The organism is Micromonospora sp. NPDC051924, assembly GCF_055586005.1.
Genome location: NZ_JBVJJA010000027.1, coordinates 65,606 through 107,282, shown reverse-complemented (window position 1 = coordinate 107,282; position 41,677 = coordinate 65,606). Strand labels below are relative to the sequence as shown.

Annotated in this window: 41 protein-coding genes and 1 pseudogene; 23 read left to right on the top strand and 19 right to left on the bottom strand. The window is 73.4% G+C overall.

Annotated elements, in window-relative coordinates; all coding sequences use genetic code 11:
- Positions 1-114: 114 nt before the first annotated feature.
- Positions 115-189, bottom strand: a complete 75-nt coding sequence (locus tag ACZ6S5_RS21700) for a 50S ribosomal protein bL37 (RefSeq protein WP_369752275.1) — start codon at positions 187-189, stop codon at positions 115-117.
- Between the two features lie 214 nt (positions 190-403).
- Here ACZ6S5_RS21700 and ACZ6S5_RS21695 point away from each other — a divergent pair, with 214 nt between their 5' ends.
- The gene (locus tag ACZ6S5_RS21695) at positions 404-619 is read left to right on the top strand and encodes a biotin/lipoyl-binding carrier protein (protein ID WP_073834949.1); all 216 of its coding nucleotides are present in this window, start codon (positions 404-406) and stop codon (positions 617-619) included.
- Positions 616-1,128: a GNAT family N-acetyltransferase gene (locus tag ACZ6S5_RS21690; protein WP_466003066.1), complete on the top strand. Its 513-nt coding sequence runs from the start codon at positions 616-618 to the stop codon at positions 1,126-1,128. The genes ACZ6S5_RS21695 and ACZ6S5_RS21690 overlap by 4 nt, the downstream gene beginning before the upstream one ends.
- Before the next feature lie 24 nt (positions 1,129-1,152).
- Here the strand turns inward: ACZ6S5_RS21690 and ACZ6S5_RS21685 are convergent, their stop codons facing one another.
- Positions 1,153-1,722 carry a TetR/AcrR family transcriptional regulator gene (locus ACZ6S5_RS21685; protein ID WP_466003064.1) on the bottom strand — a complete coding sequence of 190 codons (570 nt, stop codon included), beginning with the start codon at positions 1,720-1,722 and terminating at the stop codon, positions 1,153-1,155.
- A 114-nt stretch (positions 1,723-1,836) separates the two neighbouring features.
- Between ACZ6S5_RS21685 and ACZ6S5_RS21680 the strand changes: the two genes are divergently transcribed.
- A complete protein-coding gene (locus ACZ6S5_RS21680; RefSeq protein WP_466003062.1) occupies positions 1,837-3,423 on the top strand; it encodes an MDR family MFS transporter in 1,587 nt (528 codons plus the stop codon).
- A gap of 189 nt (positions 3,424-3,612) precedes the next feature.
- On the opposite strand, the gene ACZ6S5_RS21675 is transcribed toward ACZ6S5_RS21680, so the two are convergent.
- Complete coding sequence (locus ACZ6S5_RS21675) at positions 3,613-5,433, bottom strand: tetratricopeptide repeat protein (RefSeq protein ID WP_466003060.1); 1,821 nt, start codon at positions 5,431-5,433, stop codon at positions 3,613-3,615.
- A 183-nt stretch (positions 5,434-5,616) separates the two neighbouring features.
- Here ACZ6S5_RS21675 and ACZ6S5_RS21670 point away from each other — a divergent pair, with 183 nt between their 5' ends.
- A complete protein-coding gene (locus tag ACZ6S5_RS21670) occupies positions 5,617-6,648 on the top strand; it encodes an SIS domain-containing protein (RefSeq protein WP_466003058.1) in 1,032 nt (343 codons plus the stop codon).
- 25 nt (positions 6,649-6,673) lie between these two features.
- Positions 6,674-8,224, top strand: coding sequence for a sensor histidine kinase (locus ACZ6S5_RS21665; RefSeq protein ID WP_466003056.1), 1,551 nt, complete (start codon positions 6,674-6,676; stop codon positions 8,222-8,224).
- 123 nt (positions 8,225-8,347) lie between these two features.
- On the opposite strand, the gene ACZ6S5_RS21660 is transcribed toward ACZ6S5_RS21665, so the two are convergent.
- On the bottom strand, positions 8,348-9,976 hold the full coding sequence (locus tag ACZ6S5_RS21660; protein WP_466003054.1) for a glycosyltransferase family 39 protein: 1,629 nt from the start codon (positions 9,974-9,976) through the stop codon (positions 8,348-8,350).
- Between the two features lie 486 nt (positions 9,977-10,462).
- Between ACZ6S5_RS21660 and ACZ6S5_RS21655 the strand changes: the two genes are divergently transcribed.
- Genes ACZ6S5_RS21655 through ACZ6S5_RS21640 form a run of 4 tightly spaced genes read left to right on the top strand, consistent with a single transcriptional unit; the run spans position 10,463 to position 13,816 of the window.
- Entirely contained in the window at positions 10,463-12,169 is a 1,707-nt protein-coding gene (locus tag ACZ6S5_RS21655) for a nitrite/sulfite reductase (RefSeq protein ID WP_466003052.1), read from the top strand.
- Entirely contained in the window at positions 12,166-12,324 is a 159-nt protein-coding gene (locus tag ACZ6S5_RS21650) for a hypothetical protein (RefSeq protein ID WP_466003050.1), read from the top strand. Before ACZ6S5_RS21655 ends, ACZ6S5_RS21650 begins: the two co-directional genes overlap by 4 nt.
- Positions 12,321-13,082, top strand: a complete 762-nt coding sequence (locus ACZ6S5_RS21645; RefSeq protein ID WP_466003048.1) for a phosphoadenylyl-sulfate reductase — start codon at positions 12,321-12,323, stop codon at positions 13,080-13,082. The genes ACZ6S5_RS21650 and ACZ6S5_RS21645 overlap by 4 nt, the downstream gene beginning before the upstream one ends.
- Positions 13,064-13,816 (top strand): sirohydrochlorin chelatase, encoded by a 753-nt coding sequence (locus ACZ6S5_RS21640; RefSeq protein WP_466003046.1) that lies wholly within the window; start codon positions 13,064-13,066, stop codon positions 13,814-13,816. The genes ACZ6S5_RS21645 and ACZ6S5_RS21640 overlap by 19 nt, the downstream gene beginning before the upstream one ends.
- Before the next feature lie 121 nt (positions 13,817-13,937).
- Here the strand turns inward: ACZ6S5_RS21640 and ACZ6S5_RS21635 are convergent, their stop codons facing one another.
- The gene (locus ACZ6S5_RS21635; RefSeq protein ID WP_466003044.1) at positions 13,938-14,195 is read right to left on the bottom strand and encodes a WhiB family transcriptional regulator; all 258 of its coding nucleotides are present in this window, start codon (positions 14,193-14,195) and stop codon (positions 13,938-13,940) included.
- 448 nt (positions 14,196-14,643) lie between these two features.
- The gene (locus ACZ6S5_RS21630) at positions 14,644-15,594 is read right to left on the bottom strand and encodes a diacylglycerol/lipid kinase family protein (RefSeq protein ID WP_466003042.1); all 951 of its coding nucleotides are present in this window, start codon (positions 15,592-15,594) and stop codon (positions 14,644-14,646) included.
- A 42-nt stretch (positions 15,595-15,636) separates the two neighbouring features.
- Between ACZ6S5_RS21630 and ACZ6S5_RS21625 the strand changes: the two genes are divergently transcribed.
- Entirely contained in the window at positions 15,637-16,026 is a 390-nt protein-coding gene (locus ACZ6S5_RS21625; protein WP_466003040.1) for a hypothetical protein, read from the top strand.
- A gap of 157 nt (positions 16,027-16,183) precedes the next feature.
- On the opposite strand, the gene ACZ6S5_RS21620 is transcribed toward ACZ6S5_RS21625, so the two are convergent.
- The 3 genes from ACZ6S5_RS21620 to sodN all read right to left on the bottom strand — a co-directional run bounded on the left by ACZ6S5_RS21620 (position 16,184) and on the right by sodN (position 17,549).
- A complete protein-coding gene (locus ACZ6S5_RS21620; RefSeq protein ID WP_466003038.1) occupies positions 16,184-16,591 on the bottom strand; it encodes an ATP-binding protein in 408 nt (135 codons plus the stop codon).
- A gap of 32 nt (positions 16,592-16,623) precedes the next feature.
- The gene (locus tag ACZ6S5_RS21615; RefSeq protein WP_466003082.1) at positions 16,624-17,079 is read right to left on the bottom strand and encodes a GNAT family N-acetyltransferase; all 456 of its coding nucleotides are present in this window, start codon (positions 17,077-17,079) and stop codon (positions 16,624-16,626) included.
- A 65-nt stretch (positions 17,080-17,144) separates the two neighbouring features.
- A complete protein-coding gene (gene sodN, locus ACZ6S5_RS21610) occupies positions 17,145-17,549 on the bottom strand; it encodes a superoxide dismutase, Ni (protein WP_412821295.1) in 405 nt (134 codons plus the stop codon).
- Between the two features lie 85 nt (positions 17,550-17,634).
- Between sodN and ACZ6S5_RS21605 the strand changes: the two genes are divergently transcribed.
- From ACZ6S5_RS21605 to ACZ6S5_RS21595, 3 genes are all read left to right on the top strand, one after another.
- Positions 17,635-17,997, top strand: coding sequence for a S24/S26 family peptidase (locus tag ACZ6S5_RS21605; RefSeq protein ID WP_466003036.1), 363 nt, complete (start codon positions 17,635-17,637; stop codon positions 17,995-17,997).
- Positions 17,998-18,137: 140 nt separating this feature from the next.
- Positions 18,138-19,313 (top strand): NAD(P)-dependent malic enzyme, encoded by a 1,176-nt coding sequence (locus ACZ6S5_RS21600; RefSeq protein ID WP_466003035.1) that lies wholly within the window; start codon positions 18,138-18,140, stop codon positions 19,311-19,313.
- Positions 19,314-19,388: 75 nt separating this feature from the next.
- Complete coding sequence (locus tag ACZ6S5_RS21595) at positions 19,389-20,351, top strand: zinc-binding dehydrogenase (RefSeq protein ID WP_466003034.1); 963 nt, start codon at positions 19,389-19,391, stop codon at positions 20,349-20,351.
- 50 nt (positions 20,352-20,401) lie between these two features.
- Here ACZ6S5_RS21595 and ACZ6S5_RS21590 read toward each other — a convergent pair whose 3' ends face one another.
- Together ACZ6S5_RS21590 and ACZ6S5_RS21585 are read right to left on the bottom strand one after the other, a co-directional pair.
- Positions 20,402-21,364 carry an alpha/beta hydrolase family protein gene (locus ACZ6S5_RS21590; protein ID WP_466003033.1) on the bottom strand — a complete coding sequence of 321 codons (963 nt, stop codon included), beginning with the start codon at positions 21,362-21,364 and terminating at the stop codon, positions 20,402-20,404.
- Between the two features lie 142 nt (positions 21,365-21,506).
- Positions 21,507-22,040, bottom strand: coding sequence for a nucleotidyltransferase domain-containing protein (locus ACZ6S5_RS21585; RefSeq protein WP_466003031.1), 534 nt, complete (start codon positions 22,038-22,040; stop codon positions 21,507-21,509).
- A gap of 215 nt (positions 22,041-22,255) precedes the next feature.
- On the opposite strand from ACZ6S5_RS21585, the gene ACZ6S5_RS21580 reads away from it, so the two are divergent.
- The gene (locus ACZ6S5_RS21580) at positions 22,256-22,423 is read left to right on the top strand and encodes a hypothetical protein (protein WP_466003030.1); all 168 of its coding nucleotides are present in this window, start codon (positions 22,256-22,258) and stop codon (positions 22,421-22,423) included.
- 240 nt (positions 22,424-22,663) lie between these two features.
- Here the strand turns inward: ACZ6S5_RS21580 and ACZ6S5_RS21575 are convergent, their stop codons facing one another.
- The 3 genes from ACZ6S5_RS21575 to ACZ6S5_RS21565 are packed head-to-tail and all read right to left on the bottom strand — an operon-like array spanning position 22,664 to position 26,121.
- Complete coding sequence (locus ACZ6S5_RS21575) at positions 22,664-23,782, bottom strand: acetate/propionate family kinase (protein ID WP_466003028.1); 1,119 nt, start codon at positions 23,780-23,782, stop codon at positions 22,664-22,666.
- Complete coding sequence (gene pta / locus ACZ6S5_RS21570) at positions 23,779-25,845, bottom strand: phosphate acetyltransferase (RefSeq protein ID WP_466003026.1); 2,067 nt, start codon at positions 25,843-25,845, stop codon at positions 23,779-23,781. Before pta ends, ACZ6S5_RS21575 begins: the two co-directional genes overlap by 4 nt.
- A gap of 9 nt (positions 25,846-25,854) precedes the next feature.
- Positions 25,855-26,121 (bottom strand): hypothetical protein, encoded by a 267-nt coding sequence (locus ACZ6S5_RS21565; protein WP_466003024.1) that lies wholly within the window; start codon positions 26,119-26,121, stop codon positions 25,855-25,857.
- Between the two features lie 199 nt (positions 26,122-26,320).
- Between ACZ6S5_RS21565 and ACZ6S5_RS21560 the strand changes: the two genes are divergently transcribed.
- Positions 26,321-26,728 carry a hypothetical protein gene (locus ACZ6S5_RS21560; RefSeq protein ID WP_466003022.1) on the top strand — a complete coding sequence of 136 codons (408 nt, stop codon included), beginning with the start codon at positions 26,321-26,323 and terminating at the stop codon, positions 26,726-26,728.
- Positions 26,725-27,243, top strand: a complete 519-nt coding sequence (locus ACZ6S5_RS21555) for a TetR/AcrR family transcriptional regulator (protein WP_466003020.1) — start codon at positions 26,725-26,727, stop codon at positions 27,241-27,243. The genes ACZ6S5_RS21560 and ACZ6S5_RS21555 overlap by 4 nt, the downstream gene beginning before the upstream one ends.
- A gap of 55 nt (positions 27,244-27,298) precedes the next feature.
- On the opposite strand, the gene ACZ6S5_RS21550 is transcribed toward ACZ6S5_RS21555, so the two are convergent.
- From ACZ6S5_RS21550 to ACZ6S5_RS21530, 5 genes are all read right to left on the bottom strand, one after another.
- Positions 27,299-27,478: a DUF6104 family protein gene (locus ACZ6S5_RS21550; protein ID WP_091124467.1), complete on the bottom strand. Its 180-nt coding sequence runs from the start codon at positions 27,476-27,478 to the stop codon at positions 27,299-27,301.
- 92 nt (positions 27,479-27,570) lie between these two features.
- Positions 27,571-31,302, bottom strand: coding sequence for a multifunctional oxoglutarate decarboxylase/oxoglutarate dehydrogenase thiamine pyrophosphate-binding subunit/dihydrolipoyllysine-residue succinyltransferase subunit (locus tag ACZ6S5_RS21545; protein ID WP_466003017.1), 3,732 nt, complete (start codon positions 31,300-31,302; stop codon positions 27,571-27,573).
- Positions 31,303-31,562: 260 nt separating this feature from the next.
- Positions 31,563-32,396 carry an ABC transporter permease gene (locus ACZ6S5_RS21540; RefSeq protein ID WP_466003015.1) on the bottom strand — a complete coding sequence of 278 codons (834 nt, stop codon included), beginning with the start codon at positions 32,394-32,396 and terminating at the stop codon, positions 31,563-31,565.
- A complete protein-coding gene (locus tag ACZ6S5_RS21535; RefSeq protein ID WP_466003014.1) occupies positions 32,393-33,331 on the bottom strand; it encodes an ABC transporter ATP-binding protein in 939 nt (312 codons plus the stop codon). Before ACZ6S5_RS21535 ends, ACZ6S5_RS21540 begins: the two co-directional genes overlap by 4 nt.
- Positions 33,332-33,493: 162 nt before the next feature.
- Positions 33,494-34,150 (bottom strand): hypothetical protein, encoded by a 657-nt coding sequence (locus ACZ6S5_RS21530; RefSeq protein WP_466003012.1) that lies wholly within the window; start codon positions 34,148-34,150, stop codon positions 33,494-33,496.
- A 153-nt stretch (positions 34,151-34,303) separates the two neighbouring features.
- Here ACZ6S5_RS21530 and ACZ6S5_RS21525 point away from each other — a divergent pair, with 153 nt between their 5' ends.
- The 7 genes and pseudogenes from ACZ6S5_RS21525 (at position 34,304) to ACZ6S5_RS21495 (ending at position 41,556) form a co-directional block, all read left to right on the top strand.
- Entirely contained in the window at positions 34,304-35,068 is a 765-nt protein-coding gene (locus ACZ6S5_RS21525; protein ID WP_466003010.1) for a GNAT family N-acetyltransferase, read from the top strand.
- Positions 35,065-36,021 carry a lysophospholipid acyltransferase family protein gene (locus ACZ6S5_RS21520; protein ID WP_466003008.1) on the top strand — a complete coding sequence of 319 codons (957 nt, stop codon included), beginning with the start codon at positions 35,065-35,067 and terminating at the stop codon, positions 36,019-36,021. The genes ACZ6S5_RS21525 and ACZ6S5_RS21520 overlap by 4 nt, the downstream gene beginning before the upstream one ends.
- Before the next feature lie 178 nt (positions 36,022-36,199).
- Entirely contained in the window at positions 36,200-37,036 is an 837-nt protein-coding gene (locus ACZ6S5_RS21515) for a DUF4097 family beta strand repeat-containing protein (protein ID WP_466003006.1), read from the top strand.
- Complete coding sequence (locus tag ACZ6S5_RS21510) at positions 37,033-37,650, top strand: PadR family transcriptional regulator (protein WP_466003005.1); 618 nt, start codon at positions 37,033-37,035, stop codon at positions 37,648-37,650. The genes ACZ6S5_RS21515 and ACZ6S5_RS21510 overlap by 4 nt, the downstream gene beginning before the upstream one ends.
- A gap of 73 nt (positions 37,651-37,723) precedes the next feature.
- Positions 37,724-38,425: a response regulator transcription factor gene (locus tag ACZ6S5_RS21505; RefSeq protein ID WP_046571468.1), complete on the top strand. Its 702-nt coding sequence runs from the start codon at positions 37,724-37,726 to the stop codon at positions 38,423-38,425.
- 434 nt (positions 38,426-38,859) lie between these two features.
- Positions 38,860-39,972 (top strand): annotated as a pseudogene (locus tag ACZ6S5_RS21500) (HAMP domain-containing sensor histidine kinase); the annotation flags it as partial.
- A gap of 63 nt (positions 39,973-40,035) precedes the next feature.
- Positions 40,036-41,556, top strand: a complete 1,521-nt coding sequence (locus ACZ6S5_RS21495) for a S1C family serine protease (RefSeq protein WP_466003003.1) — start codon at positions 40,036-40,038, stop codon at positions 41,554-41,556.
- The last annotated feature ends 121 nt before the right edge of the window (positions 41,557-41,677 follow it).

The window sequence follows — 41,677 nt, the reverse complement described above, 5'->3', positions numbered from 1 at the left end:
CCCCCCCCCCCCCCCCCCCCCCCCCCCCCCCCCCCCCCCCCCCCCCCCCCCCCCCCCCCCCCCCCCCCCCCCCCCCCCCCCCCCCCCCCACCCCTGTTTCCAGCCCCTGAGCGATCAGGAGTTGGGGCGCTTGCCGTGGTTCGCGCTGCTCTTCTTGCGGGCCTTCTTCTTGCGGGCCTTCTTCGCCATGCTCTGCCTCCTTGTGCTGGTCACGGATCCGGCCGCGGCGGGCGCGGCGAGGTCGCGTACCGGTCCACCGGCGTTGCGGTGACCGACCCGCTGATGCTAGTGCCGGCCACGGCTGCCCGGGTCCGGCGGGGGCGGAAAGCCAGGGGTTCGAAGGTGACGCGGGCCATGATTGGATACCGTTCGCAGGCACACCGGTGGAGAGGGAGGGCCGAGGATGGCCGAGGAGATCCGCGCCGAGATGGTGGCGAACGTCTGGAAGGTCGTCGCGTCGGCCGGGGACACGGTGTCCGAAGGGGACACGCTGGTGATCCTGGAGTCGATGAAGATGGAGATCCCGGTGGTCGCCGAGTCCGACGGCGTCGTGCAGCAGATCGCGGTGAACGAGGGTGACGTCGTACAGGACGGCGACCTGATCGCGGTGATCGGTTGACCGGCCTGGTCGTCCGCCGGGCGGAACCGGCGGACCACCCCGCGGTGGCCCGGTTGACCGTGGCCGCGTACGAGGCGGACGGCCAGCTCAAGGGCGGGACCGGGTACGGCGCGGTGCTGGCCGACGTGGCCACCCGGGCGGAGACGGGTGAGGTGCTGGTCGCCGCAGACGAGGCGACCGGCGAGGTGCTGGGGGCGGTGACCTTCGTGCTGCCCGGCACCCCGTACGCGGAACTCTCCGGGCCGGGCGAGGCCGAGTTCCGGATGCTCGCGGTCGACCCGGCCGCGCAGGGTCGGGGTGCCGGCGCGGCCCTCGTCCGGGCCTGCGTGGCCCGGGCCACCGAGCTGGGTTGCTCGGCGGTGGTGATCTGCGTACGCAGCGGCATGGCCGTCGCCGCGCACCGGCTCTACGCGGGGCTCGGGTTCGTCCGGGCACCGGAGAAGGACTGGTCCCCGCTGGCTGGCGTGGAGCTGCTGGGTCTGCGGCTGGAGTTGCCGGCGCGCGGCTGACCCGCCGGCGCGGGGGTGGCCCGGTCAGCCCTCGTCGGCGATCTTCGCGAGCAGCTCGTCCGCCACGTCCAGGGCGATCTTCTTGCGCTCGTCCTCGGTGATGTGCGGGGCGCGGATCGCGAACCAGCTGCTGTGCACGGCGAACAGGGTCAGCGCGGCGCGAAGCTGGGCCTGCGGCGACTCGTCGCCCCGGCACAGCTCGTTGGCCAGCCGCATCATCCGGTCCCGCATCTGCATGCCGGCGCTGAGGCTCTTCAGCACGGTCTGGTTCTGCTCGAAGAAGCGCATCACCGAGGGCAGGTCGCCGCCGAACATGGTTTCGGCGTACCGGCTGATCAGCGTGCGCCGGGTGGCCAGGGTGGCGGGCTGGGTGCCGGCCCACTCGATCAGCTCGTCCATCCGGCGCAGCCGGTCCTCGACGAAGCTGTTGACGATCTCGTCCTTGCTCTTGAAGTGGTAGTAGAGGGCGGCCTTGGTCACCCCGAGCCGCTCGGCGATCTCCCGAAGCGAGGTCTTCTCGTACCCCTGCTCGGTGAAGAGCTCCAGCGCGACGGCCTGGATCCGCTGCCGCGTGCCGCCTGTGCTCTCCCTCACCGTTACCACCTATCTCGCTTGACGGGTTTCTGCTGTCCAACTTACCGTGCGGCTAGTAAGGTAACTAGCCGGGCGGCAAGTAAGTCGGTCACAGATCTTCGGGGGAGCTTACCCATGAGTCAACCAGCCCAGGTGGCAGTGCGACCCAACGTCCGGGTCGTCCTGTTCGGCCTGATGATCGCGATGATGCTCGCGATGCTCGACAACATGATCGTCAGCACCGCGCTGCCGCGGATCGTCGGCGAGTTCGGCGGCGTCGACCACTTCACCTGGGTCGTCACCGCGTACGTCCTGGGCACCACCGTCTCCACCCCGATCTGGGGCAAGCTGGGCGACCTCTACGGACGCAAGGCCGTCTTCCTCACCTCGGTGGTCATCTTCCTGATCGGCTCCGCGCTCTGCGGCATGTCCGGCTCCACCATGTTGGGCGGGGTCGAGGACGGCATGATCGAGCTGATCGCGTTCCGGGCCGTCCAGGGTCTCGGCGCCGGCGGCCTGATGGTCGGCGTCATGGCGATCATCGGTGACCTGGTGCCGCCCCGCGAGCGAGGTCGCTACCAGGGCATGATCGCCGGCATCATGGCCATTGCCATGGTGGCCGGACCGCTGGTCGGCGGCTTCATCACCGACCACCTCTCCTGGCGCTGGGCGTTCTACGTCAACCTGCCGCTGGGCGGTCTGGCCCTGCTGGTCCTCGCCACCACCATGCACCTGCCGAAGTACCGCACCGAACACAAGATCGACTGGCTGGGTGCCGGGCTGCTCTCGGTCGGCATCACCGCGATCGTGCTGATCACCACCTGGGGTGGCAACGAGTACGACTGGGTCTCGCCGCAGATCCTCGGCCTCGCCGCGCTCGCCGTGGTGGCGCTGGCGATGTTCGGCTTCGTCGAGCGCCGGGCCCCCGAGCCGATCCTGCCGCTGGGGCTGTTCGCCAACCGCAACTTCGCGCTGATCTCGGTGATCGGCTTCCTGCTCGGCTTCGCCATGTTCGGCGCGATGAACTTCCTGCCGATGTTCCAGCAGACCGTGCAGGGCGCCTCGGCCACCAACAGCGGCCTGCTGCTCCTGCCGCTGATGTTCGGCATGCTGGTGGTCTCGCTGGCGGTCGGCCGGGCGATCACGAAGACCGGCCGCTACCGGGCCTTCCCGATCATCGGCGGCGTGGTGATGACCGTCGGCATTGGGCTGCTGACCCGGCTCGACGTCAACACCAGCAAGGTCGAGTCCTCGCTCTACATGATCGTGCTCGGCGTCGGCATGGGCTTCCTCATGCAGACCTCGATGCTGATCGCGCAGAACAGCGTCGAGCAGAAGGACCTGGGCGCGGCGAGCGGCGCGGCCACCTTCTTCCGGTCCATCGGAGGCTCGTTCGGCATCTCGCTCTTCGGCGCGATCTTCGCCAACCGGCTCGCCGCCTCGGCCGCCGGCGGCGCGTTCAGCGGCGGCTCGGGCGAGGGCCGCGGCCTGGACCTGGAGAAGCTCAAGCAGCTCACTGGGCCGATGCGGGAGGTCGTCCTCGGCGCGCTGGCCGACGGCATCTCCCACGTCTTCGTCTGGGCGGTGCTCTTCACCGTCGCGGTGCCGGTGCTCGCCTGGTTCATCAAGGAGGTCCCGCTCCGGACGGCCAACCAGCCCCCGGCCGCGGCCACTCCGGAAGACGAGGCGGAGGCCGCCCTCGGCAAGGCCCCCGTCGCCTGACCCACCCTCCGTGCGCGGCCACGCCACCCCACCCCGGGGTACGGCGTGGCCGCGCCGTCTTCTGCCCCGCTCTTGAACGCCGTCAAGATCCGCACAGTTTCGGGGAAGTCGTGGCATCCCGGGCGCACTGAGACCACTGCCTCGGGATGTTGTTGGCGTACCGCGCTGACGCGGGGAAGGCCGGGGCGGTCAGGGGTGGAGGAGGGAGCGGAGGCGGTGCCAGAGGCGGCGCCAGGGGCTGGCCGGCGCGTCGGCGATGGGGCCGGCGATCAGGATGTGGGCCAGGGCGCGGGTCTGCGGGTCGAGGTCCGGGGTGGCCAGCGACAGGTAGGCCAGCGAGGTGGCGATCGGCACCGGGCGCTCGCGCGCCACGGCCGCCACGTCGGCCAGCCGCTCGGCCACCACCCCGGCCACGTCGGGGCGTACGGCGGGGTCGACCCAGGCCGCGGTGACCAGGGCGAAGAGGGCGGCCTCGGTGATCCAGTCCTCCACGCCCCAGACCAGCTCCAGCAGCACCCGGCGGCGGGTGGACCCGGCCCACGGCTCGTCGGTGCGGTGGTGCAGCAGGCCCAGGCAGGCCCAGACCTGCACGCAGCGCACCCAGAGCGACGGGTCCTGGCCGGACAGCACCCGGCCCAGCGCGGTGGTCGGTGCCTCGGGTGGGTGCACCAGCAGGCCGAGCAGGTCGGCCAGCTCCAGGGTGGCCAGTCCCACCGCGGCGTCGTACGCGGCCGGCGGGTGCGGCCAGGCCGGATGGGCGAGCTGCCGGATCCGATCCGCCGCCGCGGTGGACGGCGTCGGCAGGGTGGGCGCGGCGGTGGTGCCCTCGTAGCGCCAGAGCTGGCAGGTGGTGGCCCGTCGGGGTTCCCGGGGGTCCGGGTCGGCCACCGCCGCCACCTCGACGTCCAGTCCGGGGGCGGCCGCCGCCGCGGTCCGCATGGCGCTCGGTGGTTCCAGGGCGTCCAGGCGTACGGCGAGTGGGGCGCGACCCTCCCCGCCGAGGGCCGCGCGCAGCGCGTCCAGCACCGGCCCGCCGGCCGGCGTCACCTGGCCGAGCCAGGGGCGGCCACGGCAGCACTCGGCCAGGTCGCCGTGCTCGTGGCTGTCGTCCGGGTGGTCCCGGACGAAGTCGGCCAGCGCCACCAGGTGCGCGACGTCCCCGTCGCGCTGGAAGCGCAGCCGCTGCGCGGTGTGCACCGCGCAGTCGAAGGTCGGGTCCTTGGCCAGGGCCCGGTCGATCCAGTCCAGCGCCTCGTCGAGCCGGCCGTTGTCGGCCAGGGTGCCGGCGATGTCGGCGTAGACGGCCAGGTCGTCGGGGTCGAGCGCGACGGCCCGGCCGAGCGCGGCGAGGGCGTCCCGGGTCCGGCCGGCGCTGCGGTACGCGTACCCGAGCCAGACCTCGCCGAGCTTGGTGGGCTGTGCGCGTACCCCCCGGGCGGCCCAGGTGACGGCGAGGGCGACCTCGCCGAGCCGGCGGGCCAGCGCGGACGCCGCGCCGAGCAGCAGCGGGTGCCCGCGGTGCACGGTGACCGCGTTGCGCGCGAGGGCGAGGTACGGCCGGAGCGGGTCGCGCAGCCGGCGGGGGACCGGGTCGGGTACCGCCGCGCAGATCTGCATGAGGATCCGTGCGGCGCGTTCGGGGTCGAGCCGTTCGGGCAGCTCGGGGGCGGTCACCCAGGGCACCCCGGCCCAGTCCGCGCCGGGTGCGTAGCCGCTGGCCGCGGCGAGCAGGTCGAGCCCCTCGGCGGGGCGGCCGGCGGCGGCGAGCAGGTGGGCGCGGGCCACCACCGCGCCCACGTACGCGTGGTGGCCGAGCGGGAAGAGGTCCAGGTCCCCGCCGCTGGCCGCGTTCACCCGGGCCAGCGTCTCGTGCACCTCAGGCAGCGTCGGGGCCTGGACCAGGGCGGCGGCGACGTGGCCGGCGGCGTGCGCCAGTTCCCCGTCGGCCAGCGCGAGCCGAGCGAGCGCGAGCTCCTCCTCGGCGGAGAGCGCGGGGTCGTCCTCGGGCACGTCGTTGTCTCCGGGTGGTGGTTGGCCGGCCGGGCAAGCCTAGGGGATCACGAACCGCGATGGTGATCAACTGCGCACTACTGTTCGTTCCATTGCCCGCTACGGCTCAACGGTGCAAGACTGAGCACGGAACGCGCGGGAATCGCGCAGGAGGGGGTCTCAGTGACGCGTCCAGGGGTCGGCATGGCTGCCGACATCGACGAGCAGCCGGCCGGTTACGAGCGGTTGCTCTCCGCCGAGCACGCCGGGGCCATCGCCCGGGTCGCGGCGGTGATCGCGGAGCGTCGGCCCCGCCACGTGGTGTTCACCGCCCGGGGCACCTCCGACCACGCGGCGCTCTACGCGGCGTACCTGACCGAGATCCGGCTCGGCCTGCCCGCCGGCCTCGCCTCGCCGAGCGCCGTCACCGTCTTCGGCGCCCGGCCCGACCTCTCCGAAGCCCTCGTCGTCGGGGTCAGCCAGAGCGGCGGCTCGCCCGACCTGGCCGAGGTGCTGCGAGTGGCCCGCGAGTCCGGCGCGCTCACCCTCGCCGTCACCAACAACCCCGACTCGCCGCTGGTCGCCACCGCCGAGCTGAGCGTGGACATCGCCGCCGGGCACGAGCGGGCGGTCGCCGCGACCAAGACGTACACCGCCGAGCTGCTCGCGCTGCTGATGCTCGTCGAGGGGGTGCGCGCCGGCGACGGCGTGCTCCCCGCCGAGGAGCGGGCCGCCCTCGCCCGCCTGCCCGAGCTGGCCGAACGCACTCTGTCCGACGACACCCCGGCCCGGCTCGCGCCGCGCTACCGGTTCGCCGCCCAGCTCGTCACCACCGGCCGGGGGTACGCGTACCCGACCGCCCGGGAGGCGGCGCTGAAGCTGATGGAGACCTCGTACCTGCCGGCGCTCGCCTTCTCCGGGGCCGACCTGCTGCACGGCCCGCTCGCCATGACCGACCCGGACGTGCCGGTGCTGGCCGTGGTCGGCTCCGGCCCGGGCGGGCAGTCGATGCGCGAGGTGCTGCCCCGGCTCGGCGAGCGCCGCGCCGACGTGCTGGTGGTCGGCTCCGCCGACGTCGAGGCGACCGCGAGGATGGCCGTCCCCGAGGTCGACGAGCGGTACGCCCCGCTGCTGGACATCCTCCCGCTGCAGCGGCTCGCCCTCGCCCTGGCCCTGGCCCGGGGTGAGGACCCGGACGCCCCGCGCGGGTTGAAGAAGGTCACGGCGACGATGTGAGGGCCGGCGTGGCACCCTGGTCAGCGTGTCCACCCTCCGTGACCTCGCCGAGGAGCACACCCAGCTCCGCCCGGCCGACATCGACCACCTGCACCGGATCGCCGGCGACTGGCAGTTGCTGTCCGACCTGTCCTTCGCCGATCTGCTGCTCTGGGTGCCGGTGGACGGGGACGGCACCTTCCTCTGCGTGGCCCAGGTCCGCCCGACGACCGCGCCGACCGCGTACCTCGACGACCAGGTCGGTCGCATCGTCGGCGGGCCGGAGGTGGCACACCTCGAGGTCGCCCACCGGCAGGGCCGGATCTGGCGCGAGGGCGACCCGGTCTGGTACGGCGACGTGCCCGCCCGGCACGAGGCGATCCCGGTCCGGCTGCGTACCAGCGAGGGGGAGGCCGGCGAGGTCATCGCGGTGGTCGGCCGGGACACCAACCTCTCCACCGCGCGGACGCCCAGCCAGCTCGAACTCAACTACCTGACCACCGCCGACGACCTGGCCCAGATGATCGCCGACGGGACCTTCCCGCCGCCCCGGCACCCGGGCGAGACCACCTCCGCGCCCCGGGTCGGGGACGGCCTGGTCCGGCTCGACGCCAACGGCAAGGTCACCTACGCCAGCCCGAACGCGCAGTCCGCGTACCGCCGGTTGGGCTACGCCTCCCACCTGGTGGGGGAGGACCTGGCCAAGCTGCACCGCCGGCTGGCCGGCGACCCCCTGGAGGGCACCGACGCGGGCAACGCCGTGCTGGCTGCGCTGCGCGGCGAGGCCCCGCCCCGCCGGGAGATCGACGCCCGCGGCGCCACCATGCTCACCCGGGCGCTGCCGCTGATGCCCGCCGGTGTGCCGATCGGCGCCCTGGTCCTGGTCCGCGACATCACCGAGGTACGCCGCCGCGACCGCGCCCTGATCACCAAGGACGCCACCATCCGGGAGATCCACCACCGGGTGAAGAACAACCTGCAGACCGTCGCCGCGTTGCTCCGCCTCCAGGCCCGCCGGGTGGCCATGCCCGAGGCCCGGGTCGCCCTGGAGGAGTCGGTACGCCGGGTCGCCTCGATCGCGCTGGTCCACGAGACGCTCTCCATGTCCAGCGACGAGGCGGTCGAGTTCGACGGCATCGTCGACCGGGTGGCCAGCGCGGCCACCGAGGTCGCCGCCACCGAGGTGTCCGTCGGCATGCGCCGGCAGGGCAGCTTCGGCGTACTGCCCGCCGAGATCGCCACCTCGCTCGTGATGATCCTCAACGAGCTGCTGCTCAACGCCGTCGAGCACGGCTTCCCGCCGGCCGGCGAGGAGGGCCCGGCCCGGCCGGCGGAGGCGACGGAACCCGAGGTGGTGGTCTCCGCGCACCGGTTGCGCAAGCAGCTGCACGTCACCGTCGCCGACAACGGGCGTGGCCTGCCCGAGCAGTTCGACGCCGAGCGGGGCGGCAACCTCGGCCTGCAGATCGTCCGGGCCCTGGTCACCGGGGAGCTGCGCGGCACCATCGAGCTGCGCAACGGCGCCGCCGGCGGCACCGAAGCCGTCCTCGTCGTCCCCCTCGCCCGCACCCCCACCACCGACCGCCTCACCCCCTGACGTCCGCCACGGTGGTTGCTTGGCGCGACTTCCCGGAAGTTGGGGTGTCGGCGGCCCGTGGAGGCACCAACTTCCCGGAGGTGGTGCGGATCTTGCCGGGGCGGCGCGGGCGCGGGGGTGGCGTCAGCGGCGGGTGAGGAGGGCGACCGTCAGGCCGGGTCGGGGCCAGACCTGGCGGGTGGTGAAGGAGTCGCGCAGGGCGGCCCCCTTGGCGCCGGGGACGGCCGACAGGGGGTCGGCGTGTCGGCCGGAGACCACCAGCCACAGCCGCGGCGCACCGGTCAGGCAGTCCGCCGGCCGCTCGCACTCGCCGGCCCAGAGGTCCGCGCGCTGCCGCTGGTCGCGGACCAGCAGCACGTCGCGGGGCCGGCGCGCCCCCAGGTGGTACGCCATTCCCAGGTCGAGGAAGAGCCAGCTCTGCCGGGGCGAGTAGACGATCCCGTCGCCCGGCTGCTCGTGCTCGGCGATCACTTGGGCCGCGCCCGCGTAGTCGACCGGAGCGGTGCGTGGCCACTCGTGGGTGCGGCGCAGCGCGGCCTGGTCGGGCAGGCCCAGCAGGCCGGCCAGGGTCACCACGGCCAGCGCCGGCACCAGGCGTACGCCGGCCAGCGCGACCCCGGCCAGCAGGCAGGCGAACGGGATCGTGAAGAACAGGTAGCGGTTCACCCAGAGCGGCACCCTCGTTCCGGCCGCGAAGAGCAGCAGCGCGGGGAGGAGGACCGCGGCCCCCGGCAGCAACGCCCGCCGGCCGAGCCGGCCCGCCCCCAGCGCGGCGAGGCCGACCAGCAGCCCGCCGACCACCCCGCTCTGCGCCACCCCGCCGGGCAGCGCCGCCAGGTCGGCCAGGTGGGCGAGATCCACCCAGTTGAGCTGCCGGGACCGTTGCCCCCGAGCCAGCAGCACCAGCGGCGCGACCAGCAGCACGACGGGCAGCATCGCCACCAGCCACCGCCAGAGCAGGCCCCGGTGGGCGCGCCCGTCGTCCGCCGCCTGGCCCCCCAACGGCCCGCCGCCGGCCACCGGTTCGCGGCTGGCCGCTGGTTCGCGTGTGGCCGCCGGCCCGCTGGCTGCTGGTTCGCGTGTGGCCGCCGGCTCGCTGGCCGGTGGGGTGCCGGGGCACGCGGGGCCGGCGAGGCCGGTGGCCGGCGGGCCGCGCCAGGACGTCAGCAGCACCACGATCCCGTGCGCGACGAGCAGGGTCACGGCGATCAGGTGGGTCAGCCCGAGGGCGGCGGCGACGACCGCGTACCCGGTCCAGCGTCGCCACGTCGGCCGGCGCAGCGCCTCGACCAGCAGCACGGTGGCGAGCGCGGCGAGCAGGGTGGCGAGCGCGTACGGGCGGGCCTCCTGGCCGTACCGGGAGGTGCCGGGGAGGACGGCGAAGAGCAGGCCGGCGAGCAGCCCGACCCGGGCGCCGGCCAGCCGCTCGCCGAGCCGGGCGGTGAGCCCGGCGGCCGCGGCCATGGCCAGCGCGGAGGGCAGCCGCAGCGCGGTCGGGGAGGTGCCGAAGAGCGCGGTCCAGCCGTGCATGAAGAGGTAGTACGGCCCGGTCGCGGCGTCGATGGTGCCGGCCAGCCGGACCAGGTCCCGGACCGGTCGGGTGGCGGCGCTCCAGGTGGCCAGTTCGTCCCGCCAGAGCTGGGCGTGCCCGATGCCGGCGAGCGTGACCACCAGCGTGAGCAGCGCCGGCGTCAGCCGGACCAGCCACGTCCGGCCGCCGCCGGCAGGTCCGGAATCCGACGCTTCGCTCACGTTTCGCAGCGTCACACAGCGGCCCCGTCCGACGGGCCGGTCCGGCGATTCCCGGCCCGTCGGCCCCCTCGGGTTGCCGCAAGTCGTTCTGTCGAGGCCCGTCGAGGCCCCGGGTTGCCGCAACCTCGTGCGCTCGTGGCGTCGATGCCGCGGGTGGCCGCAGGCCGAGCCGATCACGGTCGATGCCGTGCCGGGTCGCCCGTGATGTGGGATCACATCCGCGCTCGTTGGCCGGGGCGCCCGTGGTGTGGGAGCATGTCAGCCATGACCGCCGCTGTCGTCCGCCGCTTCGTGGCCCGCCGCCACGTCGATTACGGCCGCGTGCGCAGCGCGATCTGTCCGGCCCACTGACGACGCCCGACCCATCTGTCTCGGGCGCGCTCCCGCGCCGGCCGTCACCGACATCGCCGTCCACGGCCCTTGTTGCATCAGGGCCGGCCGTCGCGTCCGCGCTCCCAGGCACAGCAGACAACGGAGGACGCCGCGATGGCGGTCAGCAGCACCCCCACCCGCTCCGAGGCTCCGCCCGCTACGCGGGCCCCCCGCCGGCCCCGCGGTGAGGGCCAGTGGGCGCTCGGCCACCGTGAGCCGCTCAACGCCAACGAGCGGATCAAGAAGGACGACGACCCGCTGAACGTCCGGGCCCGGATCGAGAACATCTACGCGCACCGGGGCTTCGCCTCGATCGACCCGCAGGACCTGCGCGGCCGGTTCCGCTGGTGGGGCCTCTACACCCAGCGCAAGGCGGGCATCGACGGCGGGCGTACCGCCGTGCTGGAGCCGCACGAGCTGGAGGACGAATTCTTCATGCTCCGGGTCCGGGTGGACGGCGGCCAGCTCAACCTGGCCCAGCTCCGCGTGATCGCCGGCATCTCCCGCGAGTTCGCCCGGGACACCGCCGACATCACCGACCGGCAGAACATCCAGTTCCACTGGATCCGGGTCGAGGACATGCCGGAGATCTGGCGCCGGCTGGAGGAGGTCGGCCTCCAGACCACTGAGGCGTGCGGCGACTGCCCGCGCATCGTGCTGGGGAGCCCGGTCGCCGGAGTGGCCCGGGACGAGGTGCTCGACCCGACGCCGGCGATCGACGAGATCGTCCGCCGGTACGTCGGTGACAAGCAGTTCTCCAACCTGCCCCGCAAGTTCAAGTCCTCGATCTCCTGGCTGGTCGACACCCCGTACGAGGCGAACGACATCGCGTTCCTCGGCGTCGAGCACCCGGAGCACGGCCCCGGCTTCGACCTCTGGGTCGGCGGCGGCCTCTCCACCAATCCGATGCTGGCCAAGCGGCTCGGGGTCTGGGTGCCGCTGGCCGAGGTACCGGACGTCTGGGCGGGCGTGGTCGGCATCTTCCGGGACTACGGATACCGCCGGCTGCGCAACCGGGCCCGGTTGAAGTTCCTGGTCGCGGACTGGGGCGTGGAGAAGTTCCGCGAGGTGTTGGAAAAGGAGTACCTGGGCCGGACTCTGCTCGACGGCCCGGCCGCCGACCTGCCGGCCAAGCCGATCGACCACATCGGCGTGCACCCGCAGCGGGACGGTCGCCACTACGTCGGGGCCGCCCCGGTGGTGGGCCGGATCTCCGGTCCGCAGCTGGCCCGGCTCGCCGACGTGGTCGAGGCGCACGGCAGCGACCGGGTGCGGCTCACCCCGTACCAGAAGCTGCTGGTGCTGGACGTGGCGCCGGACCGGACCGACTCGCTGGTGGCGGAGCTGCGCGCGATCGGCCTGGAGGCCCGGCCGTCGGCCTGGCGGCGCGGCACCATGGCCTGCACCGGCATCGAGTTCTGCAAGCTGGCCATCGTCGAGACCAAGCGGCGGGGCGAGGAGCTGGTGGCCCGGCTGGAGGAGCGGCTGCGCGACTTCGACGCCGACATCTCCATCCACCTCAACGGCTGCCCGAACGCCTGCGCCCGCACGCAGGTCGCCGACATCGGCCTCAAGGGCCAGCTGGTGGTGGGGCCGGACGGCCGCCAGGTGGAGGGCTTCCAGGTGCACCTCGGCGGCGGCCTCGGCATGGCGCAGGGGCAGACCGCCGGGTTCGGTCGCAAGCTGCGCGGCCTGAAGACCACCGCCGAGGAGCTTCCGGAGTACGTGGAACGACTGGCCCGCCGCTACCTGGCCGGCCGGAGCGAGGGCGAGGCCTTCGCCAACTGGGTGATCAGGGTCGACGAGGAGGAACTGCGATGAGCGAGAGCCGATCCGTACCTCTGTACTGCCCGTACTGCGGGGAGGAGGACCTGCGGCCGAGCGAGGCCGGGCACGGCGTATGGGAGTGCCACGCGTGCGCCCGGGCGTTCAGCGTGAAGTTCACCGGTCTGCTCAGCAAGGGGGTGGCCCGGTGAACCTGACATCCGCCACGAACCTCGGCCTGGTCGGGCCGGGCGGCCCGACCCCGGCCGACCCGGCCCGGCGTGACCCGGAGGAGCTGCGCGCGCTGGCCGAGGAGGCCGGCCGGGAGCTGGAGGGCGCCCCGGCGCTGGAGATCGCCGGGTGGGCCGCCGAGACCTTCGGCGACCGGTTCTGCGTGACCAGCTCGATGGCCGACGGGGTGGTGGCGCACCTGGTCTCCCGGGTCGCGCCCGGCGTCGACGTGGTCTTCCTGGACACCGGGCTGCACTTCCCGGAGACGCTCAAGGTCCGCGACGAGGTGGCCCGGCGGCTGCCGGTGAACGTGCGCTCGATCCGGCCCCGGATGACCGTCGGCCAGCAGGACGGCCAGTACGGGCCCCGCCTGTTCAACCGTTCCCCGGACGAGTGCTGCCAGCTGCGCAAGGTGGAACCGCTGGAGCGGGCGCTGACCGGGTACGACGCCTGGGCCGCCGGGCTGCGCCGGGACGAGTCGCCCACCCGGGCCAACACCCCGGTGGTCGCCTTCGACGCCCGGCGCGGCAAGGTCAAGGTGAACCCGATCGCCGCCTGGACCCAGCGGGACGTGGACGCCTACATCGCCCGCTACGACATCCCGGTCAACGAGCTGTTCAGCCGCGGCTACGGCTCGATCGGCTGCTGGCCCTGCACCCGCCGTACGAAGGCGGGAGAGGACCCGCGGGCGGGCCGGTGGGCCATGTTCGAGAAGACCGAGTGCGGCCTGCACACCTGACCGCGCCACCCGTGGTGCTGGTCGCCCACGGCAGTCGTGACCCACGGGCGGCCGAGGCGACCCGGGCGCTGGCCCGGGCCGTGGCGGCCGCCCGTCCGGGCGCCCCGGTGCTGCCGAGCTGGCTGGACCACACCGAGCCGGGGCCGGCCGCCGCGCTGGGGGAACTCGCCGCCGCCGGCCACCCCCGGGCGGTGCTGGTGCCGCTGCTGCTGACCGCCGCGTACCACCGGAAGGTCGACATCCCCGCCGCCGTGGCCGCCGCGGGCGCGGCGATCGACGTGCGGGTCACCGGGGTGCTGGGGCCTGCCGACGGGTCGGTGGACGCGGGCCTGCTGGCCGGGCTGCGCCGCCGGCTGACCGAGGCGCATCCCGGGGGGTACGACGCGGTGGTGCTGGCCGCCGCCGGCACCCGGGACGCCCGGGCGCGGTGCTCGGTGGGTCGGGTCGCGGCGGCCCTGGGCAGCGCGCTGGGCGTCCGCTGCCGCGTGTCGTACGCCTCGGCGGCGCCGCCGGCGGCCGGGGTGGCGGTGGCGAAGCTGCGGGCGGGCGGGGCGGTCCGGGTCGCGGTGGCCGCCTACTTCCTCGCGCCGGGCCTGTTCCACGACGGCGTGGTGGCGGGGGCGCGGGAGGCCGGCGCGGTGGCGGTCGCCGACCCGCTCACCGATCTGCCGGAGCTCGCCGACCTGGTGCTCCGGCGGGTGGATGCCACCACCGCCGGCTGGGCGTCGCTGTGACGGGCGTCGCCGCCCTCCCGATGATCAAGAAGGGCGGCGACGGGGTACCCGGACGTCATGGTTCCGGACAGCAGAACGCCCCGACGGGTGGACCCGGTCGGGGCGTGTAGCTGTGGTGCGATCAGGCGGAGTGAGCGCGCAGCACCCGGAGACCGCCGCGGCGCTTCACCGCGCGGCGCTCCTCCTCGCTCATCCCGCCCCAGACGCCGGCGTCCTGACCGGACTCCAGCGCCCACTGCAGGCACTGGTCGGTCACCGAGCAGCGCCGGCAGACGGCCTTGGCCTGCTCCACCTGCAGGAGGGCCGGACCGGACGTCCCGATCGGGAAGAACAGCTCCGGGTCCTCGTCGCGGCAGACGGCATCGTGGCGCCAGTCCATGGCGGCAACACTCCTCATTCTTTGTGGGTGGCCAGATAACGCTTCGTTGCTATTCCTATATGCGTCCGCATTGCCGATCAGTGACGGTCAGCATCCGTCAATTCGGCGCTGCGTGAGCAGGCTGCGGGGCCCCGGGACCTGCTGGAACAGCTCAACCTGCCGAGCATATCCAGGCAATGTCCCGGTAACACAAGTTCGCTTGTGAATACTTTCACGAACTACGCCGATGTCAAGGGTGGCGCTCGGAAAAACTCCGAACAGTGAGCGGGCTCACCACCCATTTGTCCGGGTTTCAGAGCGCTCTGGTTACCCGGCGTACCACAGTCGAGAATCAATATAGTAGAGTCCGCGTGACATTGCTGACATTTCCGGCACCTTCCCTTCGGTGTGGCGTGCCCCCGCAGGAGTGCGGTGGGTCACCGCGTCAACCGACGGCAGTACCCGAGACCTAGCAGATTACTCTCAGTGCGGCCGGAACGGACGTGAATCTAACTTTCTCCCGCTCGCCCAGGTAGTCCCCGTCGAGCTGGAACGCCTGCGGACGGGCCGCGAGCAGGGTGAACTCGGCCACGTCGTGCAGCCGCAGCACCTGCTTGCCGTGCGGATCCGGGGTACGGGAGAAGAACTGGGTGACCGTGCGTGCCGTGCTCGCCACCTTGAGCTGCCGCATCGCCAGCACGTCCAGCCCGAGATCGAACGACGCCTCCGGGTTGGGATTGATCTCCCGCTCGCCCAGGTACGTCCACGGCGCGGTGTTCTGGATGATGACCGTGGCCAGCTCCGCCTCGGCGGGCTCACCCGGCCGTTCCAGCATGATGGCGGGGTGCCGCCGGTCCGAGCCGACGAAGTACTGGGCCGCCGTGGAGCGGAAGTAGAGCGCCGGCGTGGACACCCGGCCGCGCTTGCGGGCCTGCTCCACCCGCCGGATCACCGCCGCGTCGATGCCGAACCCGGCGCAGAAGGTGAAGTAGCGGTCGTCCGCCCGGCCCAGGCCGATGGTCCGCGACCGGCCCAGCCGCAGCCCTTCCAGGATCATGCTGGTGCCGTCCGGCCACTCCCGGGGCAGACCGAGCGCGCGGGCGAAGACGTTGGTCGAGCCGCCGGGCACGGTGGCCAGCGCCGGTAACCGTTCCGCCGGGGTGTCCCCGGTGCGGAAGGTCGGCGGCTCGGCCGCCATCAGGCCGTTCACCACCTCGTTGACCGTGCCGTCGCCGCCCAGCGAGACCACCAGGTCGACGCCCTCCTCGGCGGCCTCCCGGGCCAGGTCCATGGCGTGGCCCCGCCGGCGGGTGTACCGCACCGACAGGTCGACTTCGCTGCGCAGCGCCCGGACCAGGACGTCCCGGCTGCGCTCGCTGGTGGTGGTGGCCTTCGGATTGACCACCAGGACGGCCCGCATGGGCGGCACTGTACCGTGCCTACCCACGGGTATCGTGACGCCGTGACGATCGACTCCGACCCGCTGCCCGCCACGCTCCACTGGGCGGTGCGCCTGCTGCGTGCCGAGGCGGTGGCGCTCGGCCTGGTCGCGGTGTGGCTGATCTGGTCCGACCTGACCGCCTCCACCCACGATCTGGTTTCGGCGCTGCTGGTGACGGCGTTCGCGGTCGCCGGGGCGGCGGCGCTCTGGGCCCTCGGTGGCACGCTGGCCCGGCGGCGGGCCGGCGGGCGCGCTCCGGCCATTGTGCTTCAGCTCATGCTGCTGCCGGTCGGCTGGTACATGCTCCAGGGCGGGCTGGGCTGGCTGGGCCTGCCGCTGATGACGCTCGGCCTCGGCGTGGTCGGCCTCCTGGTCAGCGCACCCACCAACCGCGCCCTCGGCTTCCGCTGATCCTCCGTCGGCCCGACCGGCCACGGGCAACCGGCTTGATCGACTCGGTATGCCGCAAGTCGCGCCTCCCCGGGCCGGCGGTGCGCCGGTCTGCCGCAACCCGCTGCCCGAGCCTGCGACACGCCCGGCCGGGCCGGCGTCACCGGCCGGCGGCGGATCAGTAGCCGGAGGCGCGGCGGGTGAGCAGCGAGATGGTGGCGCGGCCGTCGGCGGCCCGCGCCGAAGCCGCGGTGGTGAGCGCGGTGAGCACCTTCCAGGCGAAGGACGACTCGGCGGGGAGCGTCGCGCCCCGGACGGTCGGCACGGTCACCTCGACCGTCAGCGCGTCGTCGGTCACCGTGAACCGGCACTCCAGCTCGGCGTTGCGGGTGGCGATGGCGAGCAGCATCGCGCAGGCCTCGTCGACCGCGATGCGCAGGTCCTCGATCTCGTCGAGGGCGAACTGGAGCCGGGCCGCGAGGCCGGCCGTGGCGGTGCGGAGCACGCCGAGGTAGCCGCCGTCGGCGGGCACGGTGAGGTGCACGACGTCGTCGTCGATCGTCGGCCGGCCGGTCAGTTGAGTCACGCCTCATCCCCCCGGTGCGGGACTCTACCCGGTCAGGCGGTCGGTTGGGTGGGCGCGCCCGTCGCCTGCGCGGCGAGGTCGTGCAGCGCCGCCCCGGTGAGCCGGTACGGCACCCACTCGTCCATCGGGGTGGCGCCGATCGCGGCGTAGAAGCGGGCCGCCGGGTTCCAGTTGAGCATCCACCAGTCCAGCCGCCGGTAGCCACGCTCGACGCAGGTCGCGGCGAGGGTGGCGAGCAGTCGGCGACCCGCACCGGTGCCCCGGGCGGCCGGTCGGACGTACAGGTCCTCCAGGTAGATGCCGTGCGCGCCCTCCCAGGTGGAGAAGTTGAGGAACCAGAGGGCGAAGCCGAGCGGCTGGTCCGTCGCGTCCACGGCGACGTGCCCGAAGAGCGCCGGCTCGGGGCCGAAGAGCGCGGCGGTCAGCTGCTCCTCGGTGAGGTGGCACTGCTCGGGGGCCTTCTCGTACTCGGCGAGTTCGTGCACCATCGCGACGACGGCCGGCACGTCCGCGGGACGCGCCGGCCGGATCGTCGGTGCCGGGTCGGTCAGGCTCACGCCTGCTTGGTCTCCCAGAAGATCTTCGAGATCTCGTCGATCTTCGAGAGCAGCTCGTCGGCCTTGGCCGGGTCGGTCGCGCCCTTGGCGCCGGCCGCGCCGGCCAGCTTGGTGGCCTCGTTGAAGAGCTGGTGCAGGTGCGGGTACTTCTCGAAGTGAGCCGGCTTGAAGTAGTCGGTCCAGAGCACCCAGAGGTGGTGCTTGACCAGCTCGGCGCGCTGCTCCTTGATCAGGATCGCCCGGGTGCGGAACTCCGGGTCGGTGTTCGACTGGTACTTCTCGCAGATCATTTTGACCGACTCGGCCTCGATCCGGGCCTGCGCCGGGTCGTACACGCCGCACGGAAGGTCGCAGTGGGCGCTGACGGTCACACGCGGCGTGAGGATGCGGGGAAGGCGCATCAGGGTCCTCCATGGGATGTTTGCGATGATCGGAGACGACATTACTCCTGGACATGCTCCCCGGCGGGCGAGAGGTGAAACCCCGGTGCGTGCCGTGAACGGACCCGCCGCGCCGGTGCTGCGCGGCCCGCTGGCGGCCGTGCTGGTCACCGGCCCGTCCATGGTCCCGACGCTGCGGCACGGCGACGCGGTGCTGGTGCGTACCGGCGGGCGGGCGGTGCGCCCGGGGGATGTGGTGGTCGCCGTCTTCCGCAGCCGTCCCGACCTGCTCGTGGTCAAGCGCGCGGTCCGTCCGCAGGACGGCGGCTGGTGGGTACGCGGCGACAACGACCTGGTCACCGACGACTCCCGGGCGTACGGGGTGGCCGACGTCCGGGGTCGGGTGGTGGTCCGGTACTGGCCGCGTCCAGGTCGCGTCAAAGGTGGAACGCGGCACGGGCGGATATGACCCCGCTCACATCCCAGCGCCGAGCGCGTGACTATGCTCGGAAAGTGCCCGGGTGACCCCCCGCACCGCCGCCCCGCTGGCCGCAGACCATCGCGCGCCGAGCCGGCCGGTCCGTCTGCTCGACAGATCCTGGAGTCACCATGTCTTCGTCCACCCCGGACCTCGCTGATCCCGTCTTCCGGCTGCACCTCGGGGGCAAGATGGCGGTCGCCTCGACCGTCCCGCTCACCAGCCGGGAGGACCTCTCCCTCGCGTACACCCCGGGGGTTGCCCGGGTATGCGAGGCGATCGCCGCCGACCCCGACCTCGCCGACGACTACACCTGGGTGTCGCACACCGTCGCCGTGGTCACCGACGGCTCCGCCGTACTCGGCCTGGGCAACATCGGCCCGCGCGCGGCGCTGCCGGTGATGGAGGGCAAGGCGGTGCTGTTCAAGCAGTTCGCGGGCGTGGACGCCGTACCTGTCTGCCTGGACACCCAGGACGTGGACGAGATCGTCGCGACGGTGAAGGCGCTCGCTCCGTCGTTCGGCGGGATCAACCTGGAGGACATCAGCGCGCCGCGCTGCTTCGAGGTGGAGCGGCGACTGGACGAGGCGCTGTCCATCCCGGTCTTCCACGACGACCAGCACGGCACCGCGATCGTGGTGCTGGCCGCGCTGCGCAACGCGGCGACCCTGCTCAACCGCAAGCTCGGCGACCTGCGGGTGGCGGTCAGCGGGGCCGGCGCGGCCGGCGTCGCGGTGACGAAGATGCTGGTCGCAGGCGGGGTGAACCCCGACCAGGTGGTGGTCTGCGACTCGAAGGGCATCATCGGCCGGCACCGCGAGCTGACCGGGACCAAGGCCGAGCTGGCCGCGACCACCAACGCCGAGGGCCGGCAGGGCGACATCACCGAGGCGCTGCGCGACGCGGACGTGCTGGTCGGCGTCTCCGGCGGGCAGATCCCCGAGGCGGCGGTGGCCGGGATGGCCCCCGGCGGGATCGTCTTCGCGCTGGCCAACCCCACCCCCGAGGTGCATCCCGAGGTGGCCGCCCGGCACGTCGCGGTGGTCGCCACCGGCCGCAGCGACTACCCGAACCAGATCAACAACGTGCTCGCCTTCCCCGGCGTGTTCCGGGGCGCGCTGGACGCCCGGGCCACCCGCATCACCGACGGAATGAAGGTGGCCGCCGCCGACGCCATCGCCAACGTGGTCGCCGAGTCGCTGACCGCCGAGGCGATCGTGCCCTCCCCGCTGGACCCGCGGGTCGCCCCGGCGGTGGCGGAGGCGGTCGCCGAGGCCGCCCGCCGCGACGGGGTCGCCCGTCGCTGAATCGGGGGAAGGGGCCCTTCTTATTGGGGTTTGCACAAGAAGGGCCCCTTCTTAACGGACGCTCAGCTTGTTACGGTGCCGATCATGCGTGCCGCCTATGCCTCGGCCTTCGACGCCGACAACCCGCTCGCCGCGCTCACCGTCGGCGACCGCCCCGAGCCGGCCCACCCGCAGGACGACTGGGTCACCGTGCAGGTACGGGCCAGCTCGCTCAACCACCACGACCTCTGGTCGCTGCGCGGGGTGGGCCTCGCCGCCGACCAGCTCCCGATGATCCTCGGCTGTGACGCGGTCGGCACCGATCCGGACGGCAACGAGGTGGTCATCTACCCGGTGGTGCCGACCCCGGGCGACCCGCGCGGGGTCTCCATTCTCTCCGAGCACTTCCCGGGCACCTTCGCCGAGCGGGTGGCCGTACCCCGGATGAACCTGCTGCCGCTGCCGGACGGCCTGTCGCCCGCCGACGCGGCCTGCCTGCCCACGGCCTGGCTCACCGCGTGGCGGATGCTCACCACCAAGGGCCGGGTGGACGAGGGCGAGTCGGTGCTGGTCCAGGGCGCCGGTGGGGGCGTGGCCACCGCGGCCGTCGCGCTCGGCGTCGCGCTCGGCAAGCGGGTGTACGCGACCAGCCGCGACGCCGCCAAGCGGGAGCGGATCAGCGAGCTGGGGGCGACCGCGCTGGAACCCGGCGCCCGGCTGCCCGAGCGGGTCGACGTGGTGATCGAGACGGTCGGCGCGGCGACCTTCGACCACTCGCTGAAGTCGGCCGCCCCGATGGCCCGGATCGTGGTCTCCGGCGCCACCGCCGGGTACGAACCCAAGGTCAACCTGCGCCGGGTCTTCGCCATGCAGCTGGAGATCCTGGGCACCTCGATGGGCACCCCGGACGAGCTCACCCAGCTGCTCGCGTTCTGCGCCGAGCACGAGGTGCGCCCGGTGGTGGACAGCGTGGTGCCGTTCAGCCGGATCGAGGAGGCGTTCGCCCGCCTCGCCTCCGGCGACGTCTTCGGCAAGGTCGTCATCGACCACACCGCCTGACCCTCTCACCGCTGGCGCTCGGCCCGGGACGGAGGGCGCGCGGAGGCGGGTCAGAGGTGGTCGTCGAGGGTGGCGAGGCCGCCCCGGGCGGCGTCGGCGGGGAGCCGGCTCTTCGCCGCCGCGTCGCCGTAGAGCGTCCAGCGGAGGAACTCGACGGTGGTGTCGGCCACCACCCGCAGCGCCTTCCCGTCGCTGAGCAGCGCCCGGCCGTGGTCCCCCTTGGGCAGGCTGAGCATCGCCTTCGGCCAGGGCACCGCGTCGTAGACCGCCTTGCCGGCGGCGTAGCTGACCACCTCGTCCGCCTCGCCGTGCACGAAGAGCTGCGGCGCGGCCGCCCCGGCGAAGCCGGTGCCGACGCCGAGCGCGGTACCGGCGAAGACGATCCCGGCGTCCAGCCGCCCGTCCCGCCCGGCGGTGAAGAGCCCGATGGTGGTCACCCCGCCCGCGCTGTGCCCGGCCGCCGCCACCCGGTCCGGGTCCAGGTGCCCGCGCAGCGGGTCGCCCGCCTTCCCGTCGAGGGCGAGCACCTGGGTCAGCGCGTACGACACGTCGGCCGGCTGGTTGAGCACGTCGAGCGGGTTGCCGTCGCCGCCGGCGCCGGTGTGCGGGAACGTCGGGGCGGCCACCACGAACCCGGCCGCCGCCCAGCGACTCAGCAGCACCTGGTAGTCCGTCGGCCGGGCGCCCAGCCCGTGGCTGAACATCACCACCGGGAACCGCCCGGTGGCGGCTGGCGCGGACCGCTCCGGCTCACCGCCGGCCGCGCCCCGGGCCGGGTACCAGACGGTCACCGGCAGGGGGCGGTCGCCGCCGCGGTTCAGCTTCAGCTGGCGTACGCCGACCGCGAAGCTCTTCGTGGGGGCGTGCCCGGCGGGCACCCGCGGCGCGGGCGTGGCCGCCTTCGGCGGGGCGTCGGGGGCCGGCCGCGCGGTCGGCGCCGCGCCGCCGGAGCAGCCGGCCAGACCCGCGCTGAGCAGGGCGGCGGTGACCAGGGCGGCACGGCGTCGGAACATGAAGACGATTGTGCCTCGGGTTCGCGGACGGCCGGCCCGACATCGGCCGGCGGTGCGCGGATCGGGACCGTGGGGCGCGGCCGGTGGCGCGGCGGCTCGCTGGCGGCTTCCCGGCCCGGCGGGCGGCTCCCGGCGGGCTGACTCAGCGCGGCGGGCCGGGGTCAAGGCTTGCCCGGAGCCGGGCCAGGTCGTCCGCGTCCTTCGGGCGGCGGGGCCGGTCCGGCATCCACACCGGGTACATCTCCTTGAACTCGATCTGCGCCGGGACGCTTATCACCGGGGCGGTGAGCGGTCCGAGCCGGCCCGGCGGGGCGTCCAGCAGCCCTTCGGGCAGCGGAGTGCCGGCCCAGGGTCCGGCCCCGACCACCACGCGGCCCCCGGCGTCCCGGTCCAGGTAGGCGAAGCTCAGCTCCACGTCGGCGCGGAGCAGGTCGAGCTGCTGCTCGACCGGCATCCGGGGGTCCGGTCGCCAGCCGTGCCGGCCGAGCAGGGCGGCCAGCGGCCCGGCGTCCCGCCGCCAGCAGTACCAGTCGACGTCCACGTGCGGCCGGGTCACCTCGCCGAGGTGGAAGTCCATCGCCCACCCGCCGCGCAGCCAGACGCCGATCCCCGCCCGCTCGGCCAGCTCCCGTACCTCGCCGATCGCGGCCAGTTGCCGTCCCGTCAGCCCGTCCACGCGGCCGACCCTAGCCGCCGCTCGGCTCGTCCGCGTGCCTTGATCGGCTCCGGTGCGCCGAGCAGGCGTGAGTGGTGCGCAGGGGGTCGGGCTCCGCCGTCCGGACCGGTTGCCGCCCCCACCCGGTCGGCCGGCACCTCCACCGGCCGGACCGGGTTTCCGGCACCGGCCCGGCGGGACGCTGCGGGTGGATCCGCTTCGCTAGGGTCACCCGCATGGCTGAGAACTACACCGACCCGAGCGGCAACACCGCCCAGTTCCGTGCCTTCGTCGACGCGCCTGATTCCGGCCCCGCGCCGGTGCCGTCCCGGCTGCCGCTGATCGCCGGCATCGGCGTCGCCGTCGTGCTGGTCGTCCTGGTGGCCTGGCTCGCCCTGGGCTGAAACGGTCTGGACCGGGGAGCGCGGCCCTGAGCCGGGGAGCCGCGCGGCGCCCGGCCGGAAGACCTCTTCGTTGCTACGAACTTGATGTCGTGGATGGATCGCTGCCGTGAGGCGGTGCGGCAGCGCTCGCGGCCCAGGCGTCCGCCGGGTCGGACCAGCCGGTGAATCGTCTTCGACATCAAGTTCGTAGGCGGTGGACACCCCTGTGCCCGCCTACGGAGACCGGTCGGGGCGTGACCCTCAGGCGCGGGACCGCAGCACGTCCCGGGTCTCCCGGGCGATCTCGAGTTCCTCGTCGGTGCTGATCACGCAGACCGTGACCTCGGCCCCGGCGGGGGAGATCACGCGGTCCCCGCTGCCGGCGTTGCGGTCCGGGTCGACGGCGATCCCGAGCCGCTCCAGGCCGGCCAGCGACGCCGCGCGGACCGGTGCGGCGTGCTCGCCGACGCCGGCCGTGAAGGTGACCGCGTCGACCCGGCCGAGCAGCGCGTAGTACCCGCCCACGTACCGGGTGATCCGGCGGCAGTAGACGTCGAAGGCGAGCGCGGCGGCCGGGTCGCCGACGTCCCGGCGGGCCAGCACCTCGCGCATGTCGTTGACCCCGGTCAGGCCGAGCAGCCCGCTGCGGTGGTTGAGCAGGTCGTCGATGTCGTCCACGGTCATCCCGGCCTCCCGGCGCAGGTGGAAGATGACCGTCGGATCGAGGTCGCCGCTGCGGGTGCCCATCACCAGGCCCTCCAGCGGGGACATGCCCATCGAGGTGGCCACGCTCCGGCCGCCCCGGACCGCGCAGGCGCTCGCCCCGTTGCCCAGGTGCAGGGTGATCGTGTTCAGCTCCGCGTACGGCCGGTCCAGCAGTTCCGCCGTGCGGCGCGAGACGTACGCGTGCGAGGTGCCGTGGAAGCCGTACCGTCGGATGCCGTACCGCTCGGCGGTCTCCCGGTCGATCGCGTACGTGGCGGCGGCCTCGGGGAGCGTGTGGTGGAACGCCGTGTCGAAGATGGCGACCTGCGGGGTGTCGGGCAGCGCCTCCCGGGCCACCCGGATGCCGGCCAGGTTCGCCGGGTTGTGCAGCGGGGCCAGCGGCACGAGGTCCTCGATCGAGGCGATCACGGCGTCGTCGAGGAGCACGGGCTCACTGAACTTCCGGCCACCGTGCACCACCCGGTGCCCGACCCCGGCCAGCCCGGTCAGGTCGAGCCGCTCGATGATCTCCCGTACCGCGGTCTCGTGGTCGGCCGGGCCGCCGCCCGGCTCGCCGACCCGCTCGACGGTGCCCTTGTCGCGGACCTCGTCGCCGTCGTACAGCCGGTACTTGACCGACGAGGACCCGCAGTTGAGGACGAGGATGCGGCTCATGAGGACTCTCCGGCGGCGGCCTGGATGGCGGTGATCGCCACGGTGTTGACGATGTCCGGCACGGTGGCGCCCCGGGACAGGTCGTTGACCGGCCGGCGCAGGCCCTGCATGACCGGGCCCACCGCGACCGCGCCGGCGGAGCGCTGCACCGCCTTGTACGTGTTGTTGCCGGTGTTCAGGTCCGGGAAGATGAACACCGTGGCCCGCCCGGCCACCGGGCTCTCCGGCAGCTTGGTGGCCGCGACCTCCGGGTCGATCGCCGCGTCGTACTGGATCGGGCCCTCCACCAGCAGCTCCGGCCGGCGTTCGCGGACCAGTTCGGTGGCCGCCGCGACCTTCTCCACGTCCGCGCCGAAGCCGGAGCCGCCGGTCGAGTACGACAGCATCGCCACCCGCGGCTCGATGCCGAACCGGGCCGCCGTGTCGGCCGAGGAGATGGCGATGTCGGCGAGCTGGGCCGCGTCCGGGTCCGGGTTGACCGCGCAGTCGCCGTAGACCAGCACCCGGTCGGCGAGCAGCATGAAGAAGACGCTGGAGGCGATCGAGACGCCCGGCACGGTGCGGATGATCTCGAACGCCGGCCGGATGGTGGCCGCCGTGGTGTGGGTGGCCCCGGAGACCATGCCGTCCGCCCGGCCGGTCTGCACCATCATGGTGCCGAAGTAGTTGGGCTGCGCCACGATGTCGTGCGCCAGCTCGACCGTGACGCCCCGGTGCGCGCGCAGCTTCGCGTATTCGGTGGCGAACTCGTCCCGCCACTGGCTGGTGACCGGGTCGACCACCTGGGCGTCGCCGACGTCGATGCCCAGCTCCCGGGTCCGCCGGGCGATGTCGTCGTGGCGGCCGAGCAGGGTCAGATCGACCACGCCCCGGCGCAGCAGGATCTCCGCCGCCCGCAGGATGCGCTCCTCCGTACCCTCGGGCAGCACCAGCCGGCGGCGCTGCGCCCGGGCCCGGTCGATCAGGTCGTTCTCGAACATCAGCGGGGTGACCCGCGCCGACCGGCTGACCCGCAGCCGGCGGGCCAGGTCGACGGTGTCCACGCAGCGTTCGAAGGCGCCGAGCGCCGCCTCCACCTTGCGCGGGTTCGCCGCGCTGGGCCGGCCCTCGATCCGGCTGGACGCCTCGACCGTGTCGTAGCTGTCGCTGGTCACCGAGAGGACCGCCAGCCCGGTGTTCAGCTTCTCGAACAGCCGCATCGCCCGCGGGTCGGGCTGTTCGCCGAGGGTGAGCACCAGCCCGGCCAGGGAGACCTGCCCGGCCACGTGCGCGGCGCCGGCCGCCACCAGCAGGTCGGCCCGGTCGCCCGGGGTGATCACCAGCGCCCCGTCGGTGAAGTGGTCGAGCAGGGTGGGTACGTGCGCCGCGCCCACCACGTAGTCGAGCACGTCCCGGTCCAGCGCCGTCTGGTCTCCGGCGAGCAGGGTGGCGCCGAGCGCCGCCGCCACCTCGGCCACCGTCGGCGCCGACACGGCCGGCACCTCGGGGATCACGTACGCCGGGACGGGCAGCTCCGGCAGGGTCATCGGCCCCGGCACCCGGTTGGCGACTACCGCCACCACCGTCGCCCCCAGGTCCTCCAGGTCGTGGTACGCCCCGCGGACCGCCGCCGCGATCGTCTCCGGCTCCTGGCCGAAGCCGTCGACGACGGGCACCACCACGCTGCTGAACTCGGTCGCCAGCCGGGCGTTGAAGGCCAGCTCGCGTGGCCCGGCGCCGTCCCCGTCGGCGAAGTCGCTGCCCACCACGACCACCGCCGGGCAGCGCCGCTCGACCTCCCGGTAGCGGGCCACGATCCGGGAGATCAACTCCTCCCGCCGGCCGTCGGCGACCAGGGCGGTGGCCTCGGCGTACGTGCAGCCGTGCAGCTCGTCGAGGGGCAGCTCCACCCGGTAGCGCTCGGTGAGCAGGGCGAGGATCGGGTCCGGTCCCCGGCCCGCCACCAGCGGCCGGAACGCGCCGATCCGCTCGACCTGCCGGGACAGCAGCTCGGCCAGCCCGAGCGCGACGGTCGACTTGCCTCCGCCCGACCCCACGCTGGTCAGGTACACGCTGCGCGCCACGACCTCACGCTACAAGATCGCGGTGCGCCTCGCCCGGGTCCTTGGGCCCGGGCCCGGCGGCCCGGAAGAGTGCGTCGCTCCTCGCACGTCCGCGGGTAGCTGGGTGCTGGCCAGGGCGAGCAGGATCGCCAGCAGGATGAGCCCGCCGCAGATCCGGTAGAACCGGACGGCCGACGGGCGCGGTGGCACGCCGGCCCGGTCGGGACGGGCGAAGAGGAAGAGGCAGAAGACCGCCAGGAGCACGAAGAGCCCGGCGGCGGCGACCTGGTGCGCCACGCCGACGAGCCGGTCGCTCCGGCTGACGGGTCCTGCTGATTCTCCCCAGGGGACGCGGTGGCCGGTACCCCCGGCGCGAGGGAGCGTGTGGGCGGAGGGCCCGAGCGCACCCTTGACCCGGCTAACACTGTTAGCTACTGTTCTGGCTAACAACGTTAGCCAGAACAGGGGCGGTGCGGTGGCGACCGGAGAAACGATCATGGAGACCCGACTTGCGACGACCGAGGGCGGGCGCGTCCGGGACGGGTTCGGCCGGGGGCTGCTCTGGCTGGCGGCGGCTGGAGCGCTGGCGGCGGCACTGGGGGCGTACGGCGCTGTCGCCGACGCCGAGCCGACCGTCACGGTGGTCGAGACGTGGCGGGCGTACGGCTTCGTGGTCTTCGCCGGACTCTTCGCCCTGCTGGCCGTGCGTCCCCGGGGTTACCGGGGGGTGTGGCCGCTGGTCATCTTCCACAAGCTGGCCATGACGGTGACCGCGCTGGTCTACACGCGGAACCCTGCGATCGAGGGGACCGGCACCATCCTGGCCTGGGACGGTGCCCTGTCGGTGTTGCTCGTCCTGGCCTTCGTGCTCTGCCGCGGCTGGGTGGCGGAGCCGCGCCGGTGACCCGCCGCGAGGAGATCGTCGACGTGGCCGAACGCCTGCTGGAGCGCGCCGGGCCGGAGGCCGTCACGATGCGCCGGCTCGCCGACGAACTGGGCATCCAGGCGCCCTCGTTGTACAAGCACGTCGCGGGAAAGCCCGAGATCGAGGCCGCCCTCCAGCAGCGGGCGCTGCAGCGGCTCGCCGCGGCCCTGGAGGCGGCGCCGGACCTGCCGTCGCTCGCCGCCGCGTACCGCGCCTGGGCGCTCCGGCATCCCCGGCTGTACGAGATCGCCACCCGACTGCCGCTGGCGCGCGAGCGCCTCGCACCCGGCGTGGAGACGGCCGCCGCGGCACCGCTGCTCCGGGTGACCGGTGGTGACCTGATCGCCGCGCGCGCGCTCTGGGGTCTGGCACACGGGCTGGTCGACCTGGAACTGGCCGGCCGGTTTCCGCCCGGGGCGGACCTCGACGCGGTCTGGGCGCGCGCCATGGCTGAGCGGGTCGTAGCCGGGTCCGGCTCGGGCGCGACGGGCTGAACACCCGGCCGGGTGGCCGGCGAGCCCGGTCCGCCCGGCGGACGACGTCAGACGGTCACTCGTCGTCCTCGTCGTCGAGCCGGGCCAGCCAGGTGGCGAAGCGCTCGATCGGTGTCTCGAACTCCGGGTTCAGGTCGACGAAGTCGCGCAGCCGCTCGCCCAGCCACTCCAGGCTGACCTGCTCCTCGCCCCGGCGCTCGACCAGCTCCTCGATGCCACGGTCGGTGAAGTACACGGTTCGTCCTCTCAGGAAACGGGGGCCGCCACACGAGGCCGGGGCAGCGGCCGTCGTACGGTCGCTGCCCCGGCGTTCGCGGTGCGGTCAGGTCACGGGCGGGGGAGAGCCGCCTCGAGCAGCGCGGTCTGCTCGACCTCGTGCATCTTCGCCGAGCCGACCGACGGGGCGGCGGCGGCCGGGCGGGAGATGCGGCGCAGCCGGACCTCGGGCAGGTGCTCCAGCAGGTTGAGCGCGACGAACGACCAGGCGCCCTGGTTGGCCGGCTCCTCCTGGACCCAGGCGAAGTCCTCGGCGTTCGGGTACTGCGCCAGCGCCGCCCGGACCTCCTCGACGGGCAGCGGGTAGAGCTGCTCCATCCGGATGATCGCGGTGTCGGTGACGCCCCGCTCCTGCCGGGCCTGGAACAGGTCGTAGTAGACCTTGCCCGAGCAGAGCAGCACCCGCTTCACCTGCTCCGGTGCCGGGGCGGCGGGGTCGGCCAGGACCGGCTGGAAGGTGCCCGTGGTGAAGTCCTCCACCGGCGACACGCAGAGCTTGTGCCGCAGCAGCGACTTCGGCGTGAACACCACCAGCGGCTTGCGCTTGGGCGACAGGGCCTGGCGGCGCAGCAGGTGGAAGTAGTTCGCCGGGGTGGTCGGGATGGCCACCCGCATGTTGTCCTCGGCGCAGAGCTGGAGGAACCGCTCCGGGCGGCCGGAGGTGTGGTCCGGACCCTGGCCCTCGTGGCCGTGCGGCAGCAGCAGGGTGACCGCGGAGCGCTGGCCCCACTTCACCTCGCCGGACGAGATGAACTCGTCGATCACCGACTGGGCGCCGTTGACGAAGTCGCCGAACTGGGCCTCCCAGGCCACCAGCGCGTTGACGTTCTCCACCGAGTAGCCGTACTCGAAGCCCATCGCGGCGTACTCGCTGAGCAGCGAGTCGTGCACGAAGAAGCGGGACCGCTCGCCGTCGCCGGTGAGCGACTTCAGCGGCAGGTAGTCGTCGCCGGTCTTGGCGTCGACGATCGAGGCGTGCCGCTGCACGAAGGTGCCGCGGCGGGAGTCCTGGCCGGCGAGCCGGACGGTGATCCCGTCGTGCAGCAGCGAGCCGAACGCGATGATCTCGCCGTAACCCCAGTCGATGTTGCCCTCGACGGACATCTTCGCCCGCCGGTCGAGCAGCTGCTGGATCCGCTTGTGCGGGGTGAAGCCCTCCGGCAGGTTGACGTGCGCCTCGCCGATCGCCTTGACCACGGCCGCGTCGGTCGCGGTCTCGACCAGCGGGTCCGGCTCCGCGACCCGCGGCGGCCGGCTGAGCTGGCGCGGCGTGGTGGCGGCGTCCCGGGTGGCCTTGAAGACCCGCTCCAGCTGCGACTGGTAGTCGCGCAGCAGCTCCTCCGCGTCCTCCACGGTGATGTCACCCCGCCCGATGAGCTCCTCGGTGTAGAGCTTCCGGACCGACCGCTTCGAGTCGATGATCTTGTACATCTCCGGGTTGGACATCGACGGGTCGTCGCCCTCGTTGTGCCCGCGCCGGCGGTAGCAGACCATGTCGATCACGACGTCCTTGTTGAACGCCTGCCGGTACTCGAAGGCGAGCCGGGCCACCCGCACGACGGCCTCGGGGTCGTCGCCGTTCACGTGGAAGATCGGCGCCTGGATCATCCGGGCCACGTCGGTGCTGTAGAGGCTGGACCGGCTGTACTCCGGGGCGGTGGTGAAGCCGACCTGGTTGTTGACCACCACGTGCACGGTGCCGCCGGTGCGGTAGCCGCGCAGCTGGGACAGGTTCAGCGTCTCGGCGACCACGCCCTGGCCGGCGAAGGCGGCGTCACCGTGCACCGCCAGCGGCAGCACGGTGTAGCCCTCCAGCTTGAGGTCGATCCGGTCCTGCTTGGCCCGGACGATGCCCTCCAGCACCGGGTCCACGGCCTCCAGGTGCGACGGGTTCGCCACCACCGACACCTTGACCGCGTGCTCGCCGTCCGGGGTGGTGAACTTGCCGTTCTGGCCGAGGTGGTACTTCACGTCGCCCGAGCCCTGGGTGGAGCGCGGGTCGAGGTGACCCTCGAACTCGGAGAAGATCTTCTCGTACGGCTTGCCGACGATGTTGGCCAGCACGTTGAGCCGGCCGCGGTGGGCCATGCCGATCACGACCTCGTCGAGCCCGGCCTCGGCGGAGGACTCGAGCACCTCGCCGAGCAGCGGGATCAGCGACTCGCCGCCCTCCAGCGAGAACCGCTTCTGGCCGACGTACTTGGTCTGCAGGAAGGTCTCGAACGCCTCGGCGGCGTTGAGTCGGTTGAGCACGTGCTTCTGCTCGTCCGTGGTCGGCTTCTCGTACTTGCGCTCGACCCGTTCCTGGAGCCAGCGCCGCTCCTCCGGGTCCTGGATGTGCATGTACTCGATGCCCAGCCGGCGGCAGTACGAGTCGCGCAGCACGCCGAGGATCGAGCGCAGCTTCATCCGCTGCTTGCCGGCGAAGCCGTTCACCGGGAAGACCCGGTCCAGGTCCCACAGGGTCAGCCCGTGCTGGAGGACGTCCAGGTCGGGGTGCTTGCGGATCTTGAACTCCAGCGGGTCGGTGTCGGCCATCAGGTGGCCGCGCACCCGGTACGCGTGGATCAGCTCGTGCACCCGCGCGGTCTTGTTGATCTGGCCCTCGGAGTCGACGGCCACGTCCTGCACCCAGCGCACCGGCTCGTACGGGAGGCGCAGCGAGGTGAAGACCTGGTCGTAGAAGCCGCGCTCGCCGAGCAGCAGCTCGTGCATCACCTTCAGGAACTCGCCGGACTGCGCGCCCTGGATGATCCGGTGGTCGTACGTGCTGGTCAGCGTGATGATCTTGCTGACCGCCAGCTCGGCCAGGGTCGCCTCGCTCATGCCCTGGTACGGCGCCGGGTATTCCATCGCGCCGACGCCGATGATGGCGCTCTGGCCCTGCATCAGGCGCGGGATCGAGTGGACCGTGCCGATGCCGCCCGGGTTGGTCAGCGAGATGGTGGTGCCGGCGTAGTCCTCCATGGTCAGCTCGTTGCGGCGGGCGCGCCGGACCACGTCCTCGTACGCCTGCCAGAACTGCCGGAAGTCCATCTGCTCGCAGGCCTTGATGGAGGGCACCACCAGGTTGCGGGAGCCATCTGGCTTGGCCAGGTCGATCGCGATGCCCAGGTTGACGTGCTCCGGGCGGACCATCGCCGGCTTGCCGTCGACCTCGGCGTAGGAGTTGTTCATCTCCGGGTGCTCCACCAGCGCCCGGACCATCGCGTAGCCGATGAGGTGGGTGAAGCTCACCTTGCCGCCGCGACCGCGGGTCAGGTGGTTGTTGATCACGATGCGGTTGTCGACCAGCAGCTTCGCCGGCACCGCGCGGACGCTGGTCGCGGTCGGCACGGAGAGCGAGGCGTCCATGTTCTGGACGATCTTCGCGGCGATCCCGCGCAGCGGGGTGGTGCCCGCGGCGCTCACGGCCGGGGCCTTGGCGGCCGGCTTCGCCGGGGCGGCGGCCTTGGCGGCCGGCTTCTCCGCCGGCTTGGCGGCGGGCTTGGCCGGGGCGGGGGCGGGCTTGGCCGCGGCGGGCTTGGCGGCCGGCTGCTGGGTGACGGTGGTGACCGCCTCCTGCTGCTCGGCGGGCTCGGGCTTGGCGGCCGGCTTGGCCTGGCCGTCCGGGCGCGGAGTCGCGGCGCCGGGGGCGGGTCGGTAGTCGGCGAAGAAATCGTGCCAGGCCGAGTCGACGCTCGAGGGGTCGGCGAGATAGCGCTGGTACATCTCCTCGACGATCCACTCATTCGGGCCGAAACCCGCCAGTGGGTTCTCCTGCGAAGTCTGCTGGGTCGACACGGCCGCTAATCGCCTCTTTCACGCGGGTTCGTAATGTCACGCGGTGTCACCCTGTGCCCGAATAGGGACACGCGGGAGACGGGTCCCAGGCTACGCCGTACGAATGGCGCAGGCATTCTCGCCTCCGGCTGGTGGTCCGTTTCACAGAAGATGCCAGAAGTTCGGCAAACCCAGCGTGGCGAGCCGGTCTTTGCTAGGCGACGCTCGGCCCCGGTCGGTGACGGGTGGCCACCGGCCGGGGCCGGGTCGGGACGGGCGGTTCAGGCGATGTCGCGCCGCCGCATGATGGCGGTGCCGATCGCGGCGGTGACCGCCGCGTACCCGATCAGCACGGCCGCGCCCACCCACTGCGGCGGGTTGCCGGGCAGCTCGGTGCCGCTGATCATCAGCTGCGACGCGGTGGACGGCACGACGACCGCGAGCTTGCTGATCCAGTCCTGCTTCAGCCACTGCTGCAGGAGGAAGAAGACCAGGTTCGCGGCGGTGGTGCCGACCAGGTAGAGCACGACGGCCGTGATGGTGGCGCCGATCTGGCTGCGGATCAGCACGCCGAAGCCGACGCCGAGGATCCCCCACAGCACGTACGCGAGCAGGTTGAGCAGGAGCGCCCGGGTGACGTCCCAGGTGCCGAAGTGCGCGTCCCAGCCCTTGACGCCGAAGAAGATCAGCGTCGCCGGCACGGTCAGCAGGGTGGTGATCAGCCAGAGCACCGCCCCGAAGATCGCGGCGGTGACCAGCTTCGCGCCCACCACCATGGTCCGCCGGGGCGTGGTGAGGAACGTGGTGGTCGCGGTCTGGTGGTAGAACTCGTTGGTCACCACCAGGATGCCCAGCAGCAGCACGAAGAGCAGGCCGAAGTACTGCCCCGAGGTGAACAGGTTGGCCGCCTGGTAGACCTCGTTCGCGGTGGCCCGGATCGTCTCGGCCTGCTCGGGCGAGACGCCCTCCAGGTCCTGCCCGCCGGTCAGGCTGAAGTTCGCGTTGATGGCGTTGACCAGGAACGCCAGCGCCAGGGTGACCAGCGCCCCGATGCCGAACAGCCACCAGGTGGCGGTGGTACGGATCTTGAGCAGCTCGGACCGGACCAGGTTCATCGGATCTCCGCCTTTCCGGCCGTCAGTTCGAGGAAGACCCCCTCCAGGTCGGGACGCTCGGTGGTCAGCTCGTGCAGCTCCACCTTGGCGGCCAGCGCCACCCGACCCACCGTCGGGGCGTCCACCCCGGTCACCAGTAGCGCGCCGTGCCCGTCGGCGGCCACCGTGGCCGACTGCTCGCGCAGCGCCACGGTCAGCTCCTCGGCCTGCGGGGTGCGCACCCGCACCCGCCCGCCGTGCGCCATCGACCCGATCACCTGGTCCACCGGTCCCTGCCGGACCAGCCGGCCGGCCGCGATGATCACCACGTCGTCGGCGAGCAGCTGCATCTCGGAGAGCAGGTGGCTGGAGACCAGCACCGTCCGGCCCTCCGCGGCCAGGCCCTTGAGGAAGCCGCGCATCCAGCGGATCCCCTCCGGGTCCAGGCCGTTGGCCGGCTCGTCGAGGATGAGCACCTGCGGGTTGCCGAGCATCGCGGCGGCGATGCCGAGCCGCTGCTTCATGCCCAGCGAGTAGCCCTTGAACTTGCGCTTCGCCGCCGGGGTGAGCCCGACCAGTGCGAGCGCCTCGTCGGCCCGCTGCCGGGGCAGCCCGGCGGCCGCGCAGATCACCCGCAGGTGGTTGATCCCGGTGCGGCCCTTGTGCGCGCTGGACGCCTCCAGCACCGCGCCCACCGAGCGCAGCGGGTCGGCCAGGTCGGCGTACCGGTGGCCGCCGATGGTGGCCCCACCGGCCGTCGGGGTGACCAGGTTGAGCAGCATGCGCAGGGTGGTCGTCTTGCCGGCGCCGTTCGGGCCGAGGAAGCCGGTCACCCGGCCGGGTTGGACGGTGAAGGACAGATTGTCGACCGCCCGGACGTTCTTGTACTGCTTCGTCAGTCCGGACACCACGATCTGGCCGGTCCCGGCGCTGGGGCTCCACTGCCCGTCGGACATCGTTCTCCTCTCCTGCCACAGCGCGCGGACGCGCCGATGGGGACGCCGTTGCGGGGGCGCCGTGGCACAGCCTGGCAACCGCGCGCAAGCGGGTCAATCAGGCGGGACGCGTAGGTCCTCCTCCCGCTTGGGCAGGAGGCGGTCATCCTGAGGGAGGAGAGATCAGGCCGCCGGCAGCGCGATCCAGGTGGCCCGGGCGTATCCGAGCAGCTCGCCGTCCGGCCCGTAGAGGCTGGAGTGGACCTCGGCCTTGCGCCCCTCGCCGCCGACCATCGCGCCGGTCACCACGCACTCGTCGCCGGGACGCGGCAGCGCCCGGACCACCGCGGCGATCCGACCCAGGACGTACGGCCGGCCGGGGGCGATCACCGCCCAGCCGCCGGGGCAGTCGAGCGCGGCCCAGACCGTCGCCGGCACCACCTCGGCCGGGGCGCGGAACGGCGCGGCGGTCCGCCCGTCCGGCAGCCGGCCGGGGAAGATCCGCAGTCCGTCGGGGTTCTCCGGGCCGCAGACGTAGCAGCCGGGGAAGGGGTGCTCCACCAGCCCCGGGTACGCCTTCGCGGCGGCCTCGGCGGTCGGCCGGTCCACCGGCGGCACCACGGCGGTGAACCCGTCGACCCGGCGTACCTGGGCGATCACCTGGCCGTCCGGGTCGCGGACCTCGCCGTCGACCACGGTCAGCGGGGCCTCCAGCGGGGGTGGCTTGCGGAGGGTGACCTCGACCGGGCCCCGGTTGTCCACCGCCGCCGCGAACACGCCGGCGCTCCACCCGCCGTTGCCCGACCCGGCCGGCCCGTGGAACCGCGACTCGATGATCATGCAATCCTCCCCGCCCTGTTTCTCCGCAGCCTGCCACGCCCGCTTCCGGCACCCCCACCCGGGCGAGTGCGGGGACGGAGTGTCGGTCGGCGTTCACCGGATCGACGCTCCCGGTCACCGGGGGCGGCAACCCACGCCCCCTACACAGATCCCATGGCCGTTCTGCACGCCGCTGGCGCACCCCTCACGACCAGCGGATACACCCTGCTGATCGCCGACGACCCCACCCTGGTCGCGGCCGCGCAACGCCTGCGTCACGAGGTGTTCGCCACGGAGCTCGGCGCCACGCTGGCCCCGGCCGCCGCCGGGCTCGACGCCGACGAGTTCGACGCCCACTGCGACCACCTGGTGGTGCTGCGGGAGGGCACCGACGAGGTGGTCGGCACGTACCGGCTGCTCCCGCCGGGGCGTACCGACCGCCGCTACTCGGACGGCGAGTTCGACCTGACCGCGCTGGCCCCGCTCCGCGACGACCTGGTCGAGGCGGGCCGCTCCTGCGTGCATCCGGACCACCGCTCGGGCGCCGTGATCAACCTGATGTGGGCCGGCATCACCCGCTACCTGCACCTGCGCGGGTCGCGCTGGCTCGGCGGCTGCGCCTCGGTGCCGGTGGCCGACGGCGGGACGGCGGTGGCCGAGGTGTGGGCGCAGGTCACCGCCCGGCACCTGGCGCCGCCGCCGCTGCGGGTGACGCCCCGCCGGCCGTGGTTCGCCGAGGCGCCCGCCGCCGCGGACCCGGCCGCGCGCCGCGCGCTGGTCCCGCCGCTGCTCCGCGGCTACCTGCGGCTCGGCGCCTGGGTCTGCGGGGAACCGGCGTACGACCCGGACTTCGGCTGCGCCGACTTCTACGTGCTCTTCTCGCTGGACCGGCTGAACCCCCGCTACCTGCGGCACTTCCTCGGCGGGGAGCCGTCGTGAGCACCGCTGAGCTGTGGCGGCCCACCTCGGGGTGCGGTCCGCGGTGCCTGCCCGGCCCCGCCGGCGCGGCGGTGTCCCCGGCCCGTCGGGCGGGGCGACTGCTCGGGGTGGCCGGGATGCTGCTGGTCGGCGTCGGGCTGGGCGCGGTCCTGCCGGTGCTGCCCGCCGCGGACCGGCGGGCCGCGCTCGGGGTCTGGGCCCGGGGCACGCTGCGGGCGTTCGGCGTACGCCTGACGGTCCGCGGCCGGCTGCCCCGCCGCCGGGCCCTGCTCGTCGCCAACCACGTCTCCTGGCTGGACGTCCTCGCGGTGCTCGCGGTGGCGCCGGCCCGGATGGTGGCCAAGCGAGAGGTGCGGGGCTGGCCCGTGCTGGGCGTCCTCGCCGCCGTGGCCGGCACCGTCTTCGTCGACCGCTCCCGGCCGCGGGAACTGCCGACCACGGTCGGGCGGGTGGCCGCCGCGCTGCGCGCCGGCCACGCGGTGGCGGTCTTCCCGGAGGGCACCACCTGGTGCGGTGCGGCGGCCGGGTGCCGGCCCGCCCGGGGGTTCCGTCCGGCCATGTTCCAGGCGGCGGTGGACGCCGGCGCGCCGGTCGTCCCGCTGCGCCTGGGTTACCGGTACGCCGGCGACCGCACCACGCTCGCCGCGTTCCTCGGCGAGGAGACCCTCGGGGAGTCCGTACGCCGGGTGCTGGGTGCCCGGGATCTGACGGTGTCGGTCGCGGTGGCCGGGGCGTTGCACCCGACCGCCGGGGCGGACCGGCGGGTGCTGGCCCGGGCCGCCGAGTCGGCCATCCACCTCACCCCGCCCCCGCCGGTGCGTCCGTCCCCGCCGGTGCGTCCGTCCTGCGGGGCGGCAATGCGTCGGAGACCTCCTTGGGAGCTGACGTCACAGACGACCCAACCAGCGGGGGTTGCCGGGTGGGAAGCCGCGCGCCGGGGTGAACCTGTCTGAGTCGGCGGTGATGTCAGCTCCAAGGGCGGCGGCGACCTTCCTCTACGCCGCGGATAGCGGGGCCGGTTCGTCGCGTTCGCGACACACTCGCGACAGTCTTGTTCAGTCGCGATGTATCGCGTTATGCTCGTCCCGTCGCTCGACGTGCCGTCCGGCACGTCACCGAGGGGAGGACGCCATGACCAGCTGGACGGTCGACAGCCCGCAGCAGCTCACCCTGGACGGGCCGGTTACCCGGCTGGACGTCCGGATGATCAGCGGCCGGCTCAACGTGGTGGGTACGGACGGCCCGGCCCGGGTCGACGTCACCCGGGTCAGCCGCCGGCCGATCCTCGTCGAGCACCGCGACGGCCGGCTGAGCGTCGGCCACGAACGGCCGCCGCGGTGGCCGGGGGTGCTCTGGTGGCTCGGTCAGCTCGGCCGCCGGTTCCGGGCCGAGGTGTCCATCGCCGTACCGGCCGACGTGCTGGCCGACCTGCACCTGGTGGACGGCGCGCTGGTCGCCTCCGGCCTCCGCCGGGACACCCGCGTCGACGTCACCTCCGGCCAGGTCACCCTGATGGGGCTGCGCGGCCGCACCACCGCGAAGGTCACCTCCGGCCCGGTGGAGGCGCTCGGCGTGGGCGGCGACCTGAACCTGGAGACGGTCTCCGGCGAGCTGATCCTCGCCGACAGCGCGCCCGAGCGGGTGCGCGCGCACGCGGTCTCCGGGTCGATCACCTGCGACCTGGACAACCCCCGGGGCAGCGAGATCCGGCTGACCGCCATCTCCGGCAGCATCACCGTCCGGGTCCGCGAGGACAGCGATCTCGCGGTGCACCTGCACACCACCTCCGGCCGGATCACCAGTGGGTTCCCGCAGATCGGCGGCGGCGCCGGCTTCGGCTCGATCAAGGACAGCCACGGGGTGCTCGGCGCGGGCGCAGGTAAGCTCTGGGCGTCCGCGACCTCCGGCAGCATCGCGCTGCTGGCCCGGCCGGTCGAGGACGACGACGACCTGGAGGAGCAGCCGTGACCGCCGTGTTCAGTCACGGGCGGCTCCGGCTCTACCTGCTCAAGCTGCTCGACGACGGCCCGAAGCACGGCTACGAGCTGATCCGGCTGCTGGAGGACCGCTTCCTCGGCCTGTACGCGCCGAGCGCCGGCACCATCTACCCCCGGCTCCAACGGCTGGAGGCCGAGGGGCTGGTCACCCACACCGCCGCCGGCGGCCGCAAGGTCTACGAGATCACCGAGGGCGGCCGGGCCGAGCTGCGGCAGCGCGCCGACGAGCTGGCCACCCTGGAGTCCGACATCACTGCCTCCGTGGCCGACCTCTCCGCGCTGGCCGGGGAGATCCAGACCGAGGTACGCGGCTCCGTCCGCGACCTGAAGCGGGAGCTGCGTGAGGCGGCCCGGCAGACCCGCCGGACCCGCTGGGAGCCGCCGCCGACCCGGCCCACCGCCAGCGGTGCCCGGACGGCGGCGGCCGAGTCGCCCCTGCTCGCCGAGTTCGACCAGCGGCTCGCCGCGTTCACCGTGGAGGTCGGTGCCCTGGTCCGCGCCGGTCGGCTCACCGACACCCAGCTGCGTACCGCGATCCGGCTGCTCGACGGCGCGCTGGACGGGCTGCGCCGGCTGCTCCGCTGAGCCGGCGCGGCTCACAGGTTGTTTCCAGGATCCACCCAGCCCGGCCGCAGCCAGAGCACGGATGATGGGTGCCATGGTGGCTACCCAGACCGAGGCCCGACTGCTCGTCGTCGAGGACGATCCGAACATCCTCGAGCTGCTCTCCGCGAGCCTGCGCTTCGCGGGTTTCGACGTCGCCACCGCGACGAGCGGCAGCGCGGCGCTGAACGCCGCCAAGGACCACCGGCCCGACCTGGTCGTCCTCGACGTGATGCTGCCCGACCTGGACGGCTTCGAGGTCATCCGGATGCTCCGCGAGGGCGGTACGCGTACGCCGGTGGTCTTCCTGACCGCCCGGGACGCCACCGACGACAAGATCCGCGGGCTGACCCTGGGCGGCGACGACTACGTCACCAAGCCGTTCAGCCTGGAGGAGCTGACCGCCCGGATCCGGGCGGTGCTGCGGCGGACCGCCACCGGCGAGCACGCGCCCTCCCGGCTCACCTTCGCCGACCTGGAGTTGGACGAGGAGACCCACGAGGTGCACCGGGCCGGCCAGCGGGTGCAGCTCTCGCCGACCGAGTTCAAGCTGCTGCGCTACCTGATGCTCAACGCCAACCGGGTGCTCTCCAAGGCGCAGATCCTGGACCACGTCTGGAACTACGACTTCCGGGGCGACGACAACATCGTCGAGTCGTACATCTCCTACCTGCGGCGCAAGGTCGACAACACCCAGCCGCGGCTGATCCACACGCTGCGCGGGGTCGGGTACGTGCTGCGCAAGCCGGCGGCGTGAACGCCGTCCACAACGCGAAGGGCTGGCTGCGCGGAATCCCGCTCCGGGTCAAGCTGGTCGCCTCGGTCCTCGCCCTGGTGGCGGCGGCACTGGTCGTGATCAGCTCCCTCACCGCGTTCTTCCTGCACAGCTACCTGGTGGGCCGGGCCGACGACCAGCTCAACTCCTACCTCAACCAGGTCGAAGGGGAGTTGCCCGTCGACAACACCGGAAACACCCTGCCGACCGACTACATGCTGGTCATCGCCAATCGGAGCACGGGTCTGGGCGACCTTCGTTACGACAAGTCCTTCGCCCGGGACGACCTGCCCGGCTCGCTCACCCAGTTCGCGTGGTACCAGCGGCACGCCGACCAGGGCGCCTTCACCACGGACGCAGCGGACAAGCATCTGCGCTGGCGAGTAGTGATCAAGCAGGTGAGCCCGGACCAGTACATCGCGGTCGGGCAGAACCTCAACGACGTGGACCTGGCAGTGCGGCAGCTCGTCTGGATCGACCTGCTCGTGGGTGGGGCGGTGCTGATCATCCTGGCGTCGGTCGGCGCCGGGATCGTGCGTACCAGTCTCAAGCCGCTCGTGGAGATCGAGCGGACCGCGGCGGCGATCGCCGGCGGCGACCTGAGCCGACGGGTGCCCGACCCCGAGGAGGGGCGGGCCTGCCCGACCTCCGAGCTGGGCCGGCTCTCCCGCGCGCTGAACGCGATGCTCGCGCAGATCGAGGCGGCCTTCACCGCCCGGGCGGCGTCGGAGGCGGCGGCCCGCAGCGCGGAGGTCGGCGCCCGGGACGCGGCGGCGGCGGCGCAGGCGTCCGAGGCGCGGGCCCGCCGCTCCGAGGAGCGAATGCGCCAGTTCATCGCGGACGCCTCGCACGAGCTGCGTACCCCGCTGACCACCATCCGGGGCTTCGCGGAGCTCTACCGGCAGGGCGCGGCCCGGCAGCCCGAGCAGACCGCCGGCCTGCTGCGCCGGATCGAGGACGAGGCGGCCCGGATGGGGCTGCTGGTGGAGGACCTGCTGCTGCTGGCCCGGATGGACCGGGAGCGGCCGATCACCCTGGCCCCGGTGGAGCTGCCGGTGCTCGCCTCGGACGCGGTCCAGGCGGCCCGCGCGGTCGACCCGGAGCGCCGGATCGAGCTGGAGATCGAGCCCGGTGCCGGCCCGCTGGTGGTGCTCGGCGACGACGCCCGGCTGCGGCAGGTGATCGGCAACCTGATGACCAACGCGCTCACCCACACCCCACCGGAGGCCTCGGTGACCCTGCGGCTGCGGGTGGAGCCGGGCAACCTGGCCGTGGTGGAGGTCGCGGACACCGGCCCGGGCCTCACCCCGGAGCAGGCCGAACGGGTCTTCGAGCGGTTCTACCGGGTGGACGCCGCGCGGACCCGCCGGGCCGGCGGGCCGACCAGCACCGGGCTCGGGCTGGCCATCGTCGCCGCGCTGGTCTCCGCCCACCACGGCACGGTCGAGGTGGGCGAGACGCCGGGCGGCGGGGCCACCTTCCGGGTCAAGCTGCCGCTGCTGCCGGAGGGCCCCGAGTCCGGGGAGTGACTTTCAGAAAACCTTCAGGCAGGTTCCAGGTGGGTCGCAGTGCCAGGGGGCAAGGTGTAGAACATGACCGACCACGAGACCGACCCGCAGCGGACGCCGGCTCCGGCCGACGCCGAGCCGTCGCACCCCACCGCCGAGCTGCCCCGCACCGGAGACGGGCAGTCGGACTCCACCGCCCCGCTGCCCCGCACCGGAGACGGGCAGCCGGACACCGCCAGCACCCCGGCCGCCGCGCCGGTTCCGGCCGACTCCCCGGCCGCCGGAACCCCCGCTCCGACCGCTGGCGAAGCCGCGCCGGCCCACCCCGGCAACCCGTACGCGCCGCCGCCGGCGACCCCGTCCGCCCCGCCGTACCAGCCGCAGCAGCCCTGGTACGGGGGCCAGCAGCAGGGCGGCTGGGCGCACCAGGGCGGCTACCAGCCGCACGGCGGCCCGGTGCCGCCGTACCAGGCGCACCAGGCGTACCCGGGCGCGCAGCCGCACCAGGCCGGCCAGCCGGTCCCGCCGTGGGGCCCGCAGCCCCAGCCGGTCCGGCCGAGCCGGGCCGGGAAGTTCCTCGGCGCCGGCGCGCTGGCGCTGGCCCTGATGCTCGGCTCCGGCGTGGCCGGCGGCGCCCTCGCGCTCGCGGTGGGCGGGCACACCACCGTCACCCGTACCTACTCGGCGGCTCCGGTGATCAACAGCGCCGACCTGCCGAAGATCGCGGCCGCCGTCCAGGACAGCATCGTCACGATCATGACGGACAGCGGTGAGGGCTCCGGGGTGATCCTCAGCGCCGACGGGTACGTGCTGACCAACAACCACGTCGTCGCCTCCGCCAACGGCGACACCGTGAAGGTGGTCTTCGCCGACGGCAAGACCGCCCAGGCGAAGATCGTCGGCACCGACCCGAAGACCGACCTCGGCGTGGTCAAGGCCAGCGGGGTGAGCGGCCTGAAGGCGGCCAAGTTCGGCGACAGCGACGCCATGCAGGTGGGCGACCAGGTGCTCGCCCTGGGCAGCCCGCTCGGCCTGCAGGGCTCGGTGACCGCCGGCATCCTCAGCGCCCGCGACCGCACCATCCAGGCGGGCGAGGGCGGCCAGCAGCAGAACCCGCAGCAGGGCGCCAGCTCGATCTCCGGCCTGCTGCAGACCGACGCCCCGATCAACCCGGGCAACTCCGGCGGCGCGCTGGTCAACACCCGGGGCGAGGTGATCGGCATCAACACCGCGATCGCCACGGCCGGGCAGGGCAGCAACGGCAACATCGGCGTCGGCTTCGCCATCCCGAGCAACAAGGCCAAGGACGTCGCCGAGAAGCTCCAGCGGGGCGAGAAGGTCAGCCACCCGTCCCTCGGGGTCAGCGTGAACGCCGCCGAGGACGGTGGCGCGATGATCGCCGCGGTCACCCCGGGCAGCGCAGCCGAGAAGGCCGGGCTCCAGCGGGGTGACGTGATCACCAAGTTCGGCGACAAGGTGATCAACGACTCCAACGACCTGGTGGGCGCCGTCCAGTCGGGCAAGGTCGGCGACCGGGTCCAGGTGGAGTTCAAGCGGAACGGTTCGACCGAGACGGCAACCGTGACGCTCGCCGAGACGTCCTAACCGACAGACCTGCCTCCTCCGGGGCGGGGGGGGGGGGGGGGGGGGGGGGGGGGGGGGGGGGGGGGGGGCCGGGTTGTTTTGTTTTTTTCTCCTCCTCTTGTGCTTTTTCCCCCCTTCCCCC

Coding starts and splice junctions, on each gene's coding strand:
- ACZ6S5_RS21630 (WP_466003042.1), bottom strand. CDS start 15,594: ATGCGGGCCGTCCTGGTGGTCAATCCGAAGGCCACCACCACCAGCGAG.
- ACZ6S5_RS21540 (WP_466003015.1), bottom strand. CDS start 32,396: ATGAACCTGGTCCGGTCCGAGCTGCTCAAGATCCGTACCACCGCCACC.
- ACZ6S5_RS21615 (WP_466003082.1), bottom strand. CDS start 17,079: ATGGTGCACGAACTCGCCGAGTACGAGAAGGCCCCCGAGCAGTGCCAC.
- ACZ6S5_RS21530 (WP_466003012.1), bottom strand. CDS start 34,150: ATGATCATCGAGTCGCGGTTCCACGGGCCGGCCGGGTCGGGCAACGGC.
- ACZ6S5_RS21635 (WP_466003044.1), bottom strand. CDS start 14,195: ATGGACTGGCGCCACGATGCCGTCTGCCGCGACGAGGACCCGGAGCTG.
- ACZ6S5_RS21680 (WP_466003062.1), top strand. CDS start 1,837: ATGAGTCAACCAGCCCAGGTGGCAGTGCGACCCAACGTCCGGGTCGTC.
- ACZ6S5_RS21525 (WP_466003010.1), top strand. CDS start 34,304: ATGGCCGTTCTGCACGCCGCTGGCGCACCCCTCACGACCAGCGGATAC.
- ACZ6S5_RS21600 (WP_466003035.1), top strand. CDS start 18,138: ATGTCTTCGTCCACCCCGGACCTCGCTGATCCCGTCTTCCGGCTGCAC.
- ACZ6S5_RS21515 (WP_466003006.1), top strand. CDS start 36,200: ATGACCAGCTGGACGGTCGACAGCCCGCAGCAGCTCACCCTGGACGGG.
- ACZ6S5_RS21655 (WP_466003052.1), top strand. CDS start 10,463: ATGGCGGTCAGCAGCACCCCCACCCGCTCCGAGGCTCCGCCCGCTACG.
- ACZ6S5_RS21650 (WP_466003050.1), top strand. CDS start 12,166: ATGAGCGAGAGCCGATCCGTACCTCTGTACTGCCCGTACTGCGGGGAG.
- ACZ6S5_RS21560 (WP_466003022.1), top strand. CDS start 26,321: ATGGAGACCCGACTTGCGACGACCGAGGGCGGGCGCGTCCGGGACGGG.
- ACZ6S5_RS21590 (WP_466003033.1), bottom strand. CDS start 21,364: ATGTTCCGACGCCGTGCCGCCCTGGTCACCGCCGCCCTGCTCAGCGCG.
- ACZ6S5_RS21695 (WP_073834949.1), top strand. CDS start 404: ATGGCCGAGGAGATCCGCGCCGAGATGGTGGCGAACGTCTGGAAGGTC.
- ACZ6S5_RS21535 (WP_466003014.1), bottom strand. CDS start 33,331: ATGTCCGACGGGCAGTGGAGCCCCAGCGCCGGGACCGGCCAGATCGTG.
- ACZ6S5_RS21580 (WP_466003030.1), top strand. CDS start 22,256: ATGGCTGAGAACTACACCGACCCGAGCGGCAACACCGCCCAGTTCCGT.
- ACZ6S5_RS21670 (WP_466003058.1), top strand. CDS start 5,617: ATGGCTGCCGACATCGACGAGCAGCCGGCCGGTTACGAGCGGTTGCTC.
- ACZ6S5_RS21505 (WP_046571468.1), top strand. CDS start 37,724: ATGGTGGCTACCCAGACCGAGGCCCGACTGCTCGTCGTCGAGGACGAT.
- sodN (WP_412821295.1), bottom strand. CDS start 17,549: ATGCGCCTTCCCCGCATCCTCACGCCGCGTGTGACCGTCAGCGCCCAC.
- ACZ6S5_RS21495 (WP_466003003.1), top strand. CDS start 40,036: ATGACCGACCACGAGACCGACCCGCAGCGGACGCCGGCTCCGGCCGAC.
- ACZ6S5_RS21575 (WP_466003028.1), bottom strand. CDS start 23,782: ATGAGCCGCATCCTCGTCCTCAACTGCGGGTCCTCGTCGGTCAAGTAC.